We start from the raw sequence: 57,671 nt of genomic DNA, 5'->3' as shown, positions 1-57,671 counted from the left end.
ACATTGTGGCGAAATACTTTTTCATCGGTTTCCATCACCTTGCTGGCAATTTCTTTATCGTAAACATCGGTCGGCGTCAGGCCGATGAGCTGTTTTTCGCTTTTGCCCGTCAGCAATTCCATCGCCCTGTTACAACCGGAAAATTCATTATCTTCATTGCGGTAATAAACCAGATCCGGGGAAGCATCCAGAAATGAACGCAATAGCACCGATTGCTGCTCAAGCTCAATCTGGGTTTTTTCACGCTGCTCCATTTCCAATTTGAGTTTATCCAACAAAACCAAATGGGCTTTTTCCGCCTTCTCCCTGTCACTAATCTCCTGGTTCAATTGGTCGATGTTTTCTTTGAGTTGCAGGTTTAATTTCGCATCACGCTGGCGCATTTCTTCAAGTTTTGCGACCAGACTCGATAACCGCTGGCGGGATTCTTCAAGTTGTTCTACGACGATAGAGAGAAAATAAACCGCCCAGGGGGTAATTAACAAACCAAAAAAAATGGAGCGAATTAAATCAATACCCTGCACTTCTCCATGCAGTACAAATGTCACCGCCATCTGCATCGCCATCGCAAGAATAACTAAAGCTGATGCAAGTAATATAGAAAAACGCACCAGCCCCAGCTTCATCATCAAATCTACATAATATTGGGCAAGCCCCCGAATCAGCTTCATAACAACTCCCAGTAAAATCTTTTCCAGTAAAGTGACTAGATTGAATCATAACGTAAAAAGTCCCAACGTCGTTACGGGATATGACCTTCAACCTCTCACAAAGAATAAAAATGAAAATAATAAGAATAATTATGCAATAAAATTTCAGCGCTCTTTTTTAGATGAAAAAACAACCAATCACTTCTTCTTGCAAGTTAAAAAATACACAATATAAATCCAATTCAAGCAAAAAAATAAGAATAAAATATCGATATGGATCTATTTTAAAGCATATCTAAAATAGATAGTGTGGTGATTTTAGTGATATAACTCACATCATTTAAGCGGAATGATCTTAGTCACAAAATACAAAAAATCGCCATTTACTCATAAAAATCAAAAAAATAAATGAAAATCATCAATAAAAAACGCTATTTAACACGATTTGACCAACTCTGCTTTTACCGTTAAGTTGGGAATTCGCTGAAAATCACCTGTCAGATGATCCTCTGACTCATATTTATGCAGTGATAGGTAGAGAACATAACATCATTTTGATTCACCGCTTGTTAATGCCAATAAAACAAGTGGTGTTTTATTGAGGGCGCAAATTAGACGCCTGTAGAAAAAATATATATCGATCCCCTCTCGTGAGTGATGTGAGAGCCGGACAGAACTTGGGGAGCTTTACAATGTTATATGACAGATTGCAGGAAAAAGATAACTGTGGCTTTGGATTAATCGCACATATTGAAGGAGAACCAAGCCACAAGGTGGTGCGCACAGCCATACATGCACTGGCCCGGATGCAACACAGGGGGGCAATTCTAGCGGATGGAAAAACAGGTGATGGCTGTGGTTTGTTAATGCAAAAACCAGACCGTTTCTTCCAAATGATCGCCCGCGAGCAATCATGGCGGCTCGCTAAAAATTATGCTGTCGGCATGTTGTTTCTAAGCCAGGATGCCGAAATCGCTCAATTATGCCGTGATATTATCGAACAGGAATTACAACACGAAACCCTGTCCATTGTGGGTTGGCGGGAAGTTCCTATCAATCACGATATCTTAGGTGATATTGCCTTATCAAGCCTTCCTCGTATTGAGCAAGTTTTTATCAACGCCCCCGCCGGATGGCGAGCGCAAGATCTGGAACGCCGCCTGTTCGTTTCTCGACGTCGCATAGAAAAACGTATTACCGATAACGACTTTTATATTTGCAGCCTGTCCAATCTGGTCACGATTTATAAAGGGTTGTGCATGGCTGCGGATTTACCACATTTCTACCCCGATTTGGCTGACCTGCGCATGGAATCTGCCATCTGTTTATTCCATCAGCGCTTTTCAACCAATACCATTCCCCGCTGGCCGCTGGCACAACCCTTTCGCTATCTGGCTCACAATGGGGAAATCAATACCATTACGGGAAACCGTGAATGGGCTAAAGCGCGGGCCTATAAGTTCCGCACGCCGTTGATCCCGGATTTACATACTGCGGCACCTTTTGTTAATGAAACAGGTTCCGATTCCAGTTCACTGGATAACATGCTGGAACTGTTTCTCAATGGCGGTATGGATTTAATCCGCGCAATGCGTTTGCTCGTTCCACCGGCGTGGCAGAATAATCCTGATATGGATGATGATCTGCGTGCATTTTTCGATTTTAATTCCATGCACATGGAACCCTGGGATGGACCGGCCGGCATCGTTATTTCTGATGGGCGTTATGCCGCCTGTAATTTAGATCGCAATGGCTTACGCCCTGCCCGCTATGTGATTACCAAAGATAAGCTGATTACCTGTGCTTCTGAAATCGGTATTTGGGATTACCAACCCGATGAAGTCGTCGAGAAAGGCCGTGTTGGGCCAGGTGAGTTAATGGTTATCGATACCTATGAAGGGCGTATTCTCCACTCAGCGGAAACTGACAATGATCTGAAAAGCCGCCACCCTTATAAAGAATGGCTGGAGAAAAACGTCAAGCGTTTGATACCGTTTGAAGAGTTGCCACAAGCACAGGTCGGACAGCGAGAATTAGATGATCACCTGTTGGTGACTTATCACAAGCAGTTTGCCTACAGTAATGAGGAACTGGATCAAGTTATCCGTACCCTCGGTGAAAATGCGCAAGAAGCGACCGGTTCAATGGGCGATGACACACCATTTGCTGTGCTTTCCAGCCGCCCGCGCATTATCTACGACTATTTTCGCCAGCAATTCGCCCAAGTGACCAATCCTCCTATCGATCCATTACGTGAAGCTCATGTGATGTCTCTGGCTACCCGCATTGGGCGGGAAATGAATGTTTTTTGTGAAGCGGAAGGGCAGGCTCATCGGTTGTGCTTTCAATCGCCCGTCCTGCTCTATTCTGATTTCGTGCAACTGACAACACGGCAGGAATCCTATTATCGCGCTGACACGTTGGATTTGACCTTCAATCCACAGGAAATCACGCTGAAACGGGCTGTCTTCGCTTTATGTGAAAGGGCTGAGGAACTCGCCCGCAATGGGGCAGTATTGTTGATACTATCCGATCGCAATATTACACCAGAAAAGATCCCCATTCCTGCGCCAATGGCGGTCGGTGCTATCCAGCACTGCCTGGTTGAGAAAAACCTGCGCTGCGATACCAACTTGATTGTAGAAACCGCCAGTGCACGTGATCCGCACCATTTTGCGGTCTTGATGGGTTTTGGCGCTACCGCTGTTTACCCTTATTTGGCCTATGAATCACTGGGGAAAATGGTGGATGATGGCACCATCAGTGCGCCATATGCCCGCATAATGCTTAATTATCGCAATGGCATTAATAAAGGGCTGTATAAAATTATGTCCAAAATGGGCATCTCCACCATTTCTTCTTATCGCTGCTCTAAGTTGTTCGAAGCCGTTGGTTTGCACCGGGATGTGACAGACCTCTGCTTCAATGGTGTTGTCAGTCGTATTGGGGGCGCAGATTTCAGCGATTTTGAACAAGATCTGCGTAATCTTGCCAAACGGGCATGGCTGCATCGCCACGCCATCGATCAAGGGGGACTGCTGAAATATGTCCATAATGGGGAGTATCACGCTTATAACCCCGATGTTGTCAGCACATTGCAGGCCGCCGTTCACAGTGGTAATTACCGTGATTACCTGAAATATTCCGAACGGGTCAACGGGCGCCCTATCACCACCTTGCGGGATCTGCTTGCCCTTGCGCCTAAAGGTGATCCCATCGATATTGCAGATGTTGAATCCGCAGAAGCACTGTTCAAACGGTTTGATACCGCCGCAATGTCAATTGGCGCACTCAGCCCTGAAGCTCATGAGGCGCTGGCAGAGGCAATGAATACGTTAGGGGGGTTTTCCAACTCGGGAGAAGGTGGCGAAGATCCCGCACGTTATCGTACCAAGAAAGTTTCCCGCATTAAGCAAGTTGCTTCCGGCAGATTTGGCGTTACCCCCGCCTACTTAGCCAGTGCCGATGTGATCCAGATAAAAATCGCCCAAGGTGCAAAACCCGGGGAAGGCGGTCAATTACCGGGAGATAAGGTAACGCCTTATATTGCCAAATTGCGCTACTCCGTTCCCGGCGTTACCCTGATTTCTCCGCCGCCACATCATGATATTTATTCAATCGAAGATCTGGCTCAATTGATTTTCGATCTTAAACAGGTGAATCCGCAGGCGCTGATCTCCGTCAAACTGGTTTCAGAGCCTGGCGTGGGAACCATTGCCACCGGTGTCGCCAAAGCTTATGCCGACCTAATCACCATCGCCGGTTATGATGGCGGAACAGGTGCCAGCCCGCTCTCTTCTGTCAAATACGCGGGTTGCCCGTGGGAATTAGGGCTGGTGGAAACCCAACAGGCGCTGGTTGCCAATGGGCTACGCCATAAAATCCGCCTCCAGGTTGACGGTGGCCTGAAAACAGGGATGGATATCATCAAAGCGGCTATTTTAGGCGCTGAAAGTTTCGGTTTCGGCACTGGCCCAATGGTTGCTCTCGGCTGTAAATATTTGCGCATCTGCCACTTAAATAACTGTGCCACAGGTGTCGCTACACAAGATGAAAAATTACGCCAATCTCACTATCACGGCTTGCCAGAAAGAGTCATTCACTATTTCCACTTTATCGCGCAGGAAACACGTGAACTGATGGCGCAATTAGGGGTAAAAAGACTGACCGATTTGATTGGACGCACAGACTTGCTGGAAATACTTGAGGGAATTTCTGCCAAGCAAAGCAAGCTCAATCTCGGACCATTGCTGGAAACGGTGGAACCTCATACCGGCAAAGCGCTGCATTGCACGGAAGGGAATCCGCCTTTTGACCCTGGTACGCTAAATAAATTGATCGTCGCCAAAGCTATGCCTTATGTAGAAAACGCGCAAAGCAAGGCGTTCTATTTTGATATCCAAAATACCGATCGCTCTGTTGGTGCCTCTCTCTCCGGTGAGATTGCGGCTCGGTATGGCGATCAAGGGTGCGCTGCCGACCCGGTCAAACTGCATTTCAATGGAACAGCCGGGCAAAGTTTTGGCGTCTGGAATGCTGCCGGTGTTGAACTGACTTTAATTGGCGATGCCAATGATTATGTCGGTAAGGGTATGGCTGGCGGCTGTATTACCATCCTTCCTCCTGCCGGCTCGGCATTTAAAAGTCACGAAGCCACTATTATCGGTAATACCTGCCTTTATGGGGCAACAGGCGGGAAACTCTTTGCTGCCGGACGTGCCGGTGAACGCTTCGCAGTACGTAATTCAGGTGCCATCACCGTTATTGAGGGGATCGGCGACAATGGTTGTGAATATATGACTGGCGGGATCGTCTGTGTTCTGGGCAGCACTGGCGTAAATTTTGGTGCAGGTATGACAGGGGGATTTGCTTACGTCCTTGATGAATTTGATGACTTCCGCAAACGCGTCAATCCAGAACTGGTAGACGTTCTCTCAATGGATACCCTTGCCATTCATAAAGAGCATCTCCGGGGATTAATCACCGAACATGTCCGTCTGACAAACTCTCAACACGGTGAAAGCCTATTGGAAAATTGGTCTCAGTGGGTCAATAAGTTTGCTTTGGTTAAACCTAAATCCAGTGATGTCAGTGCGTTGTTGGGGCACCGTAGCCGTTCTTCCGCCGAATTGCGGGTTCAGGCACAGTAAGGAGCGAATCATGAGTCAGAATGTTTATCAATTTATCGACTTACAACGTGTCGATCCTCCTAAGAAATCGTTGAAAATCAGAAAAATAGAATTTGTTGAGATTTATGAACCCTTTTCTGAAATTCAGTCACAGGCACAAGCAGATCGCTGTCTCTCTTGTGGTAACCCATACTGTGAGTGGAAATGTCCCGTACATAACTACATTCCAAACTGGCTGAAACTCGCCAATGAAGGACGCATCATCGAAGCAGCGGAATTATCACACCAGACCAACAGCTTGCCGGAAGTCTGTGGGCGAGTCTGTCCGCAAGATCGCCTGTGTGAAGGTGCTTGTACCCTCAATGATGATTTCGGGGCCGTCACTATCGGTAACATTGAACGTTATATTAATGACACGGCTATTGCGATGGGCTGGAAACCGGATATGTCGCATGTCATCCCAACCGGTAAACGTGTCGCCGTGGTTGGGGCAGGACCGGCAGGATTAGCCTGTGCAGATGTCCTGACGCGTCATGGCGTACAAGTGGTGGTCTACGATCGCCATCCTGAAATTGGGGGCTTGCTCACATTTGGCATTCCCGCCTTTAAACTAGAAAAAGAGGTGATCATTCGCCGCCGTGAAATATTTTCTGGGATGGGGATCGAATTCCGTTTAAACATAGAGATAGGCCAAGATGTCACTCTGGCTGAACTCACCAAAGAATTTGATGGCGTATTTCTTGGGGTGGGGACTTATCAATCCATCCACGGTGGACTGGAGAACGAAAACGCTGACGGGGTATATGACGCCTTACCTTTTTTAATCGCCAACACCCGTCATTTGATGGGTTATCCGTCTCTGCCTGAGCAGCCTTATGTTGATATGAAGGGTAAACGGGTTCTGGTATTGGGCGGCGGTGATACAGCAATGGACTGCGTCCGTACTTCGATTCGCCAGGGTGCAGCCCGTGTTATCTGCGCCTATCGGCGAAATGAGGAAAATATGCCCGGTTCCCGTCGTGAAGTAAAAAATGCGAAAGAAGAAGGTGTAGAGTTTCGTTTTAACCTGCAACCCATTAGCATTGAGATTAATGGTGCAGGACGGGTTTGTGGGGTCAAGGTGGTGAAAACACAGCTGAGTGCCATAGATGAAAAAGGCCGTCGTCAGGCTGAGATTATTCAAGGTTCCGAATTTTTGATAGAGACCGATGCAGTGATCATGGCATTTGGTTTCAAGCCTCACACTATGAACTGGCTGGATGAACATCAAGTCAGGATCGATCAAAAAGGTCGTATTATCGCGCCTGAATCCAGTGATCTGCCTTTTCAGACCAGTAATCCTAAAATATTCGCAGGCGGGGATGCTGTACGTGGTTCTGACTTGGTAGTAACCGCCATTGATGAAGGCAGAAAAGCTGCTTTCGGTATCCTCGACTATCTTAAAGTCTAATATTCCATTCTTTTTTCTAATAACTTCTCCGATTTTTTAATCGGAGAAGTTCCCCCGGTATAAAAATACTGTCATTTTTTTATTTTCTTTTACTACCAGATTACTTGTATTTTTGAGATTTATGCGACTATTCTTATATTCTAAAGTCAAATATATCGATTTAGTCTCCTGCTCATTATAGCAATACAGCCATAGTGCAATGCCGTAATACAGCAATAAGGTTTATTTTTTTCGAAGAGAAAATGGCTTAACAAAACTGATTAAATAGATATGAAATAAAAAATCATTAAAGTGATAATAATAGGTAGAAATATATGCGCTTACTTTCCCAGATACTCTTCTTCTCTTTTATATCCTCAGCAAGCTTGCCCTCAGTTGCCAGATTCTCTACTCCCGCCGAAATTATGCAACAAGTACAAGAAAGAGGAGTCAATTCTGTTGTGGCAGAGATAAACGCAGAATATAAACAAGACAAAATTATCCAGAATATTGCGACTGGTGATAAGCAATGGCTGCAAGTTGCCTTTAAGCTATATCCTAATATTCATCCAGAATTTTCCCAGCAAATTATTCATGCTTTATCAGTTGCTTTAATTGAAAATCCCGTAGAAGTATTATCACTGACGAAATCACATAGCACCCCCTCATTCACGGATATCTGCAACATGCCGCCAACGATCAGAGGAGTGAGCCAACAGAAATCATTTACCAAGAAAATGATAGATAGCCTCAGAGCTATGGAGAAATCTAACAGGGGAGAAAACCAATATAATATCGAAACCTGTCTATGGCAATTTGAGAAATCGCTTAGTTATATGTAGCACTAATTTGCTAAAAATAAAGGAGATCAATGTCTCCTTTATTTCTCATGAATCCCTTTCACCTTTCAAGCTGCGGCCTTGCTGACTACAACTTGAAATCTATTGGGTATGAGCTTTGAACAATTATTTTACGACGCGTAAGGTTGGGCGGCCTTTTGGCGGTTGAGGAGGTTCATCATCTGGCGAATCATCGTCGTGAGCAGCTTTCCTATCATGCTTACTATTATGGATATGCACCAAATTATCCGCTACTGGCATGTCCGTTTCTTCTGACTCAGTATTGTCCACATTATAGGCGAATTCTGGCTCAAACATCATTCCCGCGCCATTTTCACGGGCATAAACCGCAATCACAGCCGCCATTGGAACAGTCACTTGACGACCAACACCACCAAATCGGGCATTAAATCTCACTTCATCGTTCGTCAATTGCAAATTGCCAACTGCTCTCGGTGAGATATTCAAGATAATTTGCCCATTTTGTGCATATTCCATCGGGACGTTAACGCCATAAAAGTTAGCATCCACAACAATATGGGGGGTCATGTCATTATCCAACAGCCATTCATAATGCGCCCGCAGTAGATAGGGGCGGCGTGGAGACATTTGAGTCATCTCCATATATTAACTCCGTGATTGTAAACGCATTTCACGTTCTACTTCCGTCAACGAAGCCAAAAATGCGTCACGTTCAAATACACGCTGCATATAGACTTGAAGATCTTTGGCGCCAGGTCCTGACAACTCAACACCCAAGACAGGCAAACGCCACAACAGTGGAGATAAATAACAATCCACCAAGCTGAACTCTTCACTCATGAAGAACGGCATTTCTCTGAAAATTGGCCCAATCGCCAGTAATTCTTCAGCAAGCTGTTTACGTGCAGCATTCGCTTCCTGAACACTCCCTTCCTGAATTTTGTACATCAGGGAATACCAGTCTTTTTCAATTCTATGCATCATCATACGACTGGAGCCTCGTGCGACAGGATACACAGGCATGAGTGGTGGATGTGGAAAACGTTCATCCAGATATTCCATAATGATGCGAGAATCATACAGGGCCAGCTCACGATCAACGAGAGTAGGAACAGATTGGTAAGGATTTAAATCAATCAAATCCTGGGGCAAATTACCTGCTTCAACGTGTTCAATCTCTACGCTGACCCCTTTTTCCGCCAATACAATTCTTACTTGATGGCTAAAAATGTCGGTCGGGCCGGAAAACAGAGTCATTACCGAACGTTTGTTGGCAGCGACAGCCATGAAAACCTCCAAGTTTATCTAAAAAAAGGAACGAACAGCCCTTCAATGAACAGCGGCTATTCTCGCTCATATTCTCATCCTGTTTCGCGCTTATTATCCGAGGTTATCCCCCTTTATCTTCCAGTGACTGCTTTATTGGCTGTAACAAGAAAATATCTTGGGGTATTTTTACCTCTGCCAAATCGGGCAAACTCATGGATAAGGCAAAAAATTGTTACTAGTCTACCAGATTTTGCCCATTTTGTGGGGAAGTACATTGAGAATTAATGATGAAATATTAGAGTCTGGGAATTTATTTCTCAAAAATGCTCTTTTTTTGCCAAAAATAGCGAATTATCGGAGAGTGAAAAGCCGGAAGGAATAAAAAACCCGCCATAAAATGACGGGCTTTTAACTTTAACCCACTGCCACAGTTGTGGCAATAAATTAACGTTTGGAGAACTGTGGACGACGACGTGCTTTGCGCAGACCCACTTTTTTACGTTCAACTTCACGGGCATCGCGGGTAACGAAGCCAGCTTTGCGAAGTTCAGAACGCAGAGTCTCGTCATAAGCCATCAGTGCACGGGTGATACCGTGACGGATTGCGCCTGCCTGACCAGAAATACCACCACCTTTAACAGTGATGTACAGATCCAGTTTGTTCAGCATATCAACCAGCTCAAGTGGCTGACGAACAACCATACGTGCAGTTTCACGACCGAAATAAACTTCGAGGCTGCGTTGGTTGATTACGATGTTACCGCTACCTGGCTTAATGAAGACACGAGCGGAAGAGCTTTTGCGGCGACCAGTGCCGTAGTATTGATTTTCAGCCATTGCCTATAATCCCGATTAAATGTCCAGAACTTGTGGTTGCTGTGCCGCGTGGTTGTGCTCGCTGCCCGCGTAAACTTTCAGTTTACGGTACATTGCACGACCCAGTGGCCCTTTTGGCAGCATGCCTTTAACCGCGATTTCAATGACACGCTCAGGACGGCGGGCAATCATCTCTTCAAAGGTCGCTTGCTTGATACCACCGATGTGACCAGTGTGGTGATAATAAATTTTGTCAGAACGTTTGTTGCCAGTGACAGCAACTTTTTCTGCGTTAACAATAATGATGTAATCACCAGTATCAACGTGCGGAGTGTATTCCGCTTTGTGCTTGCCGCGCAGGCGACTAGCCACTTCAGTTGCAAGACGGCCCAAAGTTTTGCCATCTGCGTCAACAACATACCAGTCGCGTTGTACGGTTTCTGGTTTAGCTGTAAAAGTTTTCATTAAAGCTTACCCAATTATAAGTTACACGTTGGTGAACACTCGATGTTCAGAAACTGTTTTTTTGAGGTTCACACGACTCATGTCCAGCAAACCTACCCCTTCGAATAGCCTATGCCGGCACTAATGCAAGTTTTTTGGGAAATAAAAAATCCTGCTGTAACGTGGGGTCGCAAGATTATAGAGAACTCATCATAAAAAATCGACCCCAAATTCAATAATTATCCCAAAGAGCAAAGGAATCAGGGTAAATGTGGAAGTTTCAGGTATTCCTCACTTTGCATTTCCTGCAACCGGGAGAGGCAACGTTGATATTCAAAGGTCAACAACTCACCTTGATAAATCTGTTCCATTGGCGCGTCAGCATTAATGATAAGTTTCACCTGACGCTCATAGAATTCATCCACCAGCGCGATAAAGCGCCGCGCCGCATTTTCATTCAATGTTGTCATAATCGGCATATCGTGTAACAAAACAGAATGATAAAGCTTCGACAAAGCAATATAGTCCCGTTGACTGCGCGGATCTTCACACAATGTTCTGAAATGGATTGCCAATATCCCATCAACACTCCTGATGACGGGCATATTGCGATGATTGATCACCAATATTGGATTCGGCTCCCCTTCTTGCCCGGCCAAACGCAGAAACATATGACGCATCTCCTGTCGATTCTCCTCTGATAATGGCGTCAGATAGAGATGAGCCGGTGTCAGAGTGCGTAGGCGATAGTCGATACCGGCATCGACATTCATCACATCACAATATTTTTTGATCTGCGCAATGGCTGGCAGAAATCGAGTGCGCTGCAATCCATTCCGGTATAACGCATCAGGCGGGATATTGGATGTCGCCACCAAAGCAATTCCCCGGGCAAATAGGGCCTCCAGCAATGTGCCGAGGAGCATGGCATCCGTAATGTCAGAGACAAAAAACTCATCAAAACAGAGTATATCCGTCTGTGCCTTGAAACCATCAGCAATGATCTCTAAAGGATCTTCATGGCCTTGTAACGCGGTTAACTCTTCGTGTACCCGTAACATGAAACGGTGGAAATGGAGACGCAGTTTCCGCTCAGTGGGTAAACTCTGGTAAAACATATCCATCAGCCATGTTTTGCCACGCCCGACACCGCCCCACATATAAAGCCCCTGCACAGGGCGGAATTGCGCAGAAGTTTGCCGACTAAACAATTTGCTCAATACGCCTTTCAGTCCACTGGCTTGCGAAGTATGGCGCGGTTGAGCATTGATAAGATCGCGATGAATAAGATCAAGGCGTTCAACCGTCTTGCGCTGTACTTCGTCAGGTTGATACTGCCCCTCAGACAATGCTGATTGATAGAGAGATGAAGGTGTAATCGGTGACATGAAAAAGACAATCCTTAAAGTTTTTTATTCTCAGTACGTATCGTAATTTACCAATAAGAACGATGCCAATTCTCACTGATGTGAATTGAGAGATCTGCTTTTGGATAAGAATTTTTACCTGCATACTTTGGTAAATCTGTATAAAATATATCTATCAGATTACAGATAAATAAATTAATTAATAATCAATATTCCACTCTGACTAAATTAACGGTTATAGTGATCATCATGAACCAAGAGCCTATCCCAATAGTTGTCTACCCTTGCAAACAGAATGACCTAATGGGATAACGCTCGAAGAACATTGCAGAAACAATATTGCAGAATAACGATGTGACTAAAGGAGTTGCCATGACTTGGGAATATGCCCTGATCGGATTAATCATCGGTTTTATCGTCGGCGCACTGGCTGTCCGCTTTGGCAGCTCAAAACTACGCCAACAAAATGCCCTACAGGCTGAATTGGAGAAAAATCGGTCTGAATTGGAAGAATACCGCAAAGAGCTGGTCAGCCATTTCGCCCGTAGCGCTGAATTACTTGACAATATGGCACGCGATTACCGTCAGTTGTATCAGCACATGGCTAAAAGTTCCAATGAACTGATGCCCAATATGCCAGTACAGGATAATCCTTTCAATTATCGTCTAAGCGAATCCGAAACTGAGAAAAATAAAGTGACTGCTAACACGCCTCCCCGGGATTATTCTGAGGGTGCATCTGGTCTACTCCGCCCGAACCAAGATAAATAATTAATGCACTTTGCCGTGGTAATAATCGCTACCACGGCCCCTTGAGTCCCCTTCAGCCAATGGGAAAATTTTTGGTTTTTATTTTTAATTCACGTAAATGCCTGTAAAGAAGCGTATTGAAACGACTTTATTAGTGAACTTTGCTGAATAATTGAGAGTCATAACAGCATTGAAACAATGATGCTTAAGGCCTGTCTAACCCCTGGGAATAAGTGATTTCCAAGGTAGCAAAGCCTTGACAGGATAGGTCTCTTAAGCACAATTTCCTTTTCTAGCTTAGGTATTAAGAGAACGTATTCATGAAAATAAAAAATACATTGTTCAGCGCACTCGCTATTAGTATCGGACTGTCTTTGGCTTCAATTCCAATGGTAAGTCATGCAGCCCTACCTGCTGCGATGGCCTCTCAAGGATCCCCCAGTCTCGCTCCCATGCTGGAAAAAGTGCTGCCTTCTGTTGTCACTGTTCATGTTTCAGGTACAGAAGTACAAAGCCAACAGCTCCAATTACCTGAAGATTTCCAGTTCTTCTTCGGGCCGGCTTTTCCTCCGCAAGAACCCAGGAAACGTCCATTCACAGGGTTAGGCTCTGGGGTGATTATTGATGCCAGTAAAGGTTATGTATTGACCAATAGTCATGTCATTAATAATGCAAATAAAATACGCGTTCAATTAAATGATGGCCGTGAATACTCAGCAAAACTCCTTGGGCGTGATCCACAAACTGACATTGCTCTTTTACAATTGAAAGATGCCAAAAACCTGACTGCCATTAAGTTTGCTGACTCTGATCAACTGCGCGTCGGAGATTATGCGATTGCCATCGGTAACCCATTTGGCCTGGGGCAAACCGTCACATCTGGGATCATTTCTGCTCTTGGTCGCAGCGGCCTGAATCTGGAAGGGTTGGAAAACTTTATCCAGACCGATGCCCCAATTAATCGCGGTAATTCTGGTGGTGCATTGATTAACCTGAAAGGCGAACTGATCGGTATTAACACTGCCATCCTTGCCCCAAGCGGGGGTAACGTCGGTATCGGTTTTGCCATCCCAAGTAATATGGCTAAGGTCCTTTCCGCTCAGCTTATTTCTCATGGCGAAGTCAAACGCGGCATACTCGGGATCAAAGGAACCGAGATGACGGCAGACATCGCTAAAGCACTCAATGTTGAAGCACAACAGGGGACATTTGTCAGCGAAGTTATGCCTAAATCGGCCGCAGCTAAAGCGGGTATCAAACCAGGGGATGTCCTAATCTCCTTTGATGGCAAGAAAATTAATAGCTTTGCTGAACTGCGTGCGAAGGTGGGTACAACCGCTCCAGGTAAAGAAGTCACAATTGGTCTGCTGCGTAAAGGGAAGCCACTTGAAGTCACCGTTACACTGGATAACAGTGATGAAGAGCCAACGAAAGCAGAAAACTTGAGTATTGCCCTGCAAGGCGCAACCCTGAGTAATGCCACCCTGAAAAATACTCAAGGCATCAAAGTGGATTCGATTACCCCGAACTCCCCTGCTGCTATATCAGGTTTGCAGAAGGATGACTTGATTGTTGGTGCCAACAATGTACGTGTCCGAAATATCAGCGAATTACGCAAGATCACTGAGGAGAAGCCGACTATTATCGCACTGAACGTCTTACGTGGTGACGATAATGTTTATCTCTTACTGCGTAATTAACCTATACCCACGACAGACGCAGTATGATGCTGTGTCTGTCCACTTCTATGCTATTCTTCTTTCAATCAATTACTATTCTGAATAATGTCATGCTGATCAAGTTAGTACGCTCTATACTCATAGGCTTATTGATTGCCGCTATTTTGCTGGTCGCTATACCGTCCCTGCGTCCCAGCGGCTTAAAAAATTTCCTGAGCGATAACAACAGCAACGATAAAATATCCAGTTTCAGCAAAGCAGTCCGCCGGGCTGCTCCTGCGGTAGTCAATATTTACAGCAGCAGCATGGGGAGTTTTTCCCATGAAAGCCGGGAACTGCTTCCTTTGGGTTCCGGTGTCATTATGAGTGAACAAGGCTATATTCTCACTAATCGGCATGTTATCAATAAGGCAGCGTCCATTATTGTCGCCTTGCAAGACGGGCGCTTTTATGAAGCACTGTTAGTCGGTTCAGATGGCCCTACGGATCTGGCAGTTTTAAAAATCAATGCCAAAAACCTGCCTGTGATCCCCATTAATCCTAAGCGAATGGCTCACGTAGGGGATATCGTATTGGCTATCGGTAATCCGTACAATTTGGGACAAACCATCACACAAGGCATTATCAGTGCAACCGGGCGCGTCGGCCTTAGCCCAACACGGCGCCAGAATTTCCTGCAAACAGACGCGTCAATTAACCAAGGCAACTCCGGGGGCGCTTTGGTCAATACGCTAGGCGAATTAGTCGGCATCAATACATTGACGTTCGATAAGTCTGAGTTTGGTTCAACACCGGAAGGACTGGGATTTGCCATTCCAACAAAACTGGCTACTACCATTATGCAGAAATTGATCCGTGATGGCCGGGTTATCAGGGGATATATAGGCATCACCGCCAGAGAGTTACCCTATATTCGCTCATCAGGCAGTCATATCAATCAAATTCAGGGGTTGCGCGTTTTCCAGATTGCACCCAACGGCCCGGCTGAAAAAGCGGGGATCAAAGTGGGGGACATCATTACCCGCGTTAATCATCAGCCAGCCATCTCACCGGTGGAAACGATGGATAAAGTTGCGGAAATTCGTCCGGGCAGTGTTGTTCCTGTCACTGTGCTACGCGATGGCGCTTATCTCACCCTTAACGTCACAATCGATGAGTTTGATGGCTACTAATCTTTCCTCGCCCATTATTTCCTCACCCATTATTTTCTCACCCACAATGTGGGCGAGAAAAAATATCTAGTTCCGTTTAATCAGCCGCCTTTATACGCTCAATATTTGCCCCAAGACCACGCAGCTTATCTTCAATATGTTCGTAACCACGGTCAATATGATAAATACGGTCTACGACTGTCGTTCCTTCCGCAATGCAACCCGCTAATACTAAGCTCGCAGAAGCACGCAAATCAGTCGCCATTACCTGTGCACCAGATAATTTTTCAACACCATGACACAGCACGGTGTTGCTCTCAATTTCAGCCCGTGCGCCCATGCGAATCAACTCAGGGATATGCATGAAGCGATTTTCAAAAATGGTTTCAGTGATCATGCCTGCGCCATCTGCAACCAGATTCAATAGGCTAAATTGCGCCTGCATATCAGTTGGGAAACCCGGATGTGGTGCCGTGCGGAATGTCACTGCTTTCGGCCGCTGACCATGCATATCAAGGCTAACCCAATCCTCTCCCACGTTGATATCCGCCCCGGCTTCACGCAGCTTGGCTAAAACCGCATCCAAAGTATCAGGTTTCGCATGACGACACATCACCTTACCGCGCGAAACCGCCGCAGCAACCAGGAAGGTGCCGGTTTCGATACGATCAGGCAGTATGTGATGAACACCGCCCCCCAAACGCTCAACCCCCTCAATCACAATGCGATCGGTGCCTGCACCTTTGATTTTTGCTCCCAGCGTATTGAGAAAATTGGCCGTATCTTCAATTTCAGGTTCACGTGCAGCGTTTTCAATGGTGGTTGTGCCTTCCGCCAATGTTGCGGCAGTCATGATCGTAACCGTTGCCCCCACACTGACTTTATCCATCACAATGCTGGCACCTTTCAAACGGCCATCTACAGTGGCTTTGACATACCCCTCATTCAGCACGATTTTCGCACCAAGTTGCTCCAGACCAGAAATATGGAGATCAACAGGACGCGCCCCAATAGCGCAGCCGCCTGGCAAAGAAACCTGCCCCTGACCGAAACGCGCCACCAACGGTCCCAACGCCCAGATGGATGCTCGCATGGTTTTAACCAGTTCATAAGGGGCACAATATTCATTGACTCCACTGGCATCAATAAAAACAGAACCATTACGTTCCACTTTTGTCCCCAGACGATTAAGCAATTTGATCGTGGTATCAATATCTCTCAATGCAGGAACGTTCTGTAATTCAACCGGCTCTTCTGCCAGTAACGCTGCGAACATAATTGGTAAGGCGGCATTTTTTGCCCCGGAAATAGTCACCTCTCCCGACAGGCAGGCAGGCCCTTTCACACGAAATTTATCCATCTGTCATGATTCTCTTATTTAATTCAAAGTGTGCTGTTCGCGGCGAGGCAAACAACGTCAAAGTCCCTGAAGCTTACGGTCACGCTGCCACTGTGCCGGTGTATAGGCTTTGATTGACAACGCGTGAATGCGGTTATCCGCGATGTATTCCATCAAAGGAGCATAAACAGCCTGCTGTTGTTTAACTCGGCTCAGGCCATCAAAAAATGCGCCAACGGCAATAACCTGAAAGTGGCTGCCGTCACCGCTGACGATAACGTCATCAAGTGCCAATTTTTCCATCAGCACTCTTTTGATTTCATTTGTATCCATAAATCTGCTCACACTCGTCTTTAGCGTTAAAATAATAGTAGATGCCTATCCTAATGGAATACAGGCAACTCTTAAACCAAGAAAAACGCCCCTGTAAGTTGATGGCTTACAAGGGCGCTGATGATCAAAAAAAGAATTACGCTTTGGGCTGATCCTCGTCAAGAAGCGCTTGCAAACCATATAACGCTATCAACGTGCCAAGGCGTTCCCCTATACCTGAAAAGGTCAGTGTCCCGCCACGTTTCTGGCATTCTCCTTTTAATTGAACGAACAGAGCCAACCCCGTAGAATCCACACGGCTTAATTGGGAGACATCAATATTGTCAATGCCCCCCAGAGCTTGCTCTTTTTGTTGCCAAAGAGGCAGCAAGCTATCACGATCCAATGTGCCTTGCAGAAACAAAGTACTCCCCGCTTTTTCCCAGCTAACGGTTCTCTGATTGACGTTTTTGTTACTCATCATACCGTTATCAAAAGTCGCTTTTTCCATATCACTTTTTCTTTTCTAACGTGATCGGGGCTTTCGCGCTGATGGCTAATTGTTCAGTCAGGCCATCAATACCTTTCTGACGCAGGATATCCGCCCATTCATTCTGCTTGGTTGTGATCATGCTCACACCTTCTGCGATCATGTCGTAAGCCTGCCAATAACCTGTCTTACTGTTTTTACGCCATTGAAAATCTAAACGAACTGGCGGCTGTCCATTAGGATCGGTAATCGTGACACGAATGGCCACTATCGTCTTATCACCCAACGGCTGTTCTGGTGCAATCTGATAATCTTGTCCGTGATACATCGCCAGGGCCTGACCATATGCCTGCTCCAGATAGGATTCAAACGTCTTGAAATAAGCATCACGCTGCTCCGGTGTGGCTTGTTTGTAGTAAGGTCCCAGAACCAGTGCTCCTGCATATTTTATCTGTACATAAGGCAGCAATTCTTGACGCACAATCTGGCGCAAAACGTCTGGATTAGCCTGAATTTTCGGTTGCTCGCTCTTCAAATGGCTAAACGTTTTTTCCGCCGCATCTTTCATCAATGCGTAGGGGTTGGTTTGATCTGTAGCGCTGGCCAATGGCGCAACCACCAGCAATGCAATCATAAGTAATCGCTTAAACATAAGTGTTATTTCTCCTAAGCAGTGGATTGCTAACTTAATGTGCTTGTTCAGGTGCCGAAGCGGATTTTCCTTGATTCCCGCTACTACTCTTATACAAGAACTGTCCAATCAAATCTTCAAGTACCATCGCAGGCTTGGTATCTTCAATACGATCGCCATCTTTCAACATGGCAGTCCCTAAATCAGGGTCATCAAACCCGATATTGAGAGAAATATATTGCTCTCCCAGTAACCCTGAAGTTCGGATAGAAAGCGAGCTGGTATTTGGAATATTGTCGTATTGCGTGAAAATATCCAATTCAACTTGTGGCGTATAAGTTTTGTGATCCAGCCAGATTTTCTCCACGCGACCAACAACTACCCCGCCAACTTTCACCGGTGAACGGACTTTCAGACCACCAATATTGTCAAATGTGGCATATACACGATAAGTTGGCTGGCTGCCGAAAGATCGGATATCTGCAACTTTGAGGCACAAAAATACGATTGCAGCCAACGCAATCAAGACAAAAGCGCCCACCCAAATTTCATTTTTCTTGCTTTGCATCGAATTAGTTCCCAAACATCAGTGCTGTCAGCACAAAATCCAAACCCAATACCGCCAACGACGCATGAACTACCGTGCGCGTCGTTGCCCTGCTGATCCCTTCCGATGTTGGGATAGCGTCATAACCATTGAACAGTGCAATCCAGGTTACCGTAATAGAAAAAGCCACGCTCTTGAGAAAACAGTTGAGCAAATCTTTTTGCCATTCCACCGCAGATTGCATGGACGACCAGAAAAAGCCCCCATCAATGCCTTTCCAATCCACACCGACTATTGCGCCACCCAAGATCCCCACCGCCACAAAGATCAAGGAGAGTAAAGGCAGACTGATAAAACCAGCCCAAAAACGCGGGGCAATAACGCGGCGCAGCGGATCAACCGCCATCATTTCCAGACTGGAAATCTGTTCAGTGGCTTTCATCAAACCAATTTCGGCGGTCAACGCTGAACCCGCTCGCCCCGCAAACAGTAGTGCAGTCACCACAGGTCCCAGTTCACGTAGTAGTGATAACGCCACCATCATGCCAAGGCTGCCTTCCGCACTAAATGTGGTTAAAACCAGATAGCCCTGTAAGGCCAACACCATGCCAATAAACAGCCCTGAAACCACAATAATCAGAAGCGACTGCACACCTACGCTATACAGTTGCTGACGCAATAGTGTCCATTGTTTGGCTGGTTCTGGCTTACCAATGATTGCATTAAACAGCATAAAGCCCGCACGTCCGAATGAAGCCGTAACCTCAATCGTACGTCGGCCCATTGCGGCTAATGCCCGTGTTAACATCAACATTCCATCATCCTAATAACTCAGTTTTGTAATCCCCGGCCGGGAAACGGAAAGGTACAGGTCCATCAGCAATACCATCAAGAAACTGCCGTACCCGTTGATCCTGATTCATTCTCAACTGATCGGGAGTACCTTCTGCGATCACTTTCTTCTCAGCCACAATATAAGCATAATCGGCAATACTCAGTACTTCAGGCACGTCGTGGGAAACCACAACACACGTAACACCAAGCGCATGATTCAGCTCATCGATCAGCTTCACCAAAACACCCATCGTGATGGGGTCTTGACCCACAAAGGGTTCATCAAACATGATCAAGTCAGGATCGAGTGCAATCGCCCTTGCTAATGCGGCTCGCCTTGCCATACCGCCAGAGAGTTCCGATGGCATCAAGTGCGCAGCGCCACGCAACCCGACCGCTTCCAGCTTCATCATCACGGTTGTGTGAATCAACACTTCAGGCAGTTGAGTATGCTCACGCAGGGGAAAAGCCACATTGTCAAAAACATTCAGATCAGTGAACAAGGCACCTGACTGAAATAACATGCTCATTTTCTTGCGGGCAGCATACAGACGCGGGCGGGACAATGCCGGAATATTATCGCCATCAAACCAAATTTCACCGCGCTCAGGGCGAATTTGCCCCCCAATCAAACGCAGCAAGGTGGTTTTTCCTATACCGGAAGGTCCCATAATGGCGGTAACTTTTCCTTTCGGAACGGTCAGATTAATATCAGCAAAAATCGGGCGCTGGCCTCGGGTGAAATGCATTCCGCAGATCTCAATAAGATTTGCTGTTTGTTGACTCATCATTGATAGCCCCTAACCGTTAATAGAACTGTCTTCATGACTGTATTTAAAAAATTAATCATGCATACTACAAAAAATTGTCCAATTTGCGTTAGCAATGTTGTGACAAATTTTACTTTTTATCGCGGGATCGTCAGAATGTATAAGTCTAGCTGAATAAACATTCCATGTTTAAAAATCAACCATTATTAGCATTATGCTCGGAATAAAACTTATTTAAGGGAACCTCATGTTTCTGACAATTGTACTGCTCATTACCGGGTTGATTTTACTGGTATATGGTTCCGATAGATTAGTTTATGGTGCGGCCGTTTTTGCCCGCATCATGAAAATTCCCCCTTTTATTGTCGGCCTGGTTATTATGGGAATAGGAACCTCCCTGCCAGAACTGATGGTTTCTGTCACAGCCATTTTAGACGGACAGCCAGACATGGCCATCGGCAATGCCATTGGTTCCAATATTACTAACCTGTTGCTCATTACGGGAGCCGCAGCGCTCATTCGGCCAATCGGGGTAAAATCAGAAATTCTGCGACAAGAAGTGCCCCTGATGTTGGCGATCACCGCATTTGCAGGATATTTGTTGTCCAATGGCTACCTGAGCCGACTGGATGGTATTCTTTTAGTGTTTTCAGCCCTCTTCTTTATTTCTCTGATGATAAAGATGACCGCTTTCTCTCAACACAATAGGGCTGATAGCTATACCCAGGAACGAAATGCCGAATTGCCGCTCGAAGGCAATAAAGCAATTGCGCTTCTCTGGGTCGTTCTGGGGTTAATTATTCTTCCCATTTCTACCCGTATGGTGATTGATAATGCAACCGTTATTGCACGTATTTACGGTGTCAGCGAACTGGTGATTGGCCTGACCATGCTTGCCGTAGGAACCAGCTTGCCTGAGCTTGCCACCACTATTGCTGCGGCCATAAAAGGTGAGAATGACATGGCTATGGGCAATATTGTTGGCTCCAACGTATTCAATACCACTCTTGTTCTGGGTATCCCAGCCATACTTTCCCCCAGTGCCTTTTCACCTCAAGCATTTTCCCGGGATTTTTGGGTCATGATGGCCGCGAGTATACTATTCACGGTATTTTGTCTGGGAAGAAAGCATCGACTGAACCGATTGAACGGCATCTTGCTACTGGGCTGTTTTATCGCTTATTTTGTCGTACTTTTTGTTTCTAATTGTTACGGTACTGAGTAATTGCCAATTGAGTGGGAAATAAAAATGCCTAAAATCGATTTTCAGCAAGCAGGTAAGCAAGTATTACAGATTGAACTTGAAGGGCTGGCTGGTCTGGCACAATACATTAATGACGATTTCAGCCAAGCCTGTGAATTAATGTTTAGTTGTGAAGGAAAAGTCATTGTGATGGGGATGGGCAAATCTGGTCATATTGGACGAAAAATCGCTGCGACATTTGCCAGCACCGGTACGCCTTCGTTCTTTGTCCATCCTGGCGAAGCCAGCCATGGTGATCTCGGCATGGTCACAGCAAAAGATATCGTGCTGGCGATTTCCAATTCCGGTGAATCAAATGAAATTCTGGCGTTAATTTCCGTACTCAAGCGGCAAAAAGTCCCGCTCATCTGCATGACAAATAATCGCAACAGTAACATGGGCAAAGCCGCAGACATCCACTTGTGTATCAAAGTTCCACAAGAAGCCTGTCCATTGGGATTAGCCCCCACCACCAGCACCACCGCCACACTCGTCATGGGCGATGCATTAGCCCTTGCGCTCTTGCAGGCCCGTGGCTTTACGGCCGAAGACTTCGCGCTTTCCCATCCGGGGGGAACACTCGGACGCAAACTTCTGCTGCTGGCCAGTGATTTAATGACCACGGGTAATGACATTCCCCGGGTTCCCCGGACAGCGACGCTGCGTGAGGCTTTAGTGGAAATCACCCGCAAAAAATTGGGCATGACGGTTATTTGTGATGATGACAGGCAAATCAGTGGTATTTTTACCGATGGCGATTTACGCCGTGTTTTCGATATGGGCATTGATTTAAACAATGCAAAAATCTCAGATGTCATGACTGCCGGCGGTATTCGGATTAAACCCAATGCACTGGCGGTTGACGCGCTAAACCTGATGCAATCACGCCATATCACCTCACTTTTGGTCACAGAAGGTGACAAATTACTGGGTGTATTACACATGCACGATCTTTTGCAGGCCGGTGTTGTGTAGGCCGGTATTGTGTAGGCCGGTCTTCTATAAAGCAAGTAAACTGACACAAACAAGCATGATATCAATCTTAAGAGAATGTCTTAATGAGTCAAAAAGAGTACCTGAACACCTGTTATGGCCCAGTTAATAAAGTCATTATAGAAAAAGCCCGCCAAATCCGTTTACTGATTTGTGATGTTGATGGCGTAATGTCTGATGGGCTTATCTACATGGGCAATGAAGGCGAAGAGCTGAAAGCCTTTAACGTTCGTGATGGTTATGGCATCCGCTGTTTAATCACCTCCGGTATTGAAGTGGCCATCATCACTGGCCGCAAAGCAAAACTGCTGGAAAATCGGGCAGAAACACTGGGTATTACCTATCTTTACCAAGGACAAAACGATAAGGTTTTGGCGTATAAGGAACTGTTGGATAAACTAGCGTTGCAGCCAGAGCAAGTCGCCTATATTGGTGATGACCTTATTGACTGGCCGGTCATGGCACAAGTGGGATTATCTGTTGCAGTTGCTGATGCCCACCCATTACTGTTGCCAAAAGCAGATTATGTGACTCAGATTGCCGGCGGCCGCGGTGCAGTCAGGGAACTGTGTGATTTGGTACTCTTCGCTCAGAATAAGCTCGAAGATGCCAAAGGATTATCCATATAAATTAAAACTGAAAAAAGAATGAGCAAATTTCAATCCTGGCTGATCGCACTACTGGCACTGATCGCGCTTGCGCTGATTGGCTGGAATTTATCGAGTGTCAATGATGATGCCTCATCAGCCATTGCGGATGATGGTTATCCTGCTTATCAAACCCAGGAAGCCATTACTTTTGTCTACGATCCGGAAGGTAAATTATCTTACAAACTGGTCGCTGACGATGTTAAAAACTATACGGAAACTAAACTGACCTGGTTTACCAACCCGGTATTGACAACATTTGCCCCCGATGGTCCCCCCGGAACCCCGGTAGCAACATGGACAGTACGTGCCAACACGGCCAAACTGACCCAAGATAAGATGCTCTATCTGTACGGGGATGTCCAAGTGGATAGCCTGAACGATGCGTCACAATTGCAGCGGATCACAACAGACAATGCGATCGTCAATCTGACAACCCAAGATGTCGCATCTGATGACCGAGTCACCCTTATTGGGGTCGGTCTGAAATCTGTTGGCATGAAAATGCGTGGCAATCTGCGAAACAAAACTGCTGAACTGATTGAAAAGGTGACCACTCAATATGAGATCTCACATGAACAACCTAATCCGTAATTCCGTTATTGCCAGTACACTTTTTGCCGTCAGCCTGCCCGTACTGGCCTTAAAAGATGATACAAAAAAACCCATTACCATCGACTCAGCAAGACAGTCGTTAGATTTAACGGGCAACGTTGCCACATTTACGGATAATGTTATCGTAAAACAAGGCTCAATCGACATTCATGCAGATAAAGTCGTTGTGACCCGCCCGGAAGGAAATTCCGACAAGACCGTTATTGAAGCATTCGGCAATCCTGCCACTTTTTACCAATTGCAAGATGATGGTAAGCCCCTCAAGGGCCATGCATTAAAGATGCGCTATGAGATGGATAAAGAGCTGGTTACCCTAATGGAAAACGCCTATCTTGAACAGCTAGACAGCAATATCAAAGGCGATAAAATCACTTATCTCGTACCGACACAACAAATGGAAGCGTTTAGTGATAAAGGTAAACATGTCACCACCGTCCTGTTACCTGCCCAGCTGCAAGAAAAAGGTTCTGGTGTTAACGGCGCTGACACTCAGAAAAAGGGTAAATAACGACTGATGGCAATATTAAACGCAGAAAATCTGGCGAAAGCCTACAAAGGCCGTAAGGTCGTTGAGAACGTCAGCCTAAACGTGAAGTCAGGGGAGATTGTTGGCTTACTTGGCCCTAATGGAGCAGGCAAAACCACCACTTTCTATATGGTCGTCGGCATTGTTGCCCGTGATGCCGGCTCTATCACCATTGATGAAGACGATATCAGCCTGCTGCCCCTGCATGAACGTGCACGCCGGGGGATAGGTTATTTGCCTCAGGAAGCTTCCATCTTCCGTCGTTTGAGTGTATTCGATAATTTGATGGCGGTACTGGAGATCCGCAATGATCTGAATCAGGAGCAGAGAAAAACACGGGCAGAAGAGTTGATGGAAGAGTTTCACATCTCCCACTTGCGTGATAGCCTTGGTCAATCACTTTCCGGTGGTGAACGCCGTCGTGTGGAGATTGCCCGTGCACTGGCCGCCAATCCCAAATTCATCCTGCTGGATGAACCTTTTGCCGGCGTTGACCCCATTTCCGTACTGGATATTAAAAAGATCATTCAACATCTGCGGGATTACGGATTAGGTGTCCTGATTACCGACCACAATGTGCGTGAAACACTGGATGTCTGCGAACGTGCCTATATCGTCAGTCAGGGCCATTTGATTGCCCACGGTACACCAAATGACATCCTGAATAACGAGCAGGTCAAACGCGTCTATTTGGGTGAAGGTTTCCGGCTTTAACACTTATCCTTCTATCAGATGCGATTCAAGGAACTATTCAGGCCAGACTAAGGAGAAAGTGGTAACGTTATGAAGCAAAGTCTGCAACTCAGGCTCAGTCAGCAATTGACGATGACGCCACAGCTCCAGCAAGCCATCCGTTTGTTACAACTGTCTACGCTTGAACTTCAGCAGGAGATTCAGCAAGCTTTGGAAACGAACCCACTGCTTGAACAGGATGACCCACATCAGGAAGTGGAGAATCAGGCACTTTCTGATACTGATGCCGAAACCGAAGTCATGGATACCCGTGAAGCGCTTGAACAGAGGGATATGCCTGAAGAGTTACCACTGGATGCCAGTTGGGATGAAATTTACACCGCTGGCACACCATCAGGCACTCACAGCGACTATAGCGCTGATGATTTCCCCGTATATCAGGGTGAAACTACCCAAACCTTGCAAGATTATCTCATGTGGCAGGCAAGATTAACGCCCTTTACCGAAACGGACTCTGCTATTGCCACTTCAATCATTGATGCCATTGATGACTCCGGATACCTGACCATTTCTATCGAAGAAATCCTTGCCAGTATCGGGGATGATGAACTGGCTTTGGCAGAGGTCGAAACCGTTCTCAAACGCGTACAACATTTTGATCCGATCGGAGTTGCTGCCCGTGACTTACGCGAATGTTTGCTTATCCAGCTTGCAATGCTGCCGCCAAAGACACCCTATCTGAATGATGCCAGACTTATTGTCAGCAACTACCTGGCACTGCTGGGTAACCGAGACTTCCGTAATTTATTACGTCAGAGCAAATTAAAAGAAAGTACCCTGAAAGGGGCAATTGATATCATCCAGTCACTGGAACCAAAACCTGGCCTGGTAGCCAATACCGGTGAATCCGAGTACGTTATTCCAGATGTATTGATACAGAGAGAAAATGAAAGCTGGCAAGTCAGGCTAAATACCGATAGCATCCCCCGTCTGCGCATCAACCAACACTACGCAGCACTGGGACAACGGGCCAACAATGAGAGTGACAGCCTGTTCATACGCAATAACTTGCAAGAGGCCAAATGGCTGCTCAAGAGCCTCGAAAGCCGTAATGAAACATTGCTGAAAGTCGCCCGTTGTATTGTTGAACGGCAACAAGATTTTTTTGAATATGGTGAGGAACACATGAAACCACTGGTATTGGCTGATATCGCCTATCAGATTGACATGCATGAGTCCACCATTTCCCGCGTGACGACCCAGAAATACCTGTATAGTCCACGCGGGATCTTTGAACTTAAATATTTTTTCTCCAGTCACGTCAATACCGACAGTGGTGGTGAAGCCTCTTCTACCGCGATACGTGCTCTGGTGAAAAAACTGGTCGCGGCAGAAAACCCGGTCAAACCACTGAGTGACAGTAAATTGACCAGCATACTCGCTGAACAAGGTATTCTAGTGGCTCGCCGGACAGTCGCAAAATATAGAGAGTCGTTATCCATCCCGCCTTCAAACCAACGTAAAAAATTGGCTTGAACAACACAGAGAAGGAAAACACTATGTCACTTGTACTGGCAGATAAGCTGGCGCATCAATTGACCAAACACAAAAGTAAATTGAGACAACATTAATCGCTTTTAGGCAACGGGGCTGTCATAAAATTATCACTGTTCTATCTATAACACCGTCTATAACGCCCTATAGTACTGGTAATGAGTGCGATCTGTAGATCGGTTTTAGAGCGCAGTGCATTAATACCGGATGCCTCATCAGGCATCCGATATAACAAGGCCCTAAGTGAATAAAGAAATGAACAACGAAACAGATTTACCACTAAGCTCTGTGCTTTCACCCGCATGTACACGCAACAACGTACCTTGTTCGAGTAAAAAGCGCGCCTTAGAGATTATCAGTGAGCTGGCATCAAAACAGCTTGAACTGCCGGAAAATACCGTATTCGAGGCTATTCTTTCGCGCGAAAAAGTCGGCACAACAGGAATTGGCAACGGGATTGCGATCCCTCACGGCAAATTGAATAAAGCGTGTTCGGATAATGCCGTTGGGGTATTTTTACACCTGGAACAACCCATTACCTTTGACGCCATTGATAATCAACCTGTTGACTTGCTGTTTGCTTTATTGGTGCCATCAGACCAGTGTCAGACCCATTTACACTCACTATCATTGATTGCAAAGCGCCTTGCAGATAAAAGCCTCTGCCGTCGCCTGCGTTCAGCGCAGAGTGATGAAGAACTGTATAAAATTATTACTGAATAAATAGCGATTATAATTATAAACATTTAGGGGGAGTCACCTCATGGTGCTGATGATAGTCAGTGGTCGTTCAGGTTCTGGGAAATCTGTTGCTTTGCGGGCACTGGAAGATATGGGCTTCTATTGCGTGGATAACCTGCCCGTTGTGTTACTGCCGGAATTGGCAAACACACTGGCCGAACGTGATATCTCGGCTGCGGTTAGCATTGATGTCAGAAATATGCCGGAGTCGCCAGAAATTTTTGAAGAAGCACTGACGCAATTGCCTGACAGTTTTTCACCACAGTTACTGTTTCTTGATGCGGATCGTAATACCCTGATCCGCCGCTATAGTGATACACGCCGCCTGCATCCACTCTCCAGCAAGAACCTGTCACTGGAAAGTGCCATTGACCAAGAAAGCGATTTACTGGAACCCCTGCGCTCACGCGCTGACTTGATCATTGATACCTCTGAAATGTCCGTTCATGAACTGGCGGAAATGCTCAGGACACGTCTATTAGGCAAACGGGAACGAGAATTAACGATGGTGTTTGAGTCTTTTGGATTCAAACATGGTATTCCTATCGACGCAGACTATGTTTTCGATGTCCGTTTCCTGCCAAACCCTCACTGGGACCCTAAACTGCGCCCAATGACGGGTTTGGATCGCCCTGTGGCTGCATTTTTGGATCGCCATACCGAAGTTCATAATTTTATTTATCAGACCCGGAGCTATCTTGAGCTTTGGCTACCCATGCTGGAAACCAATAATCGCAGCTATCTGACGGTCGCTATTGGTTGCACAGGCGGTAAACACCGTTCGGTCTATGTGGCAGAACAGCTGGCTGATTATTTTCGTTCCCGTGGCAAAAACGTGCAATCACGCCACCGCACACTGGAAAAACGCAAGTAATACGCATAACACAGCCATGACAGTCAAACAACGACTTGAAATTAAAAATCGGCTCGGAATGCATGCCCGGCCTGCGATGAAACTGCATGATCTGGTACAACAGTTTCAATCAGAAGTGATACTGCGCAATAGCAGTAACTTACAGGCCGAGGCCCGCAGCGTCATTGCCATGCTGATGCTGGATTCTGAGCAAGGCAGCCATATTGACGTTGAAGTCAACGGGCCGGATGAACAACAAGCACTGGCGGCTATTATCGAACTCTTCAACGCAGGATTTGACGAAGAGTAACACGCCCTTCTCCCAATAAAAATATTGTCTTAAGAGGCAATTTGAAAGACGAAGTGTATACTCGATAAACTGTAAGTTGCAATCTGCAATCTGCAAGATGCCGCGAGGCCCTATATTTCCCCACACAGCAGGGAAATATAACACGCATTTTGAAGTTGGATTGATATATAACTTGAGTCTTAATTTATTACCTGATATATAACAGGTAATGTAATAGTTATTCCTTTTATTGCAAAATAACCTTATATTTAATACTTGAAATCGAACATTAGTGAAAGAATAAATAGCCAATGTTCAGTTTTCCGATTACATAAATTAAAAGTCTTAACCCCAGCCATCAAAGCAACTATGAAAAATAAGTTAAAAAGAATGAAAGCAAAAGAAAAAACAACTAAACCTTGTTCCGATAATGACCTGATAGAGTTAATTAATTTTAATCTCGATTGTGCTGAAAAAGAATGGCAACAAGTCCGACACAAATTAAACCAATATAAAAATGAAACTAATATACCCATGAATTTTATTAGTGATAATTTCTATAATAACGTTAAAAAAAATAATAAAATTAACATGATTGAATCGGTAAATTACCCATTCCCTTCCGACTTCAGTGACAAAAGCCATTTTAATCCAGTGTCAGAAAAAGAAATGGTTAAAACGTTCATCCCTGGCTATCCTGTCTTAGAAAGCAACAAACCTGAAGTTAGTGAATTCGTGGTATTCATGATGGATATGAGGGACTCCAGCTCTAGTTTCAAACAGCTTCCCACCTCTCCTGTTATAGAGTGCGGTTTACAAAGAATTATCTATGAGACATCCGCTTTAATTCCAGCGATTGTTTATACAGCCGCACAAGAAGGAGGAAAAGCAACTGAGTTGCTGGGCGATGGAGCATTAATCCTTTTTCATATTGGATCTGACAACCGGGTTAATGTAATCAATAAAGCTTATCTGGCTGCTGAACAATGCATTAGTAATACAATTAATCATGTTAATGCTATTTTATGGAATAGATATAATTTCCCACCTTTAAGAATTGGCATAGGCCTTGCCTATGGCCCTGCCATCATTAAGGTTATGAATGTGAACGGATATCATCCTAAAGTAATAGGCCAATGTGTTTGGAAAGCAACAAAATTAAGTCACGGAGAAAATACGATAGGCTTGTCAGAAGAAATACAAAACATATTAAATTTGAATAAATCTTGTTGATATCATAAAAACTATTTAGCCCAAAAACGGAAACTCATTATGCCTAATAATAAAAGAAAAATGCATCTTAACTGCCATATAGTAGGAGTGGGTCAGCACCCCGCAGGATGGAGAACCCAAAACGATACCCGTGCATTTATAAATCCGCTTTTTTATCAAGAAATTGCAAAATTGGCAGAATTAGGCAAATTTGACGCGCTGTTCTTTTCTGATTCATTGTCATTACATGGCCACCCCCATGGCCCCTCGCAGATGTTAGATCCATTAATCGTTTCGTCATCAATCCTGTCAGTCACAAAATATCTTGGATTTATTTGTACCGCATCCACCACCTTTAGCGACCCCTTTATTTTAGCGCGACAATTTTTAACACTGGATCATCTTAGCCAAGGCAGAATAGGCTGGAATGCCGTTACTACCTATAATCCAGCCGCCGCAAAAAACTTTGGAAAAATTCTGTTACCAAGCTCATTAGAGCGCTATACACGGGCAAAAGAATTCATTCAGGTTGTCATGAAGTTATGGGAAAGCTGGGGAAAGGATGCGCTCATTGCTGATGCAGGAAGTGGGATGTTTGCCGATCCTGCTCAAGTGAATAGTATTGATCATCATGGACAATATTACACCGTTACCGGGCCATTAACTCTTCCTCGCAGTCCTCAGGGCATGCCACTGCTGGTACAGTCCGGTTCGTCTGAAGCAGGACAGGCGCTGGCAGCAAAATTTGCCGATATCGTCTTTACCTCACAGACCTCTTTTGAAAGAGCAAAACATTTTTATCGATGCCTGAGAGCAAAAGTGAAAGCTCAAAAACGCAGCGAAAACTCGCTAAAAATCTTGCCGGGTTTATTCCCCATCATTGGTTCAACACTCGCTGAGGCACAAGAAAGAAAGGCAAAAATGGACGAACTCAGGAATGTAGATGAAGATATTATCATGCTGGCCCGGCAATTGGGGATAGAGCCTGACGACCTGAAGCTACACCAACCTCTCCCTTATCAACTCATCGAAAAATCATCTAACGATATTGTTTCCAAAGGCTTCTTATCAGAGATAGTGAATTTTGCCCGAACCAGAAACCTAACCGTTTATCAGCTTATTTTACAAAATATGGGAATGCATCGCATGTTGTTGGGAACGCCTGAAATGATTGCTGATGACATGGAAAAATGGTTTTTGGAAAGTGCTGCTGATGGGTTCAACCTGAACTTTGATTCATTTCCTGACGCACTTCAAGTTATGGTCGATCACGTTATCCCCATATTGCAAAAAAGAAACCTCTTTCGGTCTGACTATACAGAGCAGACCATTAGAGAGCGCTTCGGTGTGGCCTATTGCCAGGGCAAACGCGAAATCAGTGATTAAAACTGACCAAAGATAAAAAATCATTAATATAATCTGTTCGTTAAATTTTCACTAAGCGTAAAAACAAGACGTTTTGATGATTAATTTAGTTAATTAATCTAATTATTTATAAATAGTATGATATAGATAATAAATGTTAGCTTTCAATAAGTTAACCATGTGAAATTAAATTAAAAAAAACTTATTATTAAAACGCAATGACACGAAGAACATTATATATACAGTTCCTAAACTGGAGATTTACTTCATGCGTTTTAATAAAACCACACTGGCAATTCTTCTTGGTTTGAGTCTGTCCCAGGGTGTTGCCCAAGCCGCGCCTGTGCTCTCTTTAGATAACACCCATGCAGAAAGCATCGCAGCAACCAATAATGCCTGGGTTGAAATCAATACCACGACTTTCGAAAATAATATTCACACGCTGCAAAAGAAACTGAATAAAGGCACCAAAATGTGTGCGGTTTTGAAAGGCGATGCTTACGGTCATGGTATCGATCTGCTGATGCCATCCATCATCAAAACTGGCGTACCTTGTGTAGGCGTCACCAGTAATGAAGAAGCCCGCATCGTGCGTGAAAGTGGCTTTAAAGGACAATTGATACGTGTCCGTACGGCTGACATTACTGAAATCGAAAGCACTCTGGGCTATGACATGGAAGAGATGATCGGCGATCTGGATCACGCCCAGGCTATTGATGACCTGGCCAAAAAACACGGTAAAGCCATTCGCGTTCATCTGATGCTGAACACAGGTCTTATGAGCCGTAATGGTTTGGAAATGAAAACGGAGCAGGGCAAGCAAGAAGCTTTGAAAATCGCTCAGTTATCTAACCTGAAACTGGTTGGTATGATGAGCCACCATGCATTCACCGATACGGATGCAATCCGTGACAGCATTAAAAACTTCAAAGAACAAACTTCCTGGCTGATCAAAACAGCAAATCTGAACAGGGACGAAATCACGCTGCACGCATCAAGCTCTTTTGCATCACTGAGCATTCCTGAAGCACAGTTCGACATGGCACGCGTTGGCAGTGCGCTGTACGGCATTCTGACCACGAGCTACCCAGAATTCAAGCCCTTGATTCAAATGAAAACCCGTGTTGCTTCTGTTAAAACCTATCCTAAAGGTAATGGTGTCGGTTACGACAACACGCACATTCTGCAACGCGATTCCAGGCTCGCTAACTTGCCGGTTGGTTTCTCTGATGGCTTTAGTTCTGCCATGTCAAACAAAGCTTACGTTCTGATCAACGGTCACCGTGCCCCGGTTGTCGGTAGCGTTTCCATGAACACCGTGATGGTCGATGTGACTGACTTGCCGGAAGTGAAGAGTGGCGATGAAGTGGTTATTTTCGGTAAACAAGGTAACGACGAAATCACCCAGTCTGATATTCAGAAATGGGGAGGAATGCATGTTGTTGAGCTTTCTTCCATTTGGGGAGAAACCAACCCACGTATCGTCACGACAGGTTTATAATCTACCGTTCAAAATGATGGCAGACTGTTCTTTTTTCCATGACGGATAAGCCGTGTTTCATTAACAATGCAAAACAGTTCGTGATCATGATCTCTTTATTTTCGTGGCAGAACAGCCTAATATCATTTTAATCACTTTGAAAATGACACCCCCCTCCTTGCGATGTGGGGTGTTATTTTATATTGAGCCTAATTTGGAGTGTGGTATGAAAAAACCTAAAATCATTATCAATGAATTGGATGCCGAGCGTTTAGATTCTCTGTTGGAACAACCTGCTTTTGCCAATACCCGCATCGCAGAAGCCTTGAACGAAGAGTTGGATAGAGCCGAAATAGTGGCTCCGGTAGATATCCCGGCCGATGTTGTCACCATGAACAGTGAAGTTCGCTTTATTGATCTGGGCAGTGATGAAGAGCGTGTTCGTACACTGGTCTACCCTGCTTCCCTGCAAGACAGCACCAAACATCTGTCCGTCATGGCGCCTTTGGGGGCCGCTCTTCTGGGCTTGCGGGTGAATAATGAAATAACATGGACATTGCCAAACGGTGAAACAACCCGCATAAAAGTACTAGAACTACTTTACCAGCCCGAAGCGGCGGGCGAGTACCACCGCTAATTTCCAGCCAGCTCAGTGACACCAAACTGGCTGCTGTTGATTGAGTATCCCTACTGACCGGCGATACTCATTTCCGGCAGTAACACCGAACCACACTGAATATTACTACGTGTTTCGATATCATCACCAATTGTCACCATATTCGCCCACATATCTTTCAAATTGCCTGCAATGGTGATCTCACTGACAGGATATTGGATCTCGCCATTTTCAACCCAAAAGCCGGATGCGCCGCGAGAATAATCACCTGTCACCGCGCTAACACCCTGCCCCATCAGCTCAGTGACGATCAAGCCCGTACCCATTTCACGCAACAAGCCAGTAAAGTCCAGACCCTGACCCGCAATACGCCAGTTATGAATTCCACCTGCATGGCCCGTGTTCACCATTCCCAATTTACGGGCAGAATAGGAAGTCAGTAACCAAGTCTGCAAAACCCCCGCCTTAACAATATCACGTGGTATTGTACGCACGCCTTCACTGTCAAATGGCGTTGAAGCTAGCCCACGCAATAAGTGCGGCTGTTCTTCAATCGTCAGCCATGAAGGCAAGATCGGTTTGCCCAGGCTATCCAACAAGAAGGAAGATTTACGATAAATGCTGCTACCGCTGATCGCGCCAACCAAATGACCGAACAACCCCGTAGCCACCTCCGCAGAAAAGATAACTGGCGCTTTCATCGTTGGTAATTTACGCGCTCCCAGACGCGAAAGCGTACGACGTGCGCACTCTTGCCCCACCCACTCAGGCGATTTCAACCCGTCAAAATGGCGGCTCACGGTATAAGCATAATCGCGTTCCATATTGCCATCTTGTTCGGCAATCACACAACTTGACATAGAATGACGACTTGAGCAGTAGCTTTGCAGCATACCGTGGCTATTACCAAACACCCGAATACCATAATGGCTGTTGAAACTTCCGCCTTCCGTATTAGTAATGCGCTCATCTGCCTGCAATGACGCCTGTTCAGCACGGGCTGCCAACTCAATCGCTTTATCTGCATCCAGATCAGCGGGATGGAAAAGATCCAACTCAGGCGCTTCGAATGCCAATAACGCTTTATCGGCCGGGCCAGCATAAGGATCAGGCGAAGTATAACGCGCAATATCAATGGCGGCCTGCACAGTACGGGCTATCGCTTCTGGGCTGAGATCGGTTGAGGAAGCGCTACCTTTGCGCTGCTGGTGATAAACCGTGATCCCCAACGCGACATCACTGTTAAACTCAACATTTTCGACTTCACTAAAACGAGTGCTGACGCTAATCCCCGTCGTTTTATTGACCGCGACTTCCGCAGCATCACTACCGGCTTTCGCTAACTCCAGCGCATGGGCAACCGCCTCTTCCAGCAGCTTGCGCTGTTCCGCGATTTGTTGATTAGTAACTCTCATTAATTAACCGTAATCCAATGAAGTAAAGGGAGAATTTGTCAGAAAAAATGCCTGCTTCCGGTTCATGACACGAATGTAGAGTGGTAATCAGGCAATTTTCCCAGTTACAATACACAATATTAGGATGTTAACACCCACCGGACGATAGGTCATGCTCCAAAACATACCTTATCCGGCCTTTTTAGAAGGAAAACAATTATGGCAATGCAGCCTGAAGATTGGCTCGACAATTATCCTGCTGAAGAGGAAGAAGAAGAGATAATCTGGGTCAGTAAAAGTGAAATCAAGCGGGATGCTGAAATACTGAAAAAGTTGGGAATGGAACTGGTTGAACTGAGCAAAAATCAACTGGCGCGAATTCCACTGGATGAAGATTTGCTGGCAGCTATTGAGTTGGCACAGAAAATCAAACGGGAAGGACGCCGCCGTCAATTGCAATTAATTGGCAAACTGTTGCGTGCCCGCGATCCTGAGCCAATCACTACGGCGTTGGATAAACTGAAAAACCGTCACAACCAGCAAGTCATTGTGTTACATAAACTGGAAGAACTACGTGACAAACTGCTCGAAAATGATGATGCCTTTGACGAAGTCATCGCACTGTATCCACATACTGATCGCCAGCAACTTCGCTCATTGGTTCGTAATGCGAAAAAGGAAAAGGCCGCTAACAAGCCACCTAAATCCTACCGTCAAATTTTCCAGTATTTGAAAGAATTATCGGAATCCGCCTAGCCCACCGTTACCGCCATTTCGTTAAGAATTGGCGGTCATTTCGGCAGTTCAAGGCATCCCGACAACATCCCAGCAGAAGAAAAAACTCAATCTATCACATTAAACCGCCATTCCCCTTCCAGCTCTTCTTCGGCTTCTTCTAACAACAATATTAATGCCGCAAAGCGCGTTCTTTTTTGCGGCGTCACGTGGATAATATTCATCTCAACAGATAACTGAATATAGCCAGGGTTGATAGCCCGCAACACGGCTCTGCTCAGTCAGAACATCAATCTGTTCTTTCTCTGAGTTGGCAAAGGCGGTATCTATGCGATCTATTGCTCAAGACATTATCAGGCGGTGCCACCTACGGTCAGGCTATCCAGTTTCAACGTTGGCTGACCAACACCCACGGGGACACTTTGGCCTTCCTTACCGCAAACCCCTACACCGTTATCGAGAGCCAAATCATTTCCAACCATTGAGATCTGCTGCATAGCTTCAATCCCCGAACCAATCAAGGTCGCACCTTTTACTGGCCTGGTGATTTTGCCGTTTTCAATCAAATAGGCTTCAGAGGTTGAGAACACAAATTTACCCGATGTGATATCCACCTGACCGCCACCGAAATTCGGTGCATACAGCCCACGATCCACACTGGCGATAATTTCTTCTGGTGTGGAATTCCCCGCCAGCATATAGGTATTAGTCATACGTGGCATCGGCAAGTGGGCATAGGATTCACGGCGGCCGTTACCGGTCGGAGCCACCCCCATCAAGCGAGCGTTGAGTTTATCCTGCATGTAGCCTTTCAAAATGCCATTTTCGATCAGGACATTGTATTGCCCCGGAACGCCTTCATCATCAATCGCCAGTGAACCACGGCGACCTTCAAGGGTGCCGTCATCCACCACCGTACACAGTTCTGAAGCCACTTGTTGCCCAACCTGACCGGAGAAAACAGAAGTTTCGCGGCGGTTAAAGTCCCCTTCCAGACCGTGCCCCACCGCTTCATGTAGCAGAACTCCCGGCCATCCAGCACCCAATACGACAGGCATAGTACCCGCAGGCGCGGCAACCGCTGACAAGTTGATCAGTGCCATGCGAACCGCTTCACGCGCAAACTGCTCTGCCAGGATCTGACCATTTTCAGTACGCAGGAAATATTCGTAACCATAACGAGCGCCACCGCCACTACCGCCACGCTCTCGCTTACCGTCTTCTTCCACCAAGACACTGACAGAAAGGCGTACCAATGGGCGAATGTCTGCGGCCAATGTACCGTCTGTCGCCGCCACCAGCACTTGTTCATAAACCCCGGTCAGGCTGGCACTCACTTCCTGCACCCGGGGATCTTCCGCCCGTGCAATTTGATCAAGGCGATGCAACAAAGCAATTTTGTCTTCCCGGCTCATGCTCTGCAAAGGATCAATGGCCGGATAAAGTGCCTTATGCGTCACGGCACCTAACGTGTGCGAAATGCCATTGCCCGCGTCCCGTACGATGCTGCGTGCAGCCTGAGCGCTTTGCTGTAACGCATTTAAGGTAATTTGATCTGCGTAAGCAAAACCCGTTTTTTCTCCGCTAATCGCGCGAACGCCCACGCCTTGATCGATATTATAGGAACCCTCTTTGATGATGCGGTCTTCCAATACCCATGTTTCATGATAACTGGCTTGGAAATAGAGGTCGGCATAGTCCAGACGACGCTCCGACAATTGACCCAGTACCGAAAATAAGTCTTGATGATTCAAATTATTAGCAGCCAGTAAATGTTCACTGACATAAGTTAAACTCATAGTGATTACTCTTTTATCTTAATTTGTATTCTTTTTTATCAAAGAAGTCAGTTGTGGACGGAAGCGATTGTGTTTCACCACTTTTATCTGCTCACGCATGTGAGTCAAGCTCTCCCGACGAATATTAAGCTGTAATGCGCTGACGGCCAGAGGATTTTTCTTGATAATTTCTCCCCAGCCACTAACCGCCATTGTGTGTCCCCATGTCCTGCGAGTGCCATGTACACCAACCTGAGCAGGTGCCAGAATAATACATTGATTCTCAATGGCACGGGCTTTCAGCAAGGGTTCCCAATGCGCCTTACCCGTCAAGCGGGTGAAAGCCGCAGGGACGGAAATAAGCTCCGCACCCTGTTCACGCAATGCCTGAAAGAGTCCCGGAAAACGCAGATCATAACAGATAGCCATCCCCAGGCGACCAACCGGCGTATCAACAACAGTAATATGCTCCCCACGCTGGTAAATAGTCGATTCGTTATAGGCGCTGTGTTCGTCGTTGATATTGGCATCAAACATGTGAATTTTGTCGTAACGGGCCAGAATTTCTCCCTGATCATCAAACAGCAGGCTACTACTGGTGATACGAGTAGGATCTTCTCGACTGACCAGCGGCATAGAGCCAATCAGCAGCCAAACACCGTAACGTTGCGCAATTTCGCTCACAGCTTGTTGCAATGGCCCATCGCCCTGCATTTCTGCATGTGCGCGGTAGGTATCAGCATCAGCGAACAACAGGGCATTTTCAGGTGTCAGAACCAGTTTTACTGTCTCTGGCAATTGCTTAATCTGCTGTTCAATTTGCGCTAGATTATGTTTGACATTCGTACCACTGCATAATTGTAAAAGTGCAACATTAGCATTTCTCATGACCCTTTATTCTCCTTAAGCTGACGTAAAACTTCATCAATTTTAGGCTGTTCAAGGCTGCCCGTTAGCCGATAGCGAATGACCGATATTTTGCTCCATAGGGGCCTCAGCACTTTTGTCGCAGCAAAAATTGCGGCGCCGGCCACCGGATTAACGGCAAAGGCCGTTGCGACGCCCACCGTTGTCGAAATTTCTGGCGTGATGACCAGTTCCATATTGATCTGACGATGAACTAAATCTGTCCGCCCTGTAGCATTAATGTCCGCTGCCAATCCATCAATGAGAAAGTTATCGGTATATATGACGCCATTTTTTATCGTCGCGTCACCACGAATGGAATCAAAGTTGAAATCATTACTGAATGTGTCACTGAAATCCAATTGTAATTTACGCAGCAACGCATCAAAGCTGATAAGCCGGAATAATTGCCCGGCCCTGCCACCGCCCAGTTTGGCGATAGCCCCTTTTTTCATGTCTCCCGTCAGCGTGCCATTCAATGTCTTGAGATCTGGCTGCCACGGGACATTGTGCCATTTCAAATTGAAATCAAATTTGAAAGGCGCATCCACAATCGGAACGATAAAGCCCAAATAAGCGGCCATATCATCGAATTTTTCGCCTGATAACTGACCCTTGATATGGCTATAACTTCCAGTATGGTTTTCATACCAACGCCCGGATAATGTCAGGTTTCCGGCGCTGTTTTCCATCTGTCCACTGGTCAAAACCAGAGAATCACCTTCTGGCTTGATCGAGCCAGATACTTTGCCGAGTTTTAATCCAGCCACCCAGCATTCTGCGCATTTAACATCCAGTGCAGGCCAATTGTTCAAAGCATAATGGGGAACGGGCACCTTATCTGACATTAACTTTTTGTCATCAACCGACGGATCTGTCGCAAACAGAGGATCGTAATAAAGATAATTGATTGATGCCTGCATCAGCTTATGCTTTGCAATCAGGAGGTTGCCATTAATTTCTTTCCCCTTTGCACGCACGGTTACTTCACTGTTTTGTTGCATGACATTGAATGTGAGTTGATTCCAACGCTGTCCAGCAAGATCCAGTGCGGGCAATGAAATTTCAACTATGTCTGGCCACAGCGAACCATTCTCTTTCGAGGGCTTCCAATGCAGCAGTTCAAGCAACGACAATAATTTTTCACCCTCAATGGCAGGCAAGTTTAAGGCCAGCAATGATTTTTTCGGCAGAACAGGAATACCCATGTTATCGGTCTGAAAAATACCTCGCTGCAATTTGGCATGAGCTTCTTCCAGATTCCACTGCGTATTGAATGCATATCGCTTGCCCATTAATCCTTTGAGCTGGAGCTGGTTCATATCACCTTCAGCATGGAGATTAACCTTATGCCATTCCCGCAGAGATCCTGTGTCCAATATGGGTAATTGACTGTTCAAATGAGACAAATCTGCATTAACTGCAACACGGTATTTGACGTCACTTTCTGATTCACCAGCAGGTATCGTCACATTGACATCTCCCTGCCAATTCAGCGTTCCAGATAGCTTGTTACGGATCTCCGTCGGAAGTTCCGGTAATGCCTTCGCCGCCCAATGTGAGTTCAGTTTTACATCAACCTGATAATGTTTTGCCAAGTCTTGGGTAGAAAACTTCAGGGACAAAGGATTTCCCAGCCAGTGAGCAGACAATGTCTCACTGTTTAACTTGCCATTGTCAAAGCGAAATTTGCCATTGAGATGCGTCATCTCGCTATTTAATGGTTTAATGAACAGATGGGTATCTTTCAGCGCCACTTCTCCGCTCGCCACCACTTTGCCATGCTGCAAGGGAATATCTATATGGAGCTTACCATCCACCCGACCGTTAAGCTGTAAGTTCTCGAGGGCGCTGCCAATCGAACCTGCCATCGGGCTGTGGTTGAAATAATCATGGATACTCTTTCCGTCTCCAGAGAGCGACGCATCAATAAACAGCTTATGCTTACCGTAATCCGGGATCACTGCCGAGACGTGATTCGCTTCCACTTTTCCCAAATACGCTTTCTGTGCCAGCATCCACAATCCGTTATTCTGGAAATTCAGATCGATATTCAAATCAAACAGCGCCGGCCAATCGGGTTGGTATTGAAAGGTGGCATGGCGCAGCGGTACAAATACCTGAAATTGACCGTTGTTCTGTTTAAACGGAAAGTCATGAGGATCACCCTGAAAAACCAAAGTCGCATTATCGACCTTTCCCTTAATCAAGGAGGCGGTCAAATAGTCTGTCAGGGCGCCTCCCATCAGTGGCTTGGGAAAATAGCGCCAGGCTTCCCCCAGATCATCGACTCGAACTCCCGCTAACATGGCTAAAACGGGCGGTTTGCTGTGAGGTTGTAGGTAATGGAAATTCCCATTGATCCACAGCGATTTGGCCTGCAAATCTAGCCCCTGGCTCCAGATTTCCAGGCCATTGTGACCCTTTCTCCAGGATACCTGCCCTTCGCTGCGGGTCATCTCAAGCGGAGCCTGAAACATATTGCCATAATCAATGGTGCTGTTTTTCAGTGCAAGATTGAGCTTTCCCCACTGTTTATTTCCCTCTAAGCTGCCACTGAAATGGTTGATTGAGGGCAGTTCCTTCCAACGTAACCAGCTTACATCCTGCCATTTCAGGCGAATTTCCATGTCATCAGGAAGCGCTGGCGTGATATCGAAGGAAAAATGGTCAATCATCCCCTTTGGCCGCCGATGCTGCCAATCCTTGACCGTATCCGGTGTCACAAAAGAGAGCATCGGTAGTATCCCGTTTAAATATTCAAGCTGAATATTTTCGGCACGAATACGCCAGTGATCATTACCCTGATATTGCGGTGACTGCTTAACATACAGTGTCGCTAGCTTCCCTTCAGGCCACTGTTGCTCATCAGTTTTCAGGCTTGCCAGATTGGGGACTTCAAACAACCACCCTTCGCCCTGGCGACGCATCTGCACAAGGAAATCACGCACTTCAAGCCGATGTTTTTCATTTTCGACATGCCAATTGGCGCCACCGTGCCTAAGCTGCATACGTCCACTATCAATCCGCCCATTCTGCAAGGTGATCCAACTGGCTAAACTGAAATGGGCATTATCCAACCCTGTATTATCCCTTAACCAACGGCTTAACCACAGCCGCATGTCGATATCATCGGCCTGCAAATAAACGGTGCCATTATCCAAAATCCCATCGCTATCTTTCAGGTCAAGCTTCACCTGAATAATACCTTCTTGCCCATTAATCGAAGAGAGGCTTACGCTGCCTTGTGCCCGATGGCGGTTGCCTTGATTCAGCCACGTTAGCTGTGGTAATAGCAAATCGGCTTTTTCACCCGATGGCGTCAAAAAGGTCAATCGGCTGTCATGTAAATCAAAATGATTGAATTGTTCAAGAAACAGGGTGGAGAGACCATCCGGCTGGGAAAACCTGTTTTCGCCCTCTGCGCCAAACAGCGCTTTATCGTAATTGACCTGAAGCTGGTAAAAGGCGAGATCACGAAAATGCCAGCGCCGTTGTAACAGTGAGCGCCAGACATCCAAAGAAAGCATCACCTTTTTGGCGTGAATATCGACATCTGCCGTTTTTGCGCTGATATCGCGGATTTCCAGACTAGGGCCAAAAGGCTCCCAATGACCTTTTATGTCGCCAATATTGACAGGAATGTTTGTCACGTCAGCAATTTTTTCGACTAATTGCTGACGATATTCATTGATGTGAGGCAGGAAGAAACGCAACCCGCTGACAAGCAAAGCCACAATGATAATGACTATTGCGGCTGTCGCTAATAGTATCCCCGGCAGTCGCTTCACACATTTCTCCTTGGTTGCAGCACTATTTCTCTGCAAGCCAGTTTTCTACAAACTGTCTTCTACAGACTCGCTCTTACAAATTAACTGAGTGTGTTACATCATAATGATGTCAAATTTCTCCTGACTGTAACGCGGTTCCGTCTGCACTTTGACCTGTTTACCCACAAAAATTTCCACCTCGGCCAATGCGTGGGACTCATCCCCATTCAGGGCATCACTTACGGCTGGCGAGGCATAAACCAGAAAACGAGTGGCATCAATTGCATGGTTGACGCGTACAATTTCACGCAAGATTTCATAACAGACGGTTTCGACGGATTTTACCGTGCCACGCCCCTGACACGTTGGACAATGATCACACAAAATATGTTCGATACTTTCCCGTGTACGCTTGCGCGTCATCTCCACCAAACCCAATTGTGAAAAACCATTAATGGTGGTTTTCACCCTGTCTTTGCTTAATGCCTGTTCCAAGGAAGCTAATACACGGCGACGGTGTTCTTCATTACCCATATCAATAAAATCAATGATAATGATCCCCCCCAAATTACGCAGCCTTAATTGTCGGGCGATCGCCTGTGTTGCTTCGATATTAGTATTAAAGATAGTCTCATCTAAGTTGCGATGCCCAACAAAAGCACCGGTATTAATATCAATTGTCGTCATGGCTTCTGTCTGATCAATAATCAGATAGCCGCCTGACTTTAATTCCACCTTACGTTCCAGCGCCCGTTGAATTTCATTTTCCACGCCGTACAAATCAAATATCGGTTGATTTCCCTGATAATGTTCCAGTTTAGCGTTCATTTCAGGAATATATTCATCAATAAATTCCTGCAATTGGAGAAATGTTTGGTGGGAATCGACCCGAATGCGATCAAGGGAAGCGCCAACAAAATCCCGTAACACACGTTGCGCCAGCGCTAATTCACCATAGACCTTGTTTTTGGTGATATTGCGTTTCTTACGTTCAATCACTTTACTCCACAGGCGCTTTAAAAATGCCGCATCTTGTACCAGCTCTTCTTTTCCCACCCCTTCAGCGGCCGTGCGGATAATAAACCCCCCATACTCATCACAATACTCCGTAACGATGCTTTTCAGGCGCTCACGCTCTTCTTCGCTCTCTATGCGCTGTGAAACACCAACATGCGATGCTCCCGGCATAAACACCAAATAACGTGACGGTAAGGTAATATCCGTTGTCAAACGGGCACCTTTTGTCCCCAGAGGATCTTTCACTACCTGAACCAGTAAATCCTGCCCCTGACGCACCAATTCAGCAATATCCCTGACATGAAAATTTTTCCGCTCTTCACCGGCAATACATTCCGTATGGGGCACAATATCCGAAGCGTGCAAAAAAGCGGCTTTCTCCAGCCCAACATCGACAAAAGCCGCCTGCATACCCGGTAAAACCCGACTCACACGCCCTTTGTAAATGTTTCCGGCAATGCCCCTTTTGGCTTCCCGCTCAATATGAATTTCTTGTAAGATACCGCCATCAATATAAGCAACCCGCGTTTCGGACGGTGTTATATTGACTAATAACTCTGCTGTCATGAATAGTCCTTCCCATCAGCTAACGCTAAAAATCGTGTGATTAATTCATACGTTTCCACCAGTGGTAAGCCGACAACAGCGTGGTAACTGCCATTAATTTTTCTGACAAAACAACCGCCTTTACCTTGAATGCCATAAGCGCCGGCTTTATCCATTGGCTCCCCAGTGGCAATATATTCCTGTATTTCCCGTTGGGACAACTGGCGGAATATCACATCTGTAATGACTGTCTCACACAAGGTATGTTGATTGTTCGATAAAGCAACAGCCGTCATGACCTGATGGCACTGACCAGACAAAGCGTTAAGCATTTCCACAGCGTGTTGCTGATTTCGCGGTTTTTCCAGAATTCGGTTATTCAATACAACAATGGTATCAGCCCCCAGAACGGGGTAAGCATGTGGTGCAATGGCTACGCCAGCCAGAGCTTTCTCTCTGGCTAATCGAGTAACATAGTGCTGTGGAGACTCGCCTGCACACCATTTTTCTTCGACCTGAGATGCCAGGATTTCAAAATTAAAATCCAATAATTCCACCAGCTCACGCCGTCTCGGGGAGCCAGAAGCTAAGTAAATGGTTTTCATCGAGAATAATCCTTAGGAGTCTACCCATCAGCTATTTTTTGTTATATACCTTTGCTTTTTAAATACAGAAACCCACTTTAACGGACTGAAAATTGCCGACGGATTTTCCGCATTAATAAGAATAGCCAAGGCCAGAGAATACCATTGATCACCCCGCTCCAGAACACTTCAGGATGAAAGAGGGTCTTTAGTAATAGAGCATGGACCAGGAAAACACAGAGATTCATCAGTGTCGAAAGACCGACCACAACCAGGGCTTGCTGCCAAAGCGCCATATTGCGGATAAGCTGGAATTTGAATGCAACCAGAAAACTGATAATGCTAAATGCCAGAGCATGTGCTCCCAAAACACTCCCGTGCAACAGGTCAGTAATAATCCCCAAGACAAAGCCCGTACCAACACTGACACGATGGGGAAGCGCAAGCAACCAATAAACTAAGCACAGCATCAGTAAGCTAGGCCGAAACATAAAAAACTGCTCCGGCCACGGCATAATCTGTAGCACTATTGCAATCAGGAAAGATAACCAAATGACCCAGCATCCTTGGCTATGATATTGACTCATTGACGATTTCCTGTAGCTGGTAATGACGGTTTTTCCGCTGACGCTTCTGCTGATTTTGGTGCCAGCAACTGCGGTGACTCATTTGATGGATTTGGCAACACTTGCGGTAACATCTGCATCAGACGTTCATTAGCAGCGCGGTATACTTCTGAAGGCGGCGATGGTTCAGAGGGATCATTACCCCCCCCCCACAATAGGAGTAAATAGCGCAAGCGCCGCAATTCAGCCAACGGACGGGCACGAATGACCGCATGCGCCCGCTGGTTATCAATTTTGACAGAAGAGACGACAGCCACAGGATAACCTTCAGGAAAACGTCCTCCCAGCCCCGATGTCACCAATACATCACCTACGCGGATATCTGTATCACTGGGTAAAGGCTCCAGCAGGAGATCATCCGTACACCCTGCTCCACCAGCGATAACACGAATGTCATTACGCAGCACCTGCACAGGAATTGCATGTGAGGGATCGCAAATCAACAATATCCGGCTGCTCAACTGGCTCACGGCTGTCACTTGACCCACAACACCGCGATCACTGATAACCGGCTGCCCTTCGTACACGCCATCCTTCGCCCCTTTATCAATGACAATTTGATCGCGGTATGGGTCCATTCCCCCGGAAATCACCTGCGATACCATCATGTGTTCATCATGACGCAGCGGCGAACCCAGCAATTCACGTAAACGGGAATTTTCTTGTTTCAGTTGCCCCAACAGCAGTAATTTACTGCCCTGTAAACGCAATTCATTACGCAAGGTGCTATTTTCCAGCTCAAGATGATTGCGACTCACGAAAGATTCCGAGATGCTGTCCAAAAACTGACGCGGCCCGTTGGCAAGAAAATAAAAAGGACTCACAGCCGTATCCATGTAGCTACGGACTTTATTGAAAATACCAAGGCGACTGTCTACCACCATCAAAATAATGGCAATAATGATAGCAAAAAAGAGTCGTAGTTGCAGAGAAGGCCCTCTGCTAAAAATCGGCTTCATAAATGGCGTATTGTCGAGCTGTGTTGTCTCATAAATGATAAAACTCCGGCACAATCAGCAAGGAGGTTCCAATAAAACACGTTCACCTCCCAGCTCGCAGAGTTACTTTCAGTCTTCGCTGAACAGATCGCCACCATGCATGTCGATCATCTCCAGCGCCTTGCCACCACCACGGGCAACACAGGTCAGTGGATCTTCAGCAACAATGACAGGAATGCCGGTTTCTTCCATCAGCAAACGATCAAGATTACGTAGTAACGCACCGCCGCCAGTCAGCACCATACCTCGTTCAGAAATATCAGAGGCCAATTCTGGGGGGCACTGTTCCAGCGCGACCATCACAGCGCTCACAATACCCGTTAATGGTTCTTGCAGAGCTTCAAGAATTTCATTGGAATTCAAAGTAAAGCTGCGCGGCACACCTTCGGCAAGGTTACGACCACGTACTTCAATTTCATGTACTTCATCCGTTGGATAGGCAGAACCAATGCCATGTTTGATGCGTTCTGCCGTTGCTTCCCCGATCAGAGAACCATAATTGCGGCGAACATAGTTGATGATGGCTTCATCAAAACGGTCGCCGCCAATACGTACAGAAGAAGAATAAACAACACCATTAAGGGAAATAACCGCAACTTCAGTGGTTCCCCCACCAATATCAACGACCATTGAACCTGTTGCTTCGGAAACCGGCAAACCCGCACCGATAGCCGCCGCCATAGGCTCTTCAATTAAAAAGACTTCCCGCGCACCTGCACTTTGGGCGGATTCACGGATGGCACGACGCTCAACCTGAGTCGCACCGACAGGCACACAGACCAACACGCGCGGACTTGGACGCATGAAACTGTTATTGTGAACCTGCTTGATAAAATGCTGTAGCATCTTTTCAGTAACATAAAAATCAGCAATCACCCCATCCTTCATAGGACGAATAGCGGCAATATTACCCGGAGTACGTCCCAGCATCTGTTTTGCTTCCAGCCCTACTGCTGCAACGCTTTTTGGTGAGCCGGCTCTGTCCTGGCGAATCGCAACGACAGAGGGTTGATCCAATACTATTCCTTGGCCTTTGACATAAATAAGGGTATTGGCAGTACCCAAGTCAATGGACAAATCGTTGGAAAACATGCCACGAAATTTCTTTAACATAACGAAAGGATAATCCTGCAAGCTGGGGACGGAGATTTTCCGTCTACTCTACCAACCACATGAAGCAGCGACAAGGCGCATAATTAACTACTTTTACTACTTCAATAAAAGTGGCCACGTTATTCACATCGGAAATACGATATTCTACGTTACTTTTCTCTAACGGAGCAGAAAAAAACTGCATAAAAATGGGTTAATTCAGCTAATACACCAAAAAACACCATGACAAAGAAAGTCCCACGGCGAAATAGTTGATGAATTATAAAAACAATAGATGAATTTGGTGAGATATCACAACATTGTTGCCACCCATTTCAGTCCATCAGCTTTTATCTATACTCGATAAACTTCAAGCTACAACCCGCCAGACGACGCAAGGCCTTATATTTCCCTGCTGCGCGGGAAAATATAACACGCACCTTGAAGTTGGATTGGTATATATAGGCTTTATCTATATTGTAGTAACGCAAAATTGTAATGATGCAAAATTGTGGTAATACCCGCATCGTGGTAATGCTAAACAGGTAATAATGTCAGCCAGATACCTATCAAGAGAGGATGATCATGAAAGCTTTATTACTGGAACAACACGAAACATTATCAGCATCTATTCAAGATATTGATGTATCTCAATTACCCCCGGGTAATGTGGTTGTTGATATCCATTGGTCAACACTCAATTACAAAGATGCCCTTGCCATCAGCGGCAAAGGGAAGATTATCCGCCAATTTCCGATGGTGCCAGGGATCGATTTTTCGGGTGTTATCCATCACTGCGAAGATCCCCGTTTTCACGTCGGACAACATGTTTTGCTGACCGGCTGGGGCGTGGGAGAAACGCACTGGGGTGGGCTGGCAGAACAAGCGAGAGTATCAGGTGAATGGCTAACCCCCCTACCACACGCACTAAGTCTCCGACAAGCGATGATCATCGGCACGGCGGGTTTTACTGCCATGTTATGTGTCATGGCGTTGGAACAAGGGGGCGTCACACCGGAAAGCGGAGAAATTGTCGTAACGGGAGCCAGTGGTGGCGTTGGCAGTACGGCAATAACCTTACTGTCACAACTGGGTTATTCCGTCACAGCAATTAGCAGCAAACCCGACAGTCAAGATTACCTGATCTCGCTGGGCGCGAAAGCGGTTTTGCCCGCCAGCGACTTCAACCAGCCATCACGTCCATTAGAAAAACAACGTTGGGCCGGTGTGATAGATACCGTTGGTAGCACGATATTGGCTACCTTGCTGGCACAAGTGCGTTACAACGGTACAGTCGCCGCCTGTGGCATGGCAAGCGGCAGTCAACTCCCCACCAGCGTCATGCCGTTTATTCTGCGTAATATTCGTTTACAGGGCGTGGAATCTGTCACTGTTCCGGCTTCGGAGCGCCCTGCCATTTGGCAGCGTCTGCAAACGCTATTACCCGGTTCATTTTATCAGCAAGCCGCTAATGAAATTACATTAGAACAGGTGATCGAACACGCCAATAAGTTGATAAACAATCAAATTACAGGCAGAACCGTGGTGAAAGTGCGCTGATAAGACCAGTATTTAGCTGCTAAATGCCACGATATGTTTATAATGTCGGGCTTTATCGCCAAATTTACAATTCTAGCTATCAGAAAGAGATGACAAACCGTTGACATCGAGTTATCTTGGTCGATTGTTGACAGATTGCCGGAGATACCCGCACAATGGCAGACAAGTTTCGCATTTTACTCTTGAATGGCCCTAACCTGAACCTGTTGGGAACACGAGAGCCAGAGACCTACGGCAAGTTAACGCTGGACGACATCGTTAACAGACTGTCAAAAGAAGCGCTACAATCGGGCGCTGAATTATCCCATCTGCAATCCAACGCAGAATCTGAACTGATTGAAAGAATTCATTCTGCGCGGGGCAATACGGATTTTATTTTAATCAACCCTGCGGCATACACGCATACCAGCGTGGCATTGCGCGACGCACTTCTGGCGGTAGGTATCCCATTTATTGAGATTCACCTTTCCAACGTGCATGCCCGCGAACCATTCCGCCACCATTCCTATCTTTCCGATATTGCCGTCGGCATCATCTGCGGATTGGGGGCGGATGGTTATAGTTTCGCATTACAGGCAGCGGTCAACCGCTTGTCAACATCCAACTAATTGACTTAAAAGTACGGAACCACACTCATGGATATTCGTAAGATAAAAAAATTGATCGAGCTGGTTGAAGAATCTGGCATTTCTGAATTGGAAATTTCTGAAGGTGAGGAGTCAGTGCGCATCAGCCGGGTCACGACACCCGCAGCAGTGCCTGTAACTCAGCAATATATTTCTGCACCCGCCCAGCAGCCAGTGCAGGCCGCTGCGCCAGCCATCGCTGACAAACCGGCTGAAATCAGCGGCCACACAGTTCGCTCTCCAATGGTTGGTACGTTCTACCGTTCCCCCAGCCCGGATGCGAAAGCTTTCATTGAAGTCGGCCAGCATGTTAATCAGGGCGAAACCCTGTGCATCGTTGAAGCGATGAAAATGATGAACCAGATCGAAGCCGACAAAACTGGCGTAGTAAAAGCGATTCTGGTTCAGGACGGTCAACCTGTTGAATTCGACGAGCCACTGGTCGTCATCGAATAACAAGGCGCACCCCATGCTTGAAAAAATTGTCATTGCTAACCGCGGTGAAATTGCACTGCGTATCCTGAGAGCCTGTAAGGAACTTGGGATCAAAACTGTGGCTGTGCACTCTGCGGCAGATCGTGACCTGAAGCACGTCCTGCTGGCGGATGAAACCGTCTGTATCGGCCCAGCTGCCTCAGCGAAAAGTTACCTGAATATTCCTGCCATTATTTCTGCGGCGGAGATTACTTGTGCACAGGCAATCCATCCGGGTTATGGCTTCCTGTCTGAAAACGCTGACTTTGCCGAGCAGGTCGAGCGTTCTGGCTTTATTTTCATTGGTCCGAAAGCGGACACCATCCGTTTGATGGGGGATAAAGTTTCCGCTATCAACGCCATGAAAAAAGCGGGCGTCCCTTGCGTACCTGGCTCTGATGGCCCATTGGGTGACGATACCGAGAAAAACAAGGCCATTGCAAACCGCATCGGCTATCCGGTGATCATCAAGGCCTCGGGCGGTGGCGGCGGTCGTGGGATGCGCGTCGTACGCTGCGACAAAGATCTGGAACAATCCATCGCCATGACCCGCGCAGAAGCCAAAGCCGCTTTCAACAACGACATGGTCTACATGGAGAAATTCCTTGAAAACCCACGTCACGTTGAAATTCAGGTTCTGGCTGATGGTCAGGGCAATGCACTCTATCTGGCTGAACGAGACTGCTCCATGCAGCGCCGTCACCAGAAAGTCGTGGAAGAAGCGCCAGCACCGGGCATCCCACCAGAACTGCGTCGCAGTATTGGTGAACGTTGTGCCAATGCCTGTATCGAAATCGGCTACCGTGGCGCGGGTACATTTGAGTTCCTGTACGAAAATGATGAATTCTACTTTATCGAGATGAATACCCGTATTCAGGTTGAACATCCCGTGACGGAAATGATCACTGGCATTGACCTGATCAAGGAGCAGCTGCGTATCGCCTCGGGTTTACCACTGTCTGTCAAACAGGAAGATGTCGAAATCAAAGGCCATGCGATTGAATGTCGTATCAATGCAGAAGACCCGAAAACCTTCCTGCCAAGTCCGGGCAAAATCACCCATTTCCACTCACCGGGTGGATTTGGTGTGCGTTGGGAATCCCATATCTATGCGGGATATACCGTACCGCCTTATTATGATTCTATGATCGGTAAGTTGATCACTTACGGCGAAACCCGTGAAGTGGCCATTGTGCGGATGAAGAACGCACTGGCTGAGTTGATCATTGATGGCATCAAGACCAATATCGATCTGCAACTGGCAATTATGGATGACGAGAACTTCCAGACAGGCGGAACCAATATCCACTATCTGGAGAAGAAACTCGGCTTGCATGATAAGTAAGGTTTCTGTGACGCTTATTTAGCATTTGTTGCTTTGAATAAAATCCCATCTTTTACAGGTGGGATTTTTTATAGTTTCATATGGCTAAAATTCCCCCCATATTGTTTCATGTAAATTACCCGGAGAACGAATGGACGGACGATTTGTTCAATCCCACAAAGAAGCACGCTGGGCGATATTCCTGACGTTGGCTTATCTTGTTGGCTGGCTACTGTGTGCTTATTTACCCAGTGATGCCACCGGTTTAACTGGATTGCCCCGCTGGTTTGAACTGGCTTGCCTGCTGCTACCTGCCTTATTTATCATCCTCTGCTACTTGATGGTGAAGTTTATATTCAAAGACATTCCACTGGAGGATAGTGATGCAAAGTGAAGTCATTCTGCCTCTCGTGGGATATCTGGCATTGGTTTTCATACTCTCAATCTATGCTTATCGCCGCCGGCAAACCGGTGAATTCTTAAGTGAGTATTTTCTCGGCAGCCGTTCAATGGGGGGGTTTGTATTGGCAATGACCATTACAGCAACCTATATCAGTGCCAGCTCATTTATTGGTGGCCCTGGTGCCGCTTATAAGTATGGTATCGGTTGGGTATTGTTATCACTGATCCAACTGCCCGCAATATGGCTCTCACTTAGCGTACTGGGGAAAAAATTTGCGATCCTCGCCCGCCGTTACAATGCGGTCACCCTCAATGACATGCTATATGCGCGCTATCAGAGCCGATTTCTGGTCTGGTTTGCCAGTATCAGCCTGTTAGTCGCCTTTATCGGTGCCATGACAGTTCAATTCATTGGGGGTGCTCGTTTGCTGGAGACAGCCGCTGGTATCCCTTACGATACGGGATTGCTGATTTTTGGCGTTTCCATTGCCCTCTATACCGCATTTGGCGGTTTCAGAGCCAGCGTCCTCAATGATGCCTTACAAGGGCTGGTGATGCTGCTGGGAACGGCATTATTACTGACCGGTATTATCTACAAAGCCGGTGGATTGTCAGCCGCAGTGACGACACTGCGCACGATTGACCCCAATCTGGTTTCCCCATATGGCGCTGATCATATCCTCACCGGGCCATTTATGGCGTCTTTCTGGGTACTGGTTTGCTTTGGTGTCGTTGGGCTGCCACACACCGCCGTGCGCTGTATCTCTTATAAAGACAGTAAAGCAGTTCATCGCGGTATTGTGCTTGGCACGATCATCATGGCATTCCTGATGTTCGGTATGCACCTTGCCGGTGCCCTTGGCCGAGCCATCATTCCTGATCTGACGATCCCCGATCAAGTGATCCCAACGTTAATGCTCACGGTACTGCCTCCTGTTGCTGCCGGCATTTTTCTGGCTGCGCCAATGGCGGCAATTATGTCGACTATTAACGCCCAACTGCTGCAATCTTCGGCCACTATCGTCAAAGATCTCTATCTGAATCTGTTTCCACAGCAGATCAGTCAGGAGAAAAAACTGTCACGCATCTCCAGCTACTCCAGCCTATGTTTAGGCGCATTACTGCTACTGGCAGCATGGCACCCCCCTGAGATGATTATCTGGCTGAACCTACTGGCATTTGGTGGACTGCAAGCCGTTTTCCTCTGGCCACTGGTTCTGGGATTATATTGGGAACAAGCCAATGCCTCAGGCGCGATCAGCTCAATGCTGGCAGGTGCGGCAAGCTATACCTTGCTGGCAACTTTCAATCTCCAGCTTTTGGGTTTCCACCCCATTGTGCCATCGCTATTACTGAGTTTACTGGCATTCTGGATAGGAAATAAATTCGGCGGGATTGGCTCTAAACGATTACCTTTCACACAATAACGTGATTCACAAAACGAGAATTTTTTATGCCTTGGATACAATTAAGACTAAACACCACGGGACAACAAGCGGAAGCGTTAGGCGATGAGCTTATGGCAAGTGGCGCAGTATCAATCACCTTTCAGGATAGCCACGATACGCCTATTTTTGAGCCTCTGCCGGGCGAAACGCGTTTGTGGGGGGATACCGATGTTATCGGTCTGTATGACGCTGAAATGGATATGAACGCGGTTGTCAGCCAATTGGAACAACGTCCACAACTGGGCAAAGGTTTTATCCACAAAATTGAACAACTGGAAGATAAAGATTGGGAGCGAGAGTGGATGGATAACTTCCACCCTATGTGCTTCGGTAAACGTCTGTGGATCTGCCCCAGCTGGCGCGAAGTACCCGAACCCGACGCCGTCAATGTTATGCTTGACCCTGGTATGGCCTTCGGAACGGGTACTCACCCAACGACCTCCCTTTGCCTGCAATGGCTGGATGGCCTTGACCTGACAGGTAAAACGGTAATCGACTTCGGTTGTGGCTCAGGCATATTGGCTATCGCAGCCCTGAAACTGGGCGCGAAACATGCCATCGGTATTGATATCGACCCACAAGCCATTCAAGCCAGCCGGGATAACGCTGAACGCAACGGTGTATCTGACCAATTAACCCTCTTTCTGTCTAAAGATCAACCTAAAGACCTCGAATGCGATATCGTGATTGCCAATATTCTGGCGGGTCCTCTGCGCGAACTGGCGCCTGTCATCGGCTCACTGCCTAAATCGGGTGGATTATTGGGCTTGTCCGGTGTTCTGGCCAGTCAGGCGGAAGGCGTTGCTCAGGCCTATAACAATGAATTCATTATTGATCCGATAGCCGAACAAGAAGATTGGTGTCGCATCACAGGGATTAAAAAATAATCACCTAATGCCTATTGAAAAGCGAGATTATCCACTAAAATGATCACCCAAGAGGTTAATTGGTGGTAATCCGCTCTCTTTATGATTAGAAATATAAGTAATAACAAATTTCAGCAATAAAATGTAACTATTTGTTATTTAACAATAATCAACCAAGTTTAAAAAAATCAACTGGAAAAAATCCGTTATAAATGTCGATTAGCTCAAAGTTTGGCCTTTCATATCTTGTGAAAAATGCGTAATATACGCGCCCTTAGTCACAGTTGACCACTCTTTCTTCGTCTATGCGTATCGGACAATACCAGTTGAAAAACTGTCTTATTGCAGCCCCTATGGCTGGCATAACAGATCGCCCGTTTCGATCTCTTTGCTACCAGATGGGTGCAGGAATGACAGTCTCAGAAATGCTTTCTTCCAATCCCCAGGTTTGGAAGACGGATAAATCACGGCTGCGTATGGTTCATAGCGACGAACCCGGAGTGCGTTCTGTACAAATAGCCGGTAGTGATCCCGATGAAATGGCGGCGGCAGCGAAAATTAACGTCGCTAATGGCGCTCAGATCATCGATATCAATATGGGGTGCCCAGCTAAAAAGGTGAATCGTAAGCTGGCAGGCTCTGCATTACTGCGTTATCCGCAACTGGTTGAAAAAATCCTGTCTGCGGTCGTCAATGCGGTTGATGTACCTGTCACTTTGAAGATCCGCACAGGATGGTCACCGGAAGAGCGTAACTGTGTAGAAATTGCCCAATTGGCCGAGCGTTGTGGTATTCAGGCTCTTACAATACATGGCAGGACGCGATCTTGCCTGTTTAATGGTGAGGCCGAGTACGACAATATTCGGACAGTTAAGCAGACTGTTGCCATTCCAATTATTGCCAATGGTGACATTACTGACCCGCTAAAAGCCAGAGCAGTGCTTGAATACACTGGGGCTGATGCCCTAATGATAGGCCGCGCTGCTCAGGGAAGACCCTGGATCTTTCGGGAAATCCAGCATTATCTGGAAACAGGAGAAGTGTTATCACCGATGCCACTTGGCGAAGTGCAGCACTTAATGAGCGAGCATATACGAGAACTGCATGACTTTTACGGTCAAGGCAAAGGAGTTCGTATTGCACGCAAGCATGTATCTTGGTATCTCAAGGAACATGCCCCTGATGACCAGTTTCGGCGCACATTCAACGCCATAGAGGATGCCAGCGAACAGCTGGAGGCGTTGAAGGCATACTTCGAAAATTTTTGCGTAAATAAAGAAAAGAGCTGACAGAACTATGTTCGAACAACGCGTAAATTCTGATGTACTAACCGTTGCTACTGTAAATTCACAAGATCAGGTAACTCAAAAACCTCTGCGTGATTCAGTTAAACAAGCACTGAAGAACTATTTTGCTCAACTGAACGGTCAAGATGTTAATGACCTGTATGAGCTGGTACTGGCTGAAGTAGAACAGCCACTGTTGGACATGGTGATGCAATACACCCGTGGCAACCAGACTCGCGCAGCCCTGATGATGGGAATCAACCGTGGTACTCTGCGTAAGAAACTGAAAAAATACGGCATGAACTGATCCTAGTCAGTCAACATGTTGTTGAAAAAGCACTTTCTCTTTTGAGGAGGTGCTTTTTTTATTTCTGAGTACCCCACTGAATACCCCACCAAAAAATCCTCAACATAAACACTCACAGAACAACATGAGAACTAAAGAAAAGTTTCATCGGGAAGCATTAAGATGAAAGTTACAGATGTATCTACAGTAAGAAAATATCCCGTTACAGTTATCTTCTCGGCTATTTTTAAAACAATAAGCTGGTTAATTTATGGTTTCTTTCTGGGATTCCGGTCAAAAAGATCACCGGTCATACTAAAATAACGGCTAGGCCAGATTTCTGAGGGATGTATACCGAGGTAATTTGCAATTATCCATTCGCCTTTAGGCCACGGACGACTGAGTGTATTTGCCAGTGTAGATGAACTGAGTCCCGCTTCACGAGAAACAGCCGCTAAGGTTGTACCACGCTTACGTAATGCAGCAATAATATCAGCTTGATGCCAATCTTTTTTAACGTTATTCATTCCTGCTACCCCTTCCATTAATTAATATTGATGGTGGCGATTCAAGCAAGGTCATCACAACTGGGAGTTACCTTCCAGCGAGGCCGAAGCCTCCCTCACCTGAACCGCCATTGAAAGGGCGATAGCAGACGCACTGGTAGAAAATTCCTACCAGTGGGTAACTCTTTTCAAGGGTGATGATCCTTGGCCTCTGGATTTTGCCAGTGGCGGGGCTACTTTAACTGATTGGTTTAGCTGGTTCAATAAGCGAATCAGTATAAACGATTAACTTTTTTTCGTTACATGTCATTAAATGAGCTAAGACTCCCCCACTACTTCACTCAATGAGATAAAAATATTTCGATTATTCCTTTGGAATCCTTCTTAGCGCGTCATTACGTGACTCAAGATAAATATCTCCAAGAAACATACTCTGTGAAGCTGCATATTTTACAGCCGCACCAGCACCATCAATATTTTTTAATATATATTGTCGAGCTTTATAGGCAGGTGATATTCTTTTATTAACATCAGACCACCATTCATCATCATATCTTTTGATTATTTTTTTCTTTATTCTTTGAATATATTCTGTTCTATTAGCTCCGTCGTAAGACGCCAATAAACTAGCCCAAATCATCTTCATATGAATAGGCAATGGATCATATTTCCGTTGAATTAATTCTTCTCGTATATCTGGATGTAAGAGTAAACTACCATCTGATATTTTACGTTTTATCCATAAACGTCTAGCTGATTCACAAACATGCTCTGCTTCTTTTTTTTCTAAAAATTGTACGTGAACCATCCAAGTTTCAAAATTATCTATAAGAGATAACTTTCTTATTAGGTCTTGATATTCTCCAATGTTATTTTTGCTATACATGTTTGTTGCCTTTTTTCACTAAATGAAACTCCTAGTATTCAATATCTTTCAGGCCGATACCAGTAAAACCAAGCAATAACACTGAGTATTTTTTAGACATATCAAAAGCATAGATAAGAATTATCTATATCCCATCAAAGCTATCCAACCGCTGCTGTTGTTCATCACTTAAGGTAAATGCAAAGTCTTCATGCTCGACTTGCCATGTGCCAAAACTCATCAGGAACGCGATTGCAGGGTCTATCTTATTCGCAGATTTCTTTTTATTCGGTTTGATGTTGGCGTTGGCGTCTGTTTCCATCACCACATTGGCTATCGCCCACGCGAGTACCGGATCGCCGTTGTGACGAATGACCTTGCGGTTAACGAAGACCTCAGCCGATTTTGCCACCGGACTAAACCGCATATAGGTTTGCGGGAACGGCTCAACATCCAGCCCCGCGCCCTGTAATTGGGTGCGTAGATGTGTGGCGTTCCATGTGTCGAAGCCCACCAGTTTGATATCAAAGTGCTGGCTGTCTCTGAGAATATCATCACGGATACGGTCATAATCAATGCAGTCGCCTGTGGTGGTGCGTAACCAGCCCATTCGCGCCCATTGTCGATAGATTGCCCGGTTCTTATTCGCCGGGTTCTGTAGCTGCACTTCCGGCAGATAATGGCGGGTCAGTAATAATAGTTCGTTATCCACCGGGAATGTATAGCAAATACTGGTGATATCGCCCGTGGAAGATAAATCTAGCCCGGCGTAACGGTATAGCCACCGTCTGCCGGGACGCCTGTAGACAACGAGCGAGTTTCGCCAGTCAGAATATAACTGCGCAGCTCGTCGAACTGTTTTGCTTCATCGGTAGATAGTGAGCGCTTTTCGTCTTCCGCTTTGATGAGCAGTGAACACATCTGGGTAGTCAGTTCAGCTTTCTGTTGGCGTAGTTCGAGTAGTTTTTTCATGGTGTTTTTCGGAATAGTTATTTTCTTTAAAACACTATTTAACACCGTGAAAAATAATAAGAAAGCCTCTGTGATTTAGAGGCTAAACAAGGGAAAACATGAAGACAAAATATTTACAAAAAAAATCATTTACACAATGACAAATTTTTTACGTAGGTTGTTGGTGACATCCACGATATTTTATCACATGTGACATAACCATCGCTTTTTAACTTGTAACTAACACACAAAGAAACAGGAAAGCTAATAATAAATGATGCAATCATCAACCTACTCAGGTATTTGACAATTACCCAGGGCAAGATCACGAATGTTTTTTAGTCAAAAATAAACAGGTTGCTTCGAGTAAAGAGCT

The 57,671-nt window shown here is 46.1% G+C and carries 55 protein-coding genes and 3 pseudogenes (1 of these 58 running past the window's edge); 30 read left to right on the top strand and 28 right to left on the bottom strand.

What is annotated here, in order from left to right:
- Positions 1 to 671, bottom strand: the 5' end (the start) of a protein-coding gene (gene arcB, locus AAY47_RS08435) for an aerobic respiration two-component sensor histidine kinase ArcB (RefSeq protein WP_047768793.1). The gene continues 1,672 nt to the left of window position 1, outside the view; only the first 671 of its 2,343 coding nucleotides appear in the window; it begins with the start codon at positions 669 to 671; the stop codon falls past the left edge of the window.
- 671 nt (positions 672 to 1,342) lie between these two features.
- Here arcB and gltB point away from each other — a divergent pair.
- The 3 genes from gltB to AAY47_RS08420 all read left to right on the top strand — a co-directional run bounded on the left by gltB (position 1,343) and on the right by AAY47_RS08420 (position 8,050).
- The gene (gene gltB / locus AAY47_RS08430) at positions 1,343 to 5,800 is read left to right on the top strand and encodes a glutamate synthase large subunit (RefSeq protein WP_047768792.1); all 4,458 of its coding nucleotides are present in this window, start codon (positions 1,343 to 1,345) and stop codon (positions 5,798 to 5,800) included.
- Between the two features lie 10 nt (positions 5,801 to 5,810).
- The gene (locus AAY47_RS08425; RefSeq protein ID WP_047768791.1) at positions 5,811 to 7,229 is read left to right on the top strand and encodes an FAD-dependent oxidoreductase; all 1,419 of its coding nucleotides are present in this window, start codon (positions 5,811 to 5,813) and stop codon (positions 7,227 to 7,229) included.
- Positions 7,230 to 7,543: 314 nt separating this feature from the next.
- Positions 7,544 to 8,050, top strand: a complete 507-nt coding sequence (locus tag AAY47_RS08420) for a hypothetical protein (RefSeq protein ID WP_047768790.1) — start codon at positions 7,544 to 7,546, stop codon at positions 8,048 to 8,050.
- Positions 8,051 to 8,173: 123 nt separating this feature from the next.
- Here the strand turns inward: AAY47_RS08420 and sspB are convergent, their stop codons facing one another.
- The 5 genes from sspB to zapE all read right to left on the bottom strand — a co-directional run bounded on the left by sspB (position 8,174) and on the right by zapE (position 11,946).
- Complete coding sequence (sspB, locus tag AAY47_RS08415) at positions 8,174 to 8,671, bottom strand: ClpXP protease specificity-enhancing factor (RefSeq protein ID WP_047768789.1); 498 nt, start codon at positions 8,669 to 8,671, stop codon at positions 8,174 to 8,176.
- Positions 8,672 to 8,674: 3 nt separating this feature from the next.
- A complete protein-coding gene (sspA, locus tag AAY47_RS08410; RefSeq protein WP_047768787.1) occupies positions 8,675 to 9,316 on the bottom strand; it encodes a stringent starvation protein SspA in 642 nt (213 codons plus the stop codon).
- Between the two features lie 426 nt (positions 9,317 to 9,742).
- Positions 9,743 to 10,135 carry a 30S ribosomal protein S9 gene (gene rpsI / locus AAY47_RS08405; protein ID WP_045959780.1) on the bottom strand — a complete coding sequence of 131 codons (393 nt, stop codon included), beginning with the start codon at positions 10,133 to 10,135 and terminating at the stop codon, positions 9,743 to 9,745.
- A 15-nt stretch (positions 10,136 to 10,150) separates the two neighbouring features.
- Positions 10,151 to 10,579 carry a 50S ribosomal protein L13 gene (rplM, locus tag AAY47_RS08400; protein ID WP_047768784.1) on the bottom strand — a complete coding sequence of 143 codons (429 nt, stop codon included), beginning with the start codon at positions 10,577 to 10,579 and terminating at the stop codon, positions 10,151 to 10,153.
- Positions 10,580 to 10,818: 239 nt separating this feature from the next.
- Positions 10,819 to 11,946: a cell division protein ZapE gene (gene zapE / locus AAY47_RS08395; protein WP_047768782.1), complete on the bottom strand. Its 1,128-nt coding sequence runs from the start codon at positions 11,944 to 11,946 to the stop codon at positions 10,819 to 10,821.
- 351 nt (positions 11,947 to 12,297) lie between these two features.
- Here zapE and zapG point away from each other — a divergent pair, with 351 nt between their 5' ends.
- From zapG to degS, 3 genes are all read left to right on the top strand, one after another.
- Positions 12,298 to 12,696, top strand: a complete 399-nt coding sequence (zapG, locus tag AAY47_RS08390) for a Z-ring associated protein ZapG (protein ID WP_047768780.1) — start codon at positions 12,298 to 12,300, stop codon at positions 12,694 to 12,696.
- A 299-nt stretch (positions 12,697 to 12,995) separates the two neighbouring features.
- On the top strand, positions 12,996 to 14,375 hold the full coding sequence (locus AAY47_RS08385) for a Do family serine endopeptidase (RefSeq protein ID WP_047768778.1): 1,380 nt from the start codon (positions 12,996 to 12,998) through the stop codon (positions 14,373 to 14,375).
- 89 nt (positions 14,376 to 14,464) lie between these two features.
- A complete protein-coding gene (gene degS, locus AAY47_RS08380; protein WP_047768776.1) occupies positions 14,465 to 15,526 on the top strand; it encodes an outer membrane-stress sensor serine endopeptidase DegS in 1,062 nt (353 codons plus the stop codon).
- Between the two features lie 76 nt (positions 15,527 to 15,602).
- Here degS and murA read toward each other — a convergent pair whose 3' ends face one another.
- From murA to mlaF, 7 genes are all read right to left on the bottom strand, one after another.
- Entirely contained in the window at positions 15,603 to 16,865 is a 1,263-nt protein-coding gene (gene murA / locus AAY47_RS08375) for a UDP-N-acetylglucosamine 1-carboxyvinyltransferase (RefSeq protein WP_047768774.1), read from the bottom strand.
- A 57-nt stretch (positions 16,866 to 16,922) separates the two neighbouring features.
- The gene (ibaG, locus tag AAY47_RS08370) at positions 16,923 to 17,177 is read right to left on the bottom strand and encodes a BolA family iron metabolism protein IbaG (RefSeq protein WP_047768772.1); all 255 of its coding nucleotides are present in this window, start codon (positions 17,175 to 17,177) and stop codon (positions 16,923 to 16,925) included.
- A 136-nt stretch (positions 17,178 to 17,313) separates the two neighbouring features.
- A complete protein-coding gene (mlaB, locus tag AAY47_RS08365; protein WP_047768770.1) occupies positions 17,314 to 17,667 on the bottom strand; it encodes a lipid asymmetry maintenance protein MlaB in 354 nt (117 codons plus the stop codon).
- Position 17,668: 1 nt separating this feature from the next.
- Positions 17,669 to 18,298: a phospholipid-binding protein MlaC gene (mlaC, locus tag AAY47_RS08360; RefSeq protein WP_047768768.1), complete on the bottom strand. Its 630-nt coding sequence runs from the start codon at positions 18,296 to 18,298 to the stop codon at positions 17,669 to 17,671.
- 34 nt (positions 18,299 to 18,332) lie between these two features.
- Entirely contained in the window at positions 18,333 to 18,845 is a 513-nt protein-coding gene (mlaD, locus tag AAY47_RS08355) for an outer membrane lipid asymmetry maintenance protein MlaD (protein ID WP_047768767.1), read from the bottom strand.
- A gap of 4 nt (positions 18,846 to 18,849) precedes the next feature.
- Positions 18,850 to 19,632: a lipid asymmetry maintenance ABC transporter permease subunit MlaE gene (mlaE, locus tag AAY47_RS08350; RefSeq protein ID WP_047768884.1), complete on the bottom strand. Its 783-nt coding sequence runs from the start codon at positions 19,630 to 19,632 to the stop codon at positions 18,850 to 18,852.
- Positions 19,633 to 19,642: 10 nt separating this feature from the next.
- Complete coding sequence (gene mlaF, locus AAY47_RS08345) at positions 19,643 to 20,446, bottom strand: phospholipid ABC transporter ATP-binding protein MlaF (RefSeq protein ID WP_047768882.1); 804 nt, start codon at positions 20,444 to 20,446, stop codon at positions 19,643 to 19,645.
- 229 nt (positions 20,447 to 20,675) lie between these two features.
- Here mlaF and AAY47_RS08340 point away from each other — a divergent pair, with 229 nt between their 5' ends.
- The 14 genes from AAY47_RS08340 (at position 20,676) to rnk (ending at position 33,276) form a co-directional block, all read left to right on the top strand.
- A complete protein-coding gene (locus AAY47_RS08340) occupies positions 20,676 to 21,653 on the top strand; it encodes a calcium/sodium antiporter (protein ID WP_047768765.1) in 978 nt (325 codons plus the stop codon).
- A gap of 24 nt (positions 21,654 to 21,677) precedes the next feature.
- Positions 21,678 to 22,646: an arabinose-5-phosphate isomerase KdsD gene (gene kdsD, locus AAY47_RS08335; protein ID WP_047768763.1), complete on the top strand. Its 969-nt coding sequence runs from the start codon at positions 21,678 to 21,680 to the stop codon at positions 22,644 to 22,646.
- A gap of 83 nt (positions 22,647 to 22,729) precedes the next feature.
- Positions 22,730 to 23,293 (top strand): 3-deoxy-manno-octulosonate-8-phosphatase KdsC, encoded by a 564-nt coding sequence (kdsC, locus tag AAY47_RS08330; RefSeq protein ID WP_047768762.1) that lies wholly within the window; start codon positions 22,730 to 22,732, stop codon positions 23,291 to 23,293.
- A gap of 18 nt (positions 23,294 to 23,311) precedes the next feature.
- Entirely contained in the window at positions 23,312 to 23,905 is a 594-nt protein-coding gene (gene lptC, locus AAY47_RS08325; protein WP_047768759.1) for an LPS export ABC transporter periplasmic protein LptC, read from the top strand.
- Entirely contained in the window at positions 23,886 to 24,434 is a 549-nt protein-coding gene (lptA, locus tag AAY47_RS08320; RefSeq protein ID WP_047768757.1) for a lipopolysaccharide ABC transporter substrate-binding protein LptA, read from the top strand. Before lptC ends, lptA begins: the two co-directional genes overlap by 20 nt.
- 6 nt (positions 24,435 to 24,440) lie before the next feature.
- The gene (gene lptB, locus AAY47_RS08315; RefSeq protein ID WP_047768749.1) at positions 24,441 to 25,166 is read left to right on the top strand and encodes an LPS export ABC transporter ATP-binding protein; all 726 of its coding nucleotides are present in this window, start codon (positions 24,441 to 24,443) and stop codon (positions 25,164 to 25,166) included.
- 69 nt (positions 25,167 to 25,235) lie between these two features.
- Positions 25,236 to 26,681, top strand: a complete 1,446-nt coding sequence (gene rpoN / locus AAY47_RS08310; protein WP_047768747.1) for an RNA polymerase factor sigma-54 — start codon at positions 25,236 to 25,238, stop codon at positions 26,679 to 26,681.
- A gap of 273 nt (positions 26,682 to 26,954) precedes the next feature.
- Entirely contained in the window at positions 26,955 to 27,422 is a 468-nt protein-coding gene (gene ptsN, locus AAY47_RS08305; RefSeq protein ID WP_047768746.1) for a PTS IIA-like nitrogen regulatory protein PtsN, read from the top strand.
- A gap of 40 nt (positions 27,423 to 27,462) precedes the next feature.
- Positions 27,463 to 28,314, top strand: coding sequence for an RNase adapter RapZ (gene rapZ, locus AAY47_RS08300; RefSeq protein ID WP_047768744.1), 852 nt, complete (start codon positions 27,463 to 27,465; stop codon positions 28,312 to 28,314).
- A gap of 16 nt (positions 28,315 to 28,330) precedes the next feature.
- Entirely contained in the window at positions 28,331 to 28,603 is a 273-nt protein-coding gene (gene npr, locus AAY47_RS08295) for a PTS phosphocarrier protein NPr (protein ID WP_047768742.1), read from the top strand.
- 348 nt (positions 28,604 to 28,951) lie between these two features.
- Positions 28,952 to 29,815, top strand: coding sequence for a hypothetical protein (locus AAY47_RS08290; RefSeq protein ID WP_047768740.1), 864 nt, complete (start codon positions 28,952 to 28,954; stop codon positions 29,813 to 29,815).
- Positions 29,816 to 29,854: 39 nt separating this feature from the next.
- Positions 29,855 to 31,180, top strand: a complete 1,326-nt coding sequence (locus AAY47_RS08285) for an LLM class flavin-dependent oxidoreductase (RefSeq protein ID WP_047768738.1) — start codon at positions 29,855 to 29,857, stop codon at positions 31,178 to 31,180.
- A gap of 247 nt (positions 31,181 to 31,427) precedes the next feature.
- Complete coding sequence (gene alr, locus AAY47_RS08280; RefSeq protein WP_047768736.1) at positions 31,428 to 32,660, top strand: alanine racemase; 1,233 nt, start codon at positions 31,428 to 31,430, stop codon at positions 32,658 to 32,660.
- 205 nt (positions 32,661 to 32,865) lie between these two features.
- Positions 32,866 to 33,276: a nucleoside diphosphate kinase regulator gene (gene rnk, locus AAY47_RS08275; RefSeq protein WP_047768734.1), complete on the top strand. Its 411-nt coding sequence runs from the start codon at positions 32,866 to 32,868 to the stop codon at positions 33,274 to 33,276.
- A 50-nt stretch (positions 33,277 to 33,326) separates the two neighbouring features.
- Here the strand turns inward: rnk and pmbA are convergent, their stop codons facing one another.
- Positions 33,327 to 34,670, bottom strand: a complete 1,344-nt coding sequence (gene pmbA, locus AAY47_RS08270) for a metalloprotease PmbA (RefSeq protein WP_047768732.1) — start codon at positions 34,668 to 34,670, stop codon at positions 33,327 to 33,329.
- 198 nt (positions 34,671 to 34,868) lie between these two features.
- Here pmbA and yjgA point away from each other — a divergent pair, with 198 nt between their 5' ends.
- Complete coding sequence (gene yjgA / locus AAY47_RS08265) at positions 34,869 to 35,405, top strand: ribosome biogenesis factor YjgA (RefSeq protein ID WP_047768730.1); 537 nt, start codon at positions 34,869 to 34,871, stop codon at positions 35,403 to 35,405.
- A gap of 86 nt (positions 35,406 to 35,491) precedes the next feature.
- Here the strand turns inward: yjgA and AAY47_RS21960 are convergent, their stop codons facing one another.
- From AAY47_RS21960 to mreB, 9 genes are all read right to left on the bottom strand, one after another.
- Positions 35,492 to 35,653, bottom strand: a complete 162-nt coding sequence (locus tag AAY47_RS21960) for a hypothetical protein (protein ID WP_235428320.1) — start codon at positions 35,651 to 35,653, stop codon at positions 35,492 to 35,494.
- A gap of 84 nt (positions 35,654 to 35,737) precedes the next feature.
- Positions 35,738 to 37,183: a metalloprotease TldD gene (gene tldD / locus AAY47_RS08260; protein ID WP_047768728.1), complete on the bottom strand. Its 1,446-nt coding sequence runs from the start codon at positions 37,181 to 37,183 to the stop codon at positions 35,738 to 35,740.
- An 18-nt stretch (positions 37,184 to 37,201) separates the two neighbouring features.
- Positions 37,202 to 38,050: a deaminated glutathione amidase gene (nit1, locus tag AAY47_RS08255; RefSeq protein ID WP_047768726.1), complete on the bottom strand. Its 849-nt coding sequence runs from the start codon at positions 38,048 to 38,050 to the stop codon at positions 37,202 to 37,204.
- On the bottom strand, positions 38,047 to 41,859 hold the full coding sequence (gene yhdP, locus AAY47_RS08250) for an AsmA2 domain-containing protein YhdP (protein ID WP_047768724.1): 3,813 nt from the start codon (positions 41,857 to 41,859) through the stop codon (positions 38,047 to 38,049). The genes nit1 and yhdP overlap by 4 nt, the downstream gene beginning before the upstream one ends.
- A 93-nt stretch (positions 41,860 to 41,952) precedes the next feature.
- Entirely contained in the window at positions 41,953 to 43,422 is a 1,470-nt protein-coding gene (gene rng, locus AAY47_RS08245; protein WP_047768722.1) for a ribonuclease G, read from the bottom strand.
- Positions 43,419 to 44,006, bottom strand: coding sequence for a Maf family protein (locus tag AAY47_RS08240; RefSeq protein WP_047768720.1), 588 nt, complete (start codon positions 44,004 to 44,006; stop codon positions 43,419 to 43,421). Before AAY47_RS08240 ends, rng begins: the two co-directional genes overlap by 4 nt.
- 77 nt (positions 44,007 to 44,083) lie before the next feature.
- The gene (gene mreD, locus AAY47_RS08235) at positions 44,084 to 44,572 is read right to left on the bottom strand and encodes a rod shape-determining protein MreD (RefSeq protein ID WP_047768718.1); all 489 of its coding nucleotides are present in this window, start codon (positions 44,570 to 44,572) and stop codon (positions 44,084 to 44,086) included.
- Positions 44,569 to 45,570 carry a rod shape-determining protein MreC gene (mreC, locus tag AAY47_RS08230; protein ID WP_047768716.1) on the bottom strand — a complete coding sequence of 334 codons (1,002 nt, stop codon included), beginning with the start codon at positions 45,568 to 45,570 and terminating at the stop codon, positions 44,569 to 44,571. The genes mreD and mreC overlap by 4 nt, the downstream gene beginning before the upstream one ends.
- Positions 45,571 to 45,678: 108 nt before the next feature.
- The gene (gene mreB / locus AAY47_RS08225; RefSeq protein WP_047768715.1) at positions 45,679 to 46,722 is read right to left on the bottom strand and encodes a rod shape-determining protein MreB; all 1,044 of its coding nucleotides are present in this window, start codon (positions 46,720 to 46,722) and stop codon (positions 45,679 to 45,681) included.
- Positions 46,723 to 47,286: 564 nt separating this feature from the next.
- Here mreB and AAY47_RS08220 point away from each other — a divergent pair.
- The 9 genes from AAY47_RS08220 (at position 47,287) to fis (ending at position 54,994) form a co-directional block, all read left to right on the top strand.
- Positions 47,287 to 48,261, top strand: a complete 975-nt coding sequence (locus AAY47_RS08220; RefSeq protein ID WP_047768712.1) for an oxidoreductase — start codon at positions 47,287 to 47,289, stop codon at positions 48,259 to 48,261.
- A 155-nt stretch (positions 48,262 to 48,416) separates the two neighbouring features.
- Positions 48,417 to 48,869 (top strand): type II 3-dehydroquinate dehydratase, encoded by a 453-nt coding sequence (aroQ, locus tag AAY47_RS08215; RefSeq protein ID WP_047768710.1) that lies wholly within the window; start codon positions 48,417 to 48,419, stop codon positions 48,867 to 48,869.
- Positions 48,870 to 48,896: 27 nt separating this feature from the next.
- Positions 48,897 to 49,343 carry an acetyl-CoA carboxylase biotin carboxyl carrier protein gene (gene accB, locus AAY47_RS08210; protein WP_047768708.1) on the top strand — a complete coding sequence of 149 codons (447 nt, stop codon included), beginning with the start codon at positions 48,897 to 48,899 and terminating at the stop codon, positions 49,341 to 49,343.
- 13 nt (positions 49,344 to 49,356) lie between these two features.
- The gene (accC, locus tag AAY47_RS08205) at positions 49,357 to 50,706 is read left to right on the top strand and encodes an acetyl-CoA carboxylase biotin carboxylase subunit (RefSeq protein ID WP_047768706.1); all 1,350 of its coding nucleotides are present in this window, start codon (positions 49,357 to 49,359) and stop codon (positions 50,704 to 50,706) included.
- A gap of 130 nt (positions 50,707 to 50,836) precedes the next feature.
- Positions 50,837 to 51,079 carry a YhdT family protein gene (locus AAY47_RS08200; protein WP_047768703.1) on the top strand — a complete coding sequence of 81 codons (243 nt, stop codon included), beginning with the start codon at positions 50,837 to 50,839 and terminating at the stop codon, positions 51,077 to 51,079.
- Positions 51,069 to 52,514, top strand: a complete 1,446-nt coding sequence (gene panF / locus AAY47_RS08195; RefSeq protein WP_047768701.1) for a sodium/pantothenate symporter — start codon at positions 51,069 to 51,071, stop codon at positions 52,512 to 52,514. The genes AAY47_RS08200 and panF overlap by 11 nt, the downstream gene beginning before the upstream one ends.
- 26 nt (positions 52,515 to 52,540) lie before the next feature.
- Positions 52,541 to 53,422, top strand: coding sequence for a 50S ribosomal protein L11 methyltransferase (gene prmA, locus AAY47_RS08190; protein WP_047768700.1), 882 nt, complete (start codon positions 52,541 to 52,543; stop codon positions 53,420 to 53,422).
- A gap of 284 nt (positions 53,423 to 53,706) precedes the next feature.
- On the top strand, positions 53,707 to 54,690 hold the full coding sequence (gene dusB / locus AAY47_RS08185; protein WP_047768699.1) for a tRNA dihydrouridine synthase DusB: 984 nt from the start codon (positions 53,707 to 53,709) through the stop codon (positions 54,688 to 54,690).
- Positions 54,691 to 54,697: 7 nt separating this feature from the next.
- Positions 54,698 to 54,994 (top strand): DNA-binding transcriptional regulator Fis, encoded by a 297-nt coding sequence (fis, locus tag AAY47_RS08180; RefSeq protein WP_010847912.1) that lies wholly within the window; start codon positions 54,698 to 54,700, stop codon positions 54,992 to 54,994.
- Between the two features lie 248 nt (positions 54,995 to 55,242).
- On the opposite strand, the gene AAY47_RS08175 is transcribed toward fis, so the two are convergent.
- The 5 genes and pseudogenes from AAY47_RS08175 to AAY47_RS20560 form a co-directional block, all read right to left on the bottom strand.
- The gene (locus AAY47_RS08175; RefSeq protein WP_047768697.1) at positions 55,243 to 55,500 is read right to left on the bottom strand and encodes a helix-turn-helix domain-containing protein; all 258 of its coding nucleotides are present in this window, start codon (positions 55,498 to 55,500) and stop codon (positions 55,243 to 55,245) included.
- A gap of 343 nt (positions 55,501 to 55,843) precedes the next feature.
- On the bottom strand, positions 55,844 to 56,365 hold the full coding sequence (locus tag AAY47_RS08170; RefSeq protein ID WP_047768695.1) for a hypothetical protein: 522 nt from the start codon (positions 56,363 to 56,365) through the stop codon (positions 55,844 to 55,846).
- A 124-nt stretch (positions 56,366 to 56,489) separates the two neighbouring features.
- Positions 56,490 to 57,116 (bottom strand): annotated as a pseudogene (locus tag AAY47_RS08165) (terminase TerL endonuclease subunit); the annotation flags it as partial.
- Positions 57,110 to 57,316 (bottom strand): annotated as a pseudogene (locus tag AAY47_RS08160) (phage major capsid protein); the annotation flags it as partial. The pseudogenes AAY47_RS08165 and AAY47_RS08160, both read right to left, overlap by 7 nt.
- 125 nt (positions 57,317 to 57,441) lie before the next feature.
- Positions 57,442 to 57,609, bottom strand: a pseudogene (locus tag AAY47_RS20560) (DUF1240 domain-containing protein); the annotation flags it as partial.
- Positions 57,610 to 57,671: the final 62 nt, after the last annotated feature.

Source organism: Xenorhabdus griffiniae (genome assembly GCF_001028135.1).
In the GTDB taxonomy this organism is placed as follows: domain Bacteria; phylum Pseudomonadota; class Gammaproteobacteria; order Enterobacterales; family Enterobacteriaceae; genus Xenorhabdus; species Xenorhabdus bakwenae.
The sequence above is the reverse complement of the archived record's forward strand: the minus strand, read 5'-3'. Positions and strand labels throughout refer to the sequence as shown.

Excerpts from the sequence above, each read along its gene's own strand:
- rapZ (WP_047768744.1), top strand. The coding sequence starts at position 27,463 with ATGGTGCTGATGATAGTCAGTGGTCGTTCAGGTTCTGGGAAATCTGTT.
- fis (WP_010847912.1), top strand. The coding sequence starts at position 54,698 with ATGTTCGAACAACGCGTAAATTCTGATGTACTAACCGTTGCTACTGTA.
- gltB (WP_047768792.1), top strand. The coding sequence starts at position 1,343 with ATGTTATATGACAGATTGCAGGAAAAAGATAACTGTGGCTTTGGATTA.
- AAY47_RS08170 (WP_047768695.1), bottom strand. The coding sequence starts at position 56,365 with ATGTATAGCAAAAATAACATTGGAGAATATCAAGACCTAATAAGAAAG.
- kdsC (WP_047768762.1), top strand. The coding sequence starts at position 22,730 with ATGAGTCAAAAAGAGTACCTGAACACCTGTTATGGCCCAGTTAATAAA.
- prmA (WP_047768700.1), top strand. The coding sequence starts at position 52,541 with ATGCCTTGGATACAATTAAGACTAAACACCACGGGACAACAAGCGGAA.
- mreC (WP_047768716.1), bottom strand. The coding sequence starts at position 45,570 with ATGAAGCCGATTTTTAGCAGAGGGCCTTCTCTGCAACTACGACTCTTT.
- mlaB (WP_047768770.1), bottom strand. The coding sequence starts at position 17,667 with ATGGAAAAAGCGACTTTTGATAACGGTATGATGAGTAACAAAAACGTC.
- ptsN (WP_047768746.1), top strand. The coding sequence starts at position 26,955 with ATGAACAACGAAACAGATTTACCACTAAGCTCTGTGCTTTCACCCGCA.
- tldD (WP_047768728.1), bottom strand. The coding sequence starts at position 37,183 with ATGAGTTTAACTTATGTCAGTGAACATTTACTGGCTGCTAATAATTTG.
- AAY47_RS08175 (WP_047768697.1), bottom strand. The coding sequence starts at position 55,500 with ATGAATAACGTTAAAAAAGATTGGCATCAAGCTGATATTATTGCTGCA.
- lptA (WP_047768757.1), top strand. The coding sequence starts at position 23,886 with ATGAACAACCTAATCCGTAATTCCGTTATTGCCAGTACACTTTTTGCC.
- zapE (WP_047768782.1), bottom strand. The coding sequence starts at position 11,946 with ATGTCACCGATTACACCTTCATCTCTCTATCAATCAGCATTGTCTGAG.
- murA (WP_047768774.1), bottom strand. The coding sequence starts at position 16,865 with ATGGATAAATTTCGTGTGAAAGGGCCTGCCTGCCTGTCGGGAGAGGTG.
- mlaF (WP_047768882.1), bottom strand. The coding sequence starts at position 20,446 with ATGAGTCAACAAACAGCAAATCTTATTGAGATCTGCGGAATGCATTTC.
- dusB (WP_047768699.1), top strand. The coding sequence starts at position 53,707 with ATGCGTATCGGACAATACCAGTTGAAAAACTGTCTTATTGCAGCCCCT.
- aroQ (WP_047768710.1), top strand. The coding sequence starts at position 48,417 with ATGGCAGACAAGTTTCGCATTTTACTCTTGAATGGCCCTAACCTGAAC.
- mlaC (WP_047768768.1), bottom strand. The coding sequence starts at position 18,298 with ATGTTTAAGCGATTACTTATGATTGCATTGCTGGTGGTTGCGCCATTG.
- degS (WP_047768776.1), top strand. The coding sequence starts at position 14,465 with ATGCTGATCAAGTTAGTACGCTCTATACTCATAGGCTTATTGATTGCC.
- AAY47_RS08200 (WP_047768703.1), top strand. The coding sequence starts at position 50,837 with ATGGACGGACGATTTGTTCAATCCCACAAAGAAGCACGCTGGGCGATA.
- pmbA (WP_047768732.1), bottom strand. The coding sequence starts at position 34,670 with ATGAGAGTTACTAATCAACAAATCGCGGAACAGCGCAAGCTGCTGGAA.
- lptC (WP_047768759.1), top strand. The coding sequence starts at position 23,312 with ATGAGCAAATTTCAATCCTGGCTGATCGCACTACTGGCACTGATCGCG.
- mlaD (WP_047768767.1), bottom strand. The coding sequence starts at position 18,845 with ATGCAAAGCAAGAAAAATGAAATTTGGGTGGGCGCTTTTGTCTTGATT.
- yjgA (WP_047768730.1), top strand. The coding sequence starts at position 34,869 with ATGGCAATGCAGCCTGAAGATTGGCTCGACAATTATCCTGCTGAAGAG.
- accB (WP_047768708.1), top strand. The coding sequence starts at position 48,897 with ATGGATATTCGTAAGATAAAAAAATTGATCGAGCTGGTTGAAGAATCT.
- lptB (WP_047768749.1), top strand. The coding sequence starts at position 24,441 with ATGGCAATATTAAACGCAGAAAATCTGGCGAAAGCCTACAAAGGCCGT.
- zapG (WP_047768780.1), top strand. The coding sequence starts at position 12,298 with ATGACTTGGGAATATGCCCTGATCGGATTAATCATCGGTTTTATCGTC.
- AAY47_RS08385 (WP_047768778.1), top strand. The coding sequence starts at position 12,996 with ATGAAAATAAAAAATACATTGTTCAGCGCACTCGCTATTAGTATCGGA.
- AAY47_RS08340 (WP_047768765.1), top strand. The coding sequence starts at position 20,676 with ATGTTTCTGACAATTGTACTGCTCATTACCGGGTTGATTTTACTGGTA.
- rng (WP_047768722.1), bottom strand. The coding sequence starts at position 43,422 with ATGACAGCAGAGTTATTAGTCAATATAACACCGTCCGAAACGCGGGTT.
- AAY47_RS08290 (WP_047768740.1), top strand. The coding sequence starts at position 28,952 with ATGAAAAATAAGTTAAAAAGAATGAAAGCAAAAGAAAAAACAACTAAA.
- mreB (WP_047768715.1), bottom strand. The coding sequence starts at position 46,722 with ATGTTAAAGAAATTTCGTGGCATGTTTTCCAACGATTTGTCCATTGAC.
- rpoN (WP_047768747.1), top strand. The coding sequence starts at position 25,236 with ATGAAGCAAAGTCTGCAACTCAGGCTCAGTCAGCAATTGACGATGACG.
- rplM (WP_047768784.1), bottom strand. The coding sequence starts at position 10,579 with ATGAAAACTTTTACAGCTAAACCAGAAACCGTACAACGCGACTGGTAT.
- ibaG (WP_047768772.1), bottom strand. The coding sequence starts at position 17,177 with ATGGATACAAATGAAATCAAAAGAGTGCTGATGGAAAAATTGGCACTT.
- alr (WP_047768736.1), top strand. The coding sequence starts at position 31,428 with ATGCGTTTTAATAAAACCACACTGGCAATTCTTCTTGGTTTGAGTCTG.
- AAY47_RS08240 (WP_047768720.1), bottom strand. The coding sequence starts at position 44,006 with ATGAAAACCATTTACTTAGCTTCTGGCTCCCCGAGACGGCGTGAGCTG.
- AAY47_RS08220 (WP_047768712.1), top strand. The coding sequence starts at position 47,287 with ATGAAAGCTTTATTACTGGAACAACACGAAACATTATCAGCATCTATT.
- sspB (WP_047768789.1), bottom strand. The coding sequence starts at position 8,671 with ATGGAGATGACTCAAATGTCTCCACGCCGCCCCTATCTACTGCGGGCG.
- rnk (WP_047768734.1), top strand. The coding sequence starts at position 32,866 with ATGAAAAAACCTAAAATCATTATCAATGAATTGGATGCCGAGCGTTTA.
- mlaE (WP_047768884.1), bottom strand. The coding sequence starts at position 19,632 with ATGTTAACACGGGCATTAGCCGCAATGGGCCGACGTACGATTGAGGTT.
- panF (WP_047768701.1), top strand. The coding sequence starts at position 51,069 with ATGCAAAGTGAAGTCATTCTGCCTCTCGTGGGATATCTGGCATTGGTT.
- AAY47_RS08285 (WP_047768738.1), top strand. The coding sequence starts at position 29,855 with ATGCCTAATAATAAAAGAAAAATGCATCTTAACTGCCATATAGTAGGA.
- nit1 (WP_047768726.1), bottom strand. The coding sequence starts at position 38,050 with ATGAGAAATGCTAATGTTGCACTTTTACAATTATGCAGTGGTACGAAT.
- accC (WP_047768706.1), top strand. The coding sequence starts at position 49,357 with ATGCTTGAAAAAATTGTCATTGCTAACCGCGGTGAAATTGCACTGCGT.
- AAY47_RS08420 (WP_047768790.1), top strand. The coding sequence starts at position 7,544 with ATGCGCTTACTTTCCCAGATACTCTTCTTCTCTTTTATATCCTCAGCA.
- AAY47_RS08425 (WP_047768791.1), top strand. The coding sequence starts at position 5,811 with ATGAGTCAGAATGTTTATCAATTTATCGACTTACAACGTGTCGATCCT.
- npr (WP_047768742.1), top strand. The coding sequence starts at position 28,331 with ATGACAGTCAAACAACGACTTGAAATTAAAAATCGGCTCGGAATGCAT.
- sspA (WP_047768787.1), bottom strand. The coding sequence starts at position 9,316 with ATGGCTGTCGCTGCCAACAAACGTTCGGTAATGACTCTGTTTTCCGGC.
- kdsD (WP_047768763.1), top strand. The coding sequence starts at position 21,678 with ATGCCTAAAATCGATTTTCAGCAAGCAGGTAAGCAAGTATTACAGATT.
- rpsI (WP_045959780.1), bottom strand. The coding sequence starts at position 10,135 with ATGGCTGAAAATCAATACTACGGCACTGGTCGCCGCAAAAGCTCTTCC.
- mreD (WP_047768718.1), bottom strand. The coding sequence starts at position 44,572 with ATGAGTCAATATCATAGCCAAGGATGCTGGGTCATTTGGTTATCTTTC.